The 56658-nt window shown below is 62.4% G+C and carries 47 protein-coding genes, 9 pseudogenes and 2 riboswitches (2 of these 58 cut by a window edge); of the genes and pseudogenes, 26 read left to right on the forward strand and 30 right to left on the reverse strand.

Annotation, left to right across the window (positions count from 1 at the left end; genetic code table 11):
* The 4 genes and pseudogenes from eutC to exaC form a co-directional block, all read right to left on the reverse strand.
* Positions 1-437 carry the 5' portion of an ethanolamine ammonia-lyase subunit EutC gene (gene eutC, locus ACZZZP_RS01710; RefSeq protein WP_463381597.1) on the reverse strand. The gene continues 397 nt to the left of window position 1, outside the view, so the window shows 437 of its 834 coding nt (coding positions 1-437); its start codon is at positions 435-437; the stop codon falls past the left edge of the window.
* A 97-nt stretch (positions 438-534) separates the two neighbouring features.
* Positions 535-1929 carry an ethanolamine ammonia-lyase subunit EutB gene (locus tag ACZZZP_RS01715; protein WP_463381598.1) on the reverse strand — a complete coding sequence of 465 codons (1395 nt, stop codon included), beginning with the start codon at positions 1927-1929 and terminating at the stop codon, positions 535-537.
* A 173-nt stretch (positions 1930-2102) separates the two neighbouring features.
* Positions 2103-3474: pseudogene (eat, locus tag ACZZZP_RS01720) on the reverse strand (ethanolamine permease).
* A 333-nt stretch (positions 3475-3807) separates the two neighbouring features.
* Entirely contained in the window at positions 3808-5328 is a 1521-nt protein-coding gene (gene exaC, locus ACZZZP_RS01725; protein WP_122493466.1) for an acetaldehyde dehydrogenase ExaC, read from the reverse strand.
* Between the two features lie 318 nt (positions 5329-5646).
* Between exaC and ACZZZP_RS01730 the strand changes: the two genes are divergently transcribed.
* Positions 5647-7557, forward strand: a complete 1911-nt coding sequence (locus ACZZZP_RS01730) for a sigma-54-dependent Fis family transcriptional regulator (RefSeq protein WP_463381599.1) — start codon at positions 5647-5649, stop codon at positions 7555-7557.
* Here ACZZZP_RS01730 and ACZZZP_RS01735 read toward each other — a convergent pair.
* Entirely contained in the window at positions 7554-8615 is a 1062-nt protein-coding gene (locus ACZZZP_RS01735; protein ID WP_463381600.1) for a GGDEF domain-containing protein, read from the reverse strand. The genes ACZZZP_RS01730 and ACZZZP_RS01735 overlap by 4 nt on opposite strands.
* A 264-nt stretch (positions 8616-8879) precedes the next feature.
* Here ACZZZP_RS01735 and ACZZZP_RS01740 point away from each other — a divergent pair, with 264 nt between their 5' ends.
* On the forward strand, positions 8880-9335 hold the full coding sequence (locus tag ACZZZP_RS01740; protein ID WP_463381601.1) for a hypothetical protein: 456 nt from the start codon (positions 8880-8882) through the stop codon (positions 9333-9335).
* 198 nt (positions 9336-9533) lie between these two features.
* On the opposite strand, the gene ACZZZP_RS01745 is transcribed toward ACZZZP_RS01740, so the two are convergent.
* The 5 genes and pseudogenes from ACZZZP_RS01745 to ACZZZP_RS01765 all read right to left on the reverse strand — a co-directional run bounded on the left by ACZZZP_RS01745 (position 9534) and on the right by ACZZZP_RS01765 (position 12722).
* Positions 9534-10091, reverse strand: a complete 558-nt coding sequence (locus ACZZZP_RS01745) for a DUF4136 domain-containing protein (protein ID WP_122493462.1) — start codon at positions 10089-10091, stop codon at positions 9534-9536.
* A gap of 50 nt (positions 10092-10141) precedes the next feature.
* Positions 10142-10744 (reverse strand): DUF4136 domain-containing protein, encoded by a 603-nt coding sequence (locus ACZZZP_RS01750; RefSeq protein ID WP_463381602.1) that lies wholly within the window; start codon positions 10742-10744, stop codon positions 10142-10144.
* A gap of 36 nt (positions 10745-10780) precedes the next feature.
* Complete coding sequence (locus tag ACZZZP_RS01755) at positions 10781-11530, reverse strand: methyltransferase domain-containing protein (RefSeq protein WP_463536210.1); 750 nt, start codon at positions 11528-11530, stop codon at positions 10781-10783.
* Positions 11527-11832: a nucleotide pyrophosphohydrolase gene (locus ACZZZP_RS01760; protein WP_122493460.1), complete on the reverse strand. Its 306-nt coding sequence runs from the start codon at positions 11830-11832 to the stop codon at positions 11527-11529. Before ACZZZP_RS01760 ends, ACZZZP_RS01755 begins: the two co-directional genes overlap by 4 nt.
* Before the next feature lie 39 nt (positions 11833-11871).
* Positions 11872-12722, reverse strand: a pseudogene (locus tag ACZZZP_RS01765) (MaoC family dehydratase).
* A 184-nt stretch (positions 12723-12906) separates the two neighbouring features.
* Between ACZZZP_RS01765 and ACZZZP_RS01770 the strand changes: the two are divergent.
* Positions 12907-13902 (forward strand): AraC family transcriptional regulator, encoded by a 996-nt coding sequence (locus ACZZZP_RS01770; protein ID WP_463381605.1) that lies wholly within the window; start codon positions 12907-12909, stop codon positions 13900-13902.
* A 10-nt stretch (positions 13903-13912) separates the two neighbouring features.
* On the opposite strand, the gene ACZZZP_RS01775 is transcribed toward ACZZZP_RS01770, so the two are convergent.
* The gene (locus ACZZZP_RS01775; protein ID WP_463381606.1) at positions 13913-15265 is read right to left on the reverse strand and encodes a 3-oxoacyl-ACP reductase; all 1353 of its coding nucleotides are present in this window, start codon (positions 15263-15265) and stop codon (positions 13913-13915) included.
* 169 nt (positions 15266-15434) lie between these two features.
* Between ACZZZP_RS01775 and ACZZZP_RS01780 the strand changes: the two genes are divergently transcribed.
* Positions 15435-16712, forward strand: a complete 1278-nt coding sequence (locus tag ACZZZP_RS01780; protein WP_463381607.1) for an acetyl-CoA C-acetyltransferase — start codon at positions 15435-15437, stop codon at positions 16710-16712.
* Positions 16713-16891: 179 nt separating this feature from the next.
* On the opposite strand, the gene ACZZZP_RS01785 is transcribed toward ACZZZP_RS01780, so the two are convergent.
* From ACZZZP_RS01785 to ACZZZP_RS01815, 7 genes are all read right to left on the reverse strand, one after another.
* The gene (locus tag ACZZZP_RS01785) at positions 16892-17176 is read right to left on the reverse strand and encodes a helix-turn-helix domain-containing protein (protein ID WP_463381608.1); all 285 of its coding nucleotides are present in this window, start codon (positions 17174-17176) and stop codon (positions 16892-16894) included.
* A 113-nt stretch (positions 17177-17289) separates the two neighbouring features.
* Complete coding sequence (locus ACZZZP_RS01790; protein ID WP_463381609.1) at positions 17290-17619, reverse strand: type II toxin-antitoxin system RelE/ParE family toxin; 330 nt, start codon at positions 17617-17619, stop codon at positions 17290-17292.
* Between the two features lie 170 nt (positions 17620-17789).
* Positions 17790-18473 (reverse strand): OmpW/AlkL family protein, encoded by a 684-nt coding sequence (locus ACZZZP_RS01795; protein WP_463381610.1) that lies wholly within the window; start codon positions 18471-18473, stop codon positions 17790-17792.
* Positions 18474-18599: 126 nt separating this feature from the next.
* Positions 18600-19130, reverse strand: a complete 531-nt coding sequence (locus ACZZZP_RS01800) for a DUF3299 domain-containing protein (protein WP_463381611.1) — start codon at positions 19128-19130, stop codon at positions 18600-18602.
* Between the two features lie 33 nt (positions 19131-19163).
* Positions 19164-20429, reverse strand: coding sequence for an ABC transporter permease (locus ACZZZP_RS01805; RefSeq protein ID WP_463381612.1), 1266 nt, complete (start codon positions 20427-20429; stop codon positions 19164-19166).
* A gap of 1 nt (position 20430) precedes the next feature.
* Positions 20431-21141, reverse strand: a complete 711-nt coding sequence (locus tag ACZZZP_RS01810; RefSeq protein ID WP_463381613.1) for an ABC transporter ATP-binding protein — start codon at positions 21139-21141, stop codon at positions 20431-20433.
* Positions 21142-21240: 99 nt separating this feature from the next.
* Entirely contained in the window at positions 21241-21864 is a 624-nt protein-coding gene (locus ACZZZP_RS01815; protein ID WP_463536211.1) for a DUF2796 domain-containing protein, read from the reverse strand.
* A 129-nt stretch (positions 21865-21993) separates the two neighbouring features.
* Here ACZZZP_RS01815 and ACZZZP_RS01820 point away from each other — a divergent pair, with 129 nt between their 5' ends.
* Positions 21994-22344 carry a hypothetical protein gene (locus tag ACZZZP_RS01820; protein ID WP_463381615.1) on the forward strand — a complete coding sequence of 117 codons (351 nt, stop codon included), beginning with the start codon at positions 21994-21996 and terminating at the stop codon, positions 22342-22344.
* A 10-nt stretch (positions 22345-22354) separates the two neighbouring features.
* Here the strand turns inward: ACZZZP_RS01820 and trxA are convergent, their stop codons facing one another.
* Both trxA and ACZZZP_RS01830 read right to left on the reverse strand, forming a co-directional pair.
* Positions 22355-23227, reverse strand: coding sequence for a thioredoxin (trxA, locus tag ACZZZP_RS01825; protein ID WP_463381616.1), 873 nt, complete (start codon positions 23225-23227; stop codon positions 22355-22357).
* Between the two features lie 126 nt (positions 23228-23353).
* Positions 23354-24370, reverse strand: coding sequence for an XdhC family protein (locus tag ACZZZP_RS01830; protein WP_463381617.1), 1017 nt, complete (start codon positions 24368-24370; stop codon positions 23354-23356).
* A 134-nt stretch (positions 24371-24504) separates the two neighbouring features.
* Between ACZZZP_RS01830 and ACZZZP_RS01835 the strand changes: the two genes are divergently transcribed.
* Positions 24505-25086, forward strand: coding sequence for a nucleotidyltransferase family protein (locus ACZZZP_RS01835; protein WP_463381618.1), 582 nt, complete (start codon positions 24505-24507; stop codon positions 25084-25086).
* Between the two features lie 172 nt (positions 25087-25258).
* Positions 25259-25963, forward strand: coding sequence for a hypothetical protein (locus ACZZZP_RS01840; protein WP_463536212.1), 705 nt, complete (start codon positions 25259-25261; stop codon positions 25961-25963).
* On the opposite strand, the gene ACZZZP_RS01845 is transcribed toward ACZZZP_RS01840, so the two are convergent.
* The gene (locus tag ACZZZP_RS01845) at positions 25960-26613 is read right to left on the reverse strand and encodes a class I SAM-dependent methyltransferase (protein ID WP_463381620.1); all 654 of its coding nucleotides are present in this window, start codon (positions 26611-26613) and stop codon (positions 25960-25962) included. The genes ACZZZP_RS01840 and ACZZZP_RS01845 overlap by 4 nt on opposite strands.
* Complete coding sequence (locus tag ACZZZP_RS01850) at positions 26610-27056, reverse strand: YbaY family lipoprotein (protein WP_463381621.1); 447 nt, start codon at positions 27054-27056, stop codon at positions 26610-26612. The genes ACZZZP_RS01845 and ACZZZP_RS01850 overlap by 4 nt, the downstream gene beginning before the upstream one ends.
* A gap of 124 nt (positions 27057-27180) precedes the next feature.
* Here ACZZZP_RS01850 and nrdR point away from each other — a divergent pair, with 124 nt between their 5' ends.
* From nrdR to ACZZZP_RS01920, 14 genes and pseudogenes are all read left to right on the forward strand, one after another.
* Entirely contained in the window at positions 27181-27645 is a 465-nt protein-coding gene (gene nrdR, locus ACZZZP_RS01855; RefSeq protein ID WP_162998791.1) for a transcriptional regulator NrdR, read from the forward strand.
* Positions 27646-28779, forward strand: coding sequence for a bifunctional diaminohydroxyphosphoribosylaminopyrimidine deaminase/5-amino-6-(5-phosphoribosylamino)uracil reductase RibD (ribD, locus tag ACZZZP_RS01860; protein ID WP_122493443.1), 1134 nt, complete (start codon positions 27646-27648; stop codon positions 28777-28779).
* An 89-nt stretch (positions 28780-28868) separates the two neighbouring features.
* Positions 28869-29030: riboswitch (FMN riboswitch) on the forward strand.
* Between the two features lie 139 nt (positions 29031-29169).
* Positions 29170-29841 (forward strand): annotated as a pseudogene (locus ACZZZP_RS01865) (riboflavin synthase).
* 21 nt (positions 29842-29862) lie between these two features.
* Positions 29863-30954: a bifunctional 3,4-dihydroxy-2-butanone-4-phosphate synthase/GTP cyclohydrolase II gene (gene ribBA, locus ACZZZP_RS01870; RefSeq protein WP_122453958.1), complete on the forward strand. Its 1092-nt coding sequence runs from the start codon at positions 29863-29865 to the stop codon at positions 30952-30954.
* Positions 30955-31126: 172 nt separating this feature from the next.
* On the forward strand, positions 31127-31603 hold the full coding sequence (ribH, locus tag ACZZZP_RS01875; RefSeq protein ID WP_110617310.1) for a 6,7-dimethyl-8-ribityllumazine synthase: 477 nt from the start codon (positions 31127-31129) through the stop codon (positions 31601-31603).
* Positions 31600-32097, forward strand: coding sequence for a transcription antitermination factor NusB (gene nusB / locus ACZZZP_RS01880; protein ID WP_463381622.1), 498 nt, complete (start codon positions 31600-31602; stop codon positions 32095-32097). The genes ribH and nusB overlap by 4 nt, the downstream gene beginning before the upstream one ends.
* A gap of 8 nt (positions 32098-32105) precedes the next feature.
* Positions 32106-33080, forward strand: coding sequence for a thiamine-phosphate kinase (gene thiL, locus ACZZZP_RS01885; protein ID WP_463381623.1), 975 nt, complete (start codon positions 32106-32108; stop codon positions 33078-33080).
* The gene (locus ACZZZP_RS01890) at positions 33067-33594 is read left to right on the forward strand and encodes a phosphatidylglycerophosphatase A family protein (RefSeq protein WP_122493439.1); all 528 of its coding nucleotides are present in this window, start codon (positions 33067-33069) and stop codon (positions 33592-33594) included. The genes thiL and ACZZZP_RS01890 overlap by 14 nt, the downstream gene beginning before the upstream one ends.
* A 30-nt stretch (positions 33595-33624) precedes the next feature.
* Entirely contained in the window at positions 33625-34374 is a 750-nt protein-coding gene (locus ACZZZP_RS01895; protein WP_463381624.1) for a substrate-binding periplasmic protein, read from the forward strand.
* A gap of 68 nt (positions 34375-34442) precedes the next feature.
* Complete coding sequence (locus ACZZZP_RS01900) at positions 34443-35060, forward strand: retropepsin-like aspartic protease family protein (protein ID WP_463384627.1); 618 nt, start codon at positions 34443-34445, stop codon at positions 35058-35060.
* A gap of 4 nt (positions 35061-35064) precedes the next feature.
* Positions 35065-35933: pseudogene (gene bla / locus ACZZZP_RS01905) on the forward strand (class A beta-lactamase).
* Positions 35934-36057: 124 nt separating this feature from the next.
* Complete coding sequence (gene ribA / locus ACZZZP_RS01910) at positions 36058-36678, forward strand: GTP cyclohydrolase II (RefSeq protein WP_122493436.1); 621 nt, start codon at positions 36058-36060, stop codon at positions 36676-36678.
* Positions 36675-37091, forward strand: coding sequence for an MFS transporter (locus ACZZZP_RS01915; RefSeq protein WP_122493435.1), 417 nt, complete (start codon positions 36675-36677; stop codon positions 37089-37091). The genes ribA and ACZZZP_RS01915 overlap by 4 nt, the downstream gene beginning before the upstream one ends.
* Entirely contained in the window at positions 37088-37888 is an 801-nt protein-coding gene (locus tag ACZZZP_RS01920; protein WP_463384628.1) for a cobalamin-binding protein, read from the forward strand. Before ACZZZP_RS01915 ends, ACZZZP_RS01920 begins: the two co-directional genes overlap by 4 nt.
* Before the next feature lie 259 nt (positions 37889-38147).
* Here ACZZZP_RS01920 and ACZZZP_RS01925 read toward each other — a convergent pair.
* The 3 genes and pseudogenes from ACZZZP_RS01925 to ACZZZP_RS01935 all read right to left on the reverse strand — a co-directional run.
* Positions 38148-40049: pseudogene (locus ACZZZP_RS01925) on the reverse strand (TonB-dependent receptor domain-containing protein).
* 89 nt (positions 40050-40138) lie between these two features.
* Positions 40139-40371: riboswitch (cobalamin riboswitch) on the reverse strand.
* An 81-nt stretch (positions 40372-40452) separates the two neighbouring features.
* Positions 40453-40761, reverse strand: a complete 309-nt coding sequence (locus ACZZZP_RS01930) for a hypothetical protein (protein WP_463536213.1) — start codon at positions 40759-40761, stop codon at positions 40453-40455.
* A 61-nt stretch (positions 40762-40822) separates the two neighbouring features.
* A pseudogene (locus tag ACZZZP_RS01935) lies at positions 40823-41125 on the reverse strand (methyl-accepting chemotaxis protein); the annotation flags it as partial.
* A gap of 1831 nt (positions 41126-42956) precedes the next feature.
* On the opposite strand from ACZZZP_RS01935, the pseudogene hemN reads away from it, so the two are divergent.
* Positions 42957-44340: pseudogene (hemN, locus tag ACZZZP_RS01940) on the forward strand (oxygen-independent coproporphyrinogen III oxidase).
* 45 nt (positions 44341-44385) lie between these two features.
* Here the strand turns inward: hemN and dxs are convergent.
* From dxs to ACZZZP_RS01965, 5 genes and pseudogenes are all read right to left on the reverse strand, one after another.
* A pseudogene (dxs, locus tag ACZZZP_RS01945) lies at positions 44386-46310 on the reverse strand (1-deoxy-D-xylulose-5-phosphate synthase).
* 642 nt (positions 46311-46952) lie between these two features.
* Positions 46953-47984, reverse strand: a complete 1032-nt coding sequence (locus tag ACZZZP_RS01950) for an alpha/beta fold hydrolase (protein WP_463536214.1) — start codon at positions 47982-47984, stop codon at positions 46953-46955.
* 5 nt (positions 47985-47989) lie between these two features.
* Positions 47990-51271 (reverse strand): carboxyl transferase domain-containing protein, encoded by a 3282-nt coding sequence (locus ACZZZP_RS01955; RefSeq protein ID WP_463381630.1) that lies wholly within the window; start codon positions 51269-51271, stop codon positions 47990-47992.
* Between the two features lie 204 nt (positions 51272-51475).
* Positions 51476-52363 (reverse strand): (2E,6E)-farnesyl diphosphate synthase, encoded by an 888-nt coding sequence (ispA, locus tag ACZZZP_RS01960; protein WP_463536215.1) that lies wholly within the window; start codon positions 52361-52363, stop codon positions 51476-51478.
* Positions 52360-52602 (reverse strand): exodeoxyribonuclease VII small subunit, encoded by a 243-nt coding sequence (locus tag ACZZZP_RS01965; protein WP_122453977.1) that lies wholly within the window; start codon positions 52600-52602, stop codon positions 52360-52362. The genes ispA and ACZZZP_RS01965 overlap by 4 nt, the downstream gene beginning before the upstream one ends.
* A gap of 380 nt (positions 52603-52982) precedes the next feature.
* On the opposite strand from ACZZZP_RS01965, the gene ACZZZP_RS01970 reads away from it, so the two are divergent.
* The 4 genes and pseudogenes from ACZZZP_RS01970 to ACZZZP_RS01985 form a co-directional block, all read left to right on the forward strand.
* Entirely contained in the window at positions 52983-54182 is a 1200-nt protein-coding gene (locus tag ACZZZP_RS01970; RefSeq protein ID WP_463536216.1) for a hypothetical protein, read from the forward strand.
* A gap of 162 nt (positions 54183-54344) precedes the next feature.
* Positions 54345-55304, forward strand: a complete 960-nt coding sequence (gene pcaQ / locus ACZZZP_RS01975) for a pca operon transcription factor PcaQ (RefSeq protein WP_463381632.1) — start codon at positions 54345-54347, stop codon at positions 55302-55304.
* Between the two features lie 169 nt (positions 55305-55473).
* Positions 55474-56468, forward strand: a pseudogene (locus ACZZZP_RS01980) (glycosyltransferase family 2 protein).
* Positions 56465-56658, forward strand: partial view of a DMT family transporter gene (locus ACZZZP_RS01985; protein WP_463536217.1) — the 5' portion only. Its footprint extends 103 nt past the window's final position; 194 of the gene's 297 nt are visible here — the first part of the coding sequence; its start codon is at positions 56465-56467; its stop codon lies beyond the right edge, outside the window. The pseudogene ACZZZP_RS01980 and the gene ACZZZP_RS01985 overlap by 4 nt, the downstream one beginning before the upstream one ends.

A 56658-nucleotide genomic window follows, 5' to 3' on the forward strand; every position in this document is an offset into this window, starting at 1 on the left:
GCCTGTTCTTCAAAACGCTGCAAAAACGGCAGGCTGTGGCGATGCACCGCCAAGGCGGAGAGGCCATCGGCGATCACGATTGCCAGGTCAACGCCGCCGGGGTTGGCCTGGGCATAGTCGCGCAAGGCTTGCGCCGATTCCTCGTTGAGCTTGCGGCCCAGGTCTGGCCGTTGCAGGTAACTGTGGCGGTCGGCGGCGGCGCTGTACAGCAGCAGCGTGTCGCGCCCACGTTCGGCCAGTTGCGCGCTGAGGACGGCGTGGTCGAACGGCAGGTGCACGGCATCGCGCGCCTGGGCGTGGGCGAATTGGAAATCGAGTTGCGCACGGGTTGGCAGGCTGGTGCCGGCGCGGCCCAAGGCGATGCGCGCAGGCGTAAGGCGGCGTAGCTCCTGCCAGGGGTTTTCGATGCTGCCGGTGACGGTGGGGTCGTTTTCCATCATTCGTCCTTACTTGACCTGTAGGAGAGGCTTCAGCCTCGATGCTCTTAAAGCACAAACATCAAGGCTGAAGCCTCTCCCACAGGTGGGGCGGAAATTAACTCAACTGCGCCAACGCTTGGCGAAACGCGGGCGGCAGCTGTTCGCCGAAGCGCACGCGGCCATCGGCCTGGGTGAAGATGCCCATGCGTTGCAGCCAGGCCTCGAACTCCGGCGCCGGGCGCAGGCCCAGGGTTTGCCGGGCATAGAGCGCGTCGTGAAACGAGGTGGTCTGGTAATTGAGCATGATGTCGTCCGAGCCCGGAATGCCCATGATGAAGTTGATGCCCGCCACGCCGAGCAAGGTCAGCAGCGTGTCCATGTCGTCCTGATCGGCTTCGGCGTGGTTGGTGTAACAAATGTCGCAACCCATCGGCACGCCCAGCAACTTGCCGCAGAAGTGATCTTCCAGCCCGGCGCGAATGATCTGCTTGCCGTTGTACAGGTACTCCGGGCCGATAAAGCCGACCACGGTGTTGACCAGAAACGGCTTGAAATGCCGCGCCACCGCGTAGGCGCGGGCTTCGCAGGTTTGTTGGTCAACGCCGTGGTGCGCGTTGGCCGACAGCGCGCTGCCCTGGCCGGTTTCGAAATACATCAGGTTATTGCCCAGCGTGCCGCGCTTGAGGCTCAGCCCCGCTTCGTAACCTTCTTGCAGCACGTTCAGGCTGATGCCGAAACTGGCGTTGGCCGCTTCGGTGCCGGCAATGGACTGGAACACCAGGTCCAGCGGTACGCCGCGTTCGATGGCGGCAATCGAGGTGGTGACGTGGGTGAGCACGCAGGCCTGGGTGGGAATTTCGTAGCGCTGAATAATGGCGTCGAGCATTTCCAACATGGCGCAGATCGAAGCGATGCTGTCGGTGGCCGGGTTGATGCCGATCATGGCGTCGCCGTTGCCGTAGAGCAGGCCGTCGAGAATGCTCGCGGCAATGCCGGCGGGCTCGTCAGTGGGGTGGTTCGGCTGCAAGCGGGTGGACAAACGCCCCTGCAAACCCAGCGTGCCGCGAAATTGCGTGACCACGCGGATCTTCTGCGCCACCAGCACCAAATCCTGCACACGCATGATTTTCGACACCGCCGCCGCCATCTCTGGCGTCAGCCCCGGCGCCAGGGCGCGCAGGCTGTTCTCGTTGGCGTGGTCGCTCAGCAACCAGTCGCGGAAGCCGCCCACGGTCAGGTGGCTGACCGGGGCGAAGGCGAGGGCGTCGTGGGTGTCGATGATCAGGCGGGTGACTTCGTCCTGTTCATAGGGAATCAGCGCTTCATCGAGAAAGTGTTTGAGCGGGATATCCGCCAGGGCCATTTGCGCGGCGACGCGCTCGCCGTCGTTGCTGGCGGCGACCTCCGCCAGGTAATCACCCGAGCGCGCCGGGCTGGCCTTGGCCATCACTTCCTTGAGGCTGTCGAACCGATAGGTTTCGTTGCCCACTGCGTGGGAAAAACTGGCCATAGGCACTCCTTCTTGTGGCTGCAAAAGCCCATTTGCCATGTTCTTTATTCTGAAACCTTAGTCGGTCAGAGCATCGCAGATGGAGTCTTGATTCACTTTTCGTGCTTCGAAGAGCGCTGCAAAGAATCGGCCCGCAATGCGGGCCCAGGTCAGACAATGGATAACGACCGCGATCAGGCGCCGTTGAGCATGGCGTTCTGCTGGCGCGTTGGCGCGCTGGGTAGCGGTCAACAGGAAGTACACAAAGCCCACCGCCATGAAGCCCAGGAAGATCAAGCCAATGGTGGGGTTGAAGTAGGCCATCGCCACCAGACACACCAATGCCAGCGCCAGGGCAATGCCTGGGATGATCGGATAGCCCGGCGCGCGGAAGGTGCGCTCCAGGTTCGGCTCGGATTTACGCAGCTTGAACAGGCTGAGCATGCTGATGATGTACATCACGATGGCGCCGAACACCGACATGGTGATCATCGCGGCAGTCAGGCTCATGCCCTGGAGGTTAATCAGGCCGTCGCTGTAGATGGCGGCGATGCCCACCAGGCCGCCGACGATGATGGCGCGGTGCGGTGTCTGGAAGCGCGACAGTTTCGCCAAGCCTTTCGGCAAGTAGCCAGCGCGGGCCAGGGCGAAGAACTGACGGGAGTATCCGAGAATAATGCCGTGGAAGCTCGCCACCAGGCCGAACAGACCGATCCACACCAGCATGTGCATCCAGCCCGAGTTTTCCCCGACCACGGCTTTCATCGCTTGAGGCAGCGGGTCGTTGATGCCGGACAGCTTGGTCCAGTCGCCTACGCCACCGGCCATGATCATCACGCCCACGGCCAGGAACACCAGGGTCAGAATGCCGCTGATATAGGCTTTAGGGATGGTGCGTTTCGGGTCTTTCGCTTCCTCAGCCGCCATGGCCGCGCCTTCGATGGCCAGGAAGAACCAGATGGCAAACGGAATGGCCGCGAAGATGCCGGAAATCGACGCCGCGCTGAACTCGTTCTGGCCAGACCAGCCGTTGAGCACGAAGTTACTGAAGCTGAAGCCCGGCGCCACAACGCCCATAAACACCAGCAGTTCAGCCACGGCGAGCACGGTGACCACCAGCTCGAAGGTGGCGGCGATGCGCACGCCGAGAATGTTCAAGGTCATAAACACAAAGTACGCGCCGACGGCCGCGTGCTTGGGGTCCAGCGCCGGGAACTGCACGTTCAGGTAAGCACCGATGGCCATGGCGATAGCTGGTGGCGCGAACACGAACTCGATCAGCGTGGCCAGGCCGGCAATCAAGCCCGCCTTCTCGCCGAAGGCACGACGGCTGTACGCGAACGGGCCGCCGGCGTGGGGAATGGCGGTGGTCAGTTCGGTGAAGCTGAAGATAAAACAGGTGTACATCGCCGCCACCATCAACGCGGTGACGAGAAAGCCCAACGTGCCAGCGGTGCCCCAGCCATAGCTCCAGCCAAAGTACTCGCCAGAAATCACCAGGCCTACGGCAATGCCCCATAAATGCAGGGTGCCAAGCGTGGGTTTTAGTTGTGTTGTTGTAGTCATGTATGGACCCGCCCTGAGTGGTGAACCGTTCAGAAAGACAGGTGCCATCACGCAACGGCCATGCCAGGCGCAACAAAATGTTGCGGCGCGGTGGGAAAAGGTCGCGTTTGGAAAGGGTGTGGGTCGTTTTTGGTTTTTGCGTGGAAGTGACTGGTGGGTCGGTGGTTTAGGCAGGGGTGGTGGGGCGCGGAAATGGTGCAGCAAAAGCACCCTCACCCCAACCCTCTCCCGCGAGCGGGAGAGGGAGCAGATCGGTGTTTACAGGCAAAACGCGAACTGGCTCCCCTCGCCCGCTTGCGGGAGAGGGGCTGGGGTGAGGGGCCGTTCAGCCTCTTAGAAAAACCCCAGCGGATTAATGTCGTAGCTCACCAGCAAATTCTTGGTCTGCTGGTAGTGGTCCAACATCATCTTGTGCGTCTCGCGCCCCACGCCGGATTTCTTGTAGCCGCCAAATGCCGCATGCGCCGGATACAGGTGGTAGCAGTTGGTCCACACGCGCCCAGCCTTGATGGCGCGGCCCACGCGGTACGCGCGGTTGATGTCGCGCGTCCACAAGCCCGCACCCAGGCCGAACTCAGTGTCGTTGGCAATCGCCAGCGCTTCGGCTTCATCTTTGAAGGTGGTAACACTCACCACCGGGCCAAAGATTTCTTCCTGGAACACGCGCATTTTGTTGTTGCCCTTGAGCAGGGTCGGCTGGATGTAATAGCCCGACGACAAGTCGCCCGACAGTTGCTCCACCTTGCCGCCGGTCAGCAGCTCTGCCCCTTCGCTTTTGGCGATTTCCAGGTACGAAAGAATCTTGTCGAATTGCTGCTCCGAGGCCTGGGCGCCGACCATGGTGTCGGTGTCCAGCGGGTCGCCACGTTTGATCTGGCTGATCTTCTTCATCACTTCCTGCATGAACGCCGGATAGATCGACTCCTGCACCAGTGCGCGCGACGGGCAGGTGCACACTTCGCCCTGGTTGAAGAACGCCAGCACCAAGCCTTCAGCGGCCTTTTCGATAAAGCTCGGCTCGGCCTGCATGATGTCTTCGAAGAAGATATTCGGGCTCTTGCCGCCCAGCTCCACGGTGCTCGGAATAATGTTTTCCGCCGCGCATTTCATGATGTGCGAACCCACGGGCGTCGAGCCGGTAAAGGCGATTTTGGCGATGCGTTTGCTGGTGGCCAGCGCCTCGCCCGCTTCCTTGCCGAAGCCTTGCACCACGTTGAGCACGCCCGGTGGCAGCAAGTCGCCAACCAGTTCCAGCAGCACGCAAATGCCCAGCGGGGTTTGCTCGGCGGGCTTGAGCACCACGCAGTTGCCTGCGGCGAGTGCCGGGGCGAGTTTCCAGGCGGCCATCAGCAGGGGGAAGTTCCACGGAATGATCTGCCCGACCACGCCCAGCGGTTCGTGAATGTGGTACGCCACAGTGTGTTCGGTGATTTCTGCCGCCGAACCTTCCTGCGCGCGCAGGCAGCCGGCGAAGTAGCGGAAATGGTCGGCAGCCAATGGAATGTCAGCGTTCAGGGTTTCGCGCACAGCTTTGCCGTTGTCCCAGGTTTCGGTGACGGCCAGCACTTCGAGGTTGGCTTCGATGCGGTCGGCGATTTTCAGCAACACCAGCGCGCGGTCTTGCGCCGAGGTTTTGCCCCAGGCGTCTGCGGCGGCGTGGGCGGCGTCGAGGGCTTTGTCGATGTCTTCGGCAGTGGAGCGGGGGAATTCGGCGATAGGCTTGCCGTTAACCGGCGAGGTGTTGGTGAAGTACTGGCCTTTTACCGGGGCCACGAACTCACCGTTGATGTAGTTGCCGTAGCGGCTCTTGAAGGAAACGATGGCGCCGCTGGTGCCCGGATGTGCGTATTGCATGGTGAAGTTCTCCTGGCTTTTTTGTGCTTTTAGGAAGCGCGTTCGATTGCGCTGGGTTAAGCGTAGAGCAAGCCCTGAGCCAGGCCTCATTGAAAACGCCCGAATGGCGGCTGACAGCGGATTGGCGGCCGCTCTGCGCCGGGGCTTTGGCGCGATTGGTTAATGAGCGGGCGGATATGCAACAGCGGCGGTGACAGTTTGTCCCATTCTTGGTACAGCCGCCGCGCGGCGGGCAGGCTATGCTCAGCGCGGCCTTGGCGCTCGAAACGGCAAACCGCTCGATAACCAGCCAAGCGCACACTGCGGAGAACAATAACAATGCAGAGTCAATTCAACCGTCACACCCAACAGGTGATGACGCTGGCCCAAGGCAAAGCCCAATTCGACGGGCCGGCCGCCGACCCGTCCATCGCCCGCTCGTGGCTGCGCTGTCTGCAGGACCATCACCTCGATCCCGGCCAAACCATGGCGCCCACCGTGCTGGAACATGCGCGCGTGCTGGAACGTCGCGAGCGGTTGCAGCAGGTGCTGGAGATTGCCAGCGGCGAGATGACCAGCCTCTATCAGCAACTGGCCGGCGCCGGTCATGCCGTGCTGCTCACCGATGCGCGCGGCGTCATTCTTAACAGCGTGACCGGCAACTCTGAGCGCAAAAGCTTCGAGCGCGCCGGCCTGTGGCTGGGCGCCGACTGGAGCGAAGCCTGCGAGGGCACCAACGGCATCGGCACCTGCCTGATCGAACGCCAGGCGCTGACTATTCACCAGGACGAACACTTTCGCGGGCAGCACACCGGGCTCACCTGCTCGGCCAGTCCGGTGTTCGACTGCCAGGGCGATTTGCTCGCCGTGCTGGACGTGTCGTCGGCGCGCGCAGACGTTTCGCGCCAGAGCCAGTTTCACACCATGGCGTTGGTCAACCTGTCGGCCAAGATGATCGAGAGCTGCTATTTCCTGCGGCGCTTTGAGGGCCAGTATTTGCTGCGCTTTCATGTGCAGGCTGAATACGTGGGGTTGTTCAGCGAAGGCCTGCTGGCGTTCGATGGTGACGGGCGGATCAGCGCGGTGAACCAGAGCGCCATGAACCTGCTCGGCGACACGCGCGTCAACCTGATCGGCAAACCGCTGGAAGGCTTTTTTGATTGCCGGCTGGACGAGTTGCTAGGCCGCGCCAACCTTGCCAGCAGTTGGCCGCTGCGCACCCACAATGGCCGCGCCTTGTTCGCCCAACTACGCGGGGTGGCGCGCAGCCAACCGAGCGCCCTCAGCCCGTCGATCAGCCGCTTGGCCAGCAAGCAATTGCCGGCCGACATTCCTGCCAGCTTGTGCGTCGCCGATGTGGCCTTGCAGCGCGAGTTTCGTCGCGCCTTGCGCGTTTACGAGCGCGACGTGCCGCTGCTAATCAACGGCGAAACCGGCACCGGCAAAGAAGCGTTCGCCAAAGCCATTCACCAGGCCAGTTCGCGTGTTGGCAAGGCGTTTGTCGCGCTCAACTGCGCGGCGATTCCGGAGAGCCTGATCGAGAGCGAGCTGTTTGGGTATCGCGGCGGCAGTTTTACCGGCGCGCGCAAGGAAGGCATGAGCGGCAAGCTGCAACAGGCTGACGGCGGAACCCTGTTTCTCGACGAAATCGGCGACATGCCGCTGGCCATGCAAACCCGCCTGTTGCGGGTACTGGAAGAGCGCGAAGTAGTGCCCATCGGCGGCACGGCGCAGGCGGTGAACGTTCGCGTAATAAGCGCCACGCACCGCGAGCTGGGCGAGCACGTGGCCAATGGCAGTTTTCGCGAAGACTTGTACTACCGCCTCAACGGCCTGGTGCTGACGTTGCCGCCGTTGCGCGAGCGCAGCGACCGCGAGCAATTGCTGGCGCATTTACTCGCCGAAGAAAGCCAAGGCGCTGCGCTGCGTTTGGACGCCGACGCCCGCCAGGCGCTGCTCGATTACGCCTGGCCCGGCAACGTTCGGCAGCTGCGCAATGTGCTGCGCACGCTGGTGGCCTTGTGTGAGGGCGAGCGCATCAGCCTCAGTGAGTTACCGGCTGAGCTGCGCCAGCGGCAACGACCGGCGACCCTGCAGACCGAGGCGCCGCTGAACGCCGCCGAGCGCAGCACCTTGCTGGCGACGCTCAATCAGCAGCACTGGCACATGAGCCGCACGGCCGAGCAATTGGGCATCAGCCGTAACACGCTGTACCGCAAGTTGCACAAGCACGGCATCGAGCGGCCTTAAGCCGTAGCCGCCACTTCCAGGCGGTCGCGGCCATTGGCTTTGGCTTGGTAGAGCGCGCGGTCGACGCGCTGGAAGAAATGCTCGGCGTCGTGGTCGCGTTTCGCATCGAAGCGGCCGACGCCAACGCTGGTGGTCAGCGGCAGGTGCTCACCCTGTAGGTCTATGCCATTGCTGGCCAGGTCTTGGCGGAACTGCTCGGCCAATGCTTGCGCCTGTTCCAGCGAGGTGTTGGGCATCAGCACGCCAAACTCTTCACCGCCCAAACGCAACAGCGCGTCGCTGTCACGGCGAAACACCTGGCGCATACGCTGGGCGAATTCACTGAGGCAGGCATCGCCGCCGGAATGGCCGCGCTGGTCGTTCACTTTCTTGAAAAAGTCGATATCCAGCAGCACCAGCGCCAGCGGTTCGCCGGTGCGCTTGGCGGTGGCCACCATGTTCTGGAACAGGCTGTTGAATTGGTAGCGGTTGCCCAGCTGCGTCAGCGTATCGGTGCGGCTCAGTTGGTCGAGCGTGGCCTGTTGCTGCAGCAGGCGCAGCTCCAAATTCAGCGTGCCGAGGTACTCGCGGTGGCTGCGGTTCAGCGCTAGCAGCAGGTAGCTGAGGTAGAACACGAGGGTGACAAGCTGCGTGTGGCCGTCGCGCCAGTCCAGCGCCATTACGGCCAGGCCGGGCACATACAGCAGCAGAATGGCGATGAACGCGCGCTTCTTGCGCATGGCGAAATTGAAGGTCATCGCCGTGCTGAAGGCCACGGTGCTGAGGGTGGCGATCATGGCCGAATCGGCGAAAGCGTCGCTATACAGCGCCCAGGCATGGGCTTGGCCCCAGCACAACGCGGTCAGCAGCACCAAGCCCCAGTGGCGGTCGAGCCAGCGTTGCAGCTGTTCCTGACTGTGAGCGTGCGGCGGCGTATGCAGTAAACGTGCGGTCATCAGCCCGGCGAACAGCAGGCTGCCGGCGATACCGGTGATCAGCAGAGAACCTGGCGCGGCGCTGAACAGCCACGTCAGGAGCCAGGCCAGTAGGTAATAGATGCCGCCAAGGCGCGTGCGCACGCAAGTGTCTCGAACTTCACGCCAAAGGGCGAAGGCCTGGGGTGAACGCGGTAATTCAGCGTCGGTCATTTTTTGTGATCACAGGAATCTGCATTCACGGAGCATAGTGCTTCGCCGGTGAAAAAAATATCAAAACGCTATCACTTAGCCAGCTTTGCGCTGTGCGCGTAGCGACCATTCGTCAAACACCTTGCACTTCCTGCGTAGCGCAGCGGCCCAACGTGAGTACATCAGACAATGAGCCTGCGGCTCAGGGAGTGACAGATGAACCGATTCAATCGCAAGCCGGCCTTGTTGGGCGCGGCATTTGTACTGGCCTTGAGCGCGAGCGCCTCAAGCTTTGCCTTGGATGGTGGCGCGCCCGGTCGTGCGGTCCAAGGCGCGAACCCTGGTGGGGCTGCGAGCCAAGGCGGAACTGGCGCCGGTAACACAGGCAACGGCGTGAACAGCGGCGGCGCCACCACTAACGGCTCGAACACCAATGGCTTCAACAGCAACGGCTACAACAACAACACCAACAGCAGCGGCACCATCAACAACGGCGCCGACACCAATACCAATGGCACCAACGGCAACATGAATGGCGGCCAGATGAACAACCAGGGTTCGGGCAGCATTGGCACCGGCACTGGCAGCGGGACCAACACAGGCGGCACGCTGGAAGACCAGCGCCGCGCCAGTGGTGAAGCGATGGAGCGTGAGCGTACTGGCGAACAGTAACGGCCAGCGCAAGACCCTGTAGGAGCGGCTGGGCGGCATTCCGATTAGCCGCGATGCTTTTAAGATCGATCAAGAGCATCGCGGCTGAAGCCGCTCCCACAGTGTGGTTGCTAGCTCGGAGACTGCGGCGCATGAGCTCGGTCCTGTAGGAGCGGCTTTAGCCGCGATGCTTTTAGATCAAGAACAACGCGGCTGAAGTCAGTGCGGCGGATACTGGCTTAGGATTTTCGCCACGGTGTCGCGAATCGCCGCCTCACGCTCAACCGGTGTGGTTTGGTTGTTGCGCACGATCTGCTCGGCGCTGCCGCGCCACACCAATTTGCCATCTTTGGCATCGAATAAATCAACCTGCACGGTGCCGACTTTGTAGTCGACGTTGCGGGTTTCGGTATATCCCGGGCCGCCCCAGTAACCATTCCAATAACCGCCCCAGGCGCCGCCATAGCTGGTGCTGACCTGGTCGGTACGGTTTTCGACAATCAACCACGCTTGCACGGTCACGTCGCCTTTGCCGCCGGCCGGGGCCAAGCGCACACCGCGCTGATCGAGCTGCTCGCTGACGGCCGCACGAATGCGCTGTTCAGTGAGGTCGCTTTTAATCCGTGGATCATCCGGGCTGTACTGCAAGGCCGGCTCTTTCCAGGTGAAGGTGCGGTACGCGGCGAAGTCGCGGTTCTTGTCGAAATCCTGATTGAGCTGGGCGTTCTGGCAAGCGGCCAACAGCAGAAGCAGGGGAATGACCAGCAGTCGTTTCATGGCAAATCTCCCTTCAAAGCGCGGGTGCTGCGCTGAAGTGTAGTGATGACTCAGCGAGGCGGATACGCGCTGAGGGCTTTGTTCACGGCTGAGCGCAACGCGTCTACGCGCTCGCTCTGGCTGCCACGGTGGGCGGTTTCGGCGCTGCCATTCCAGATGCTTTGGTGGTTGCGCGCATCGATCAGCTCGATGCGCACCACCTGCACCTCTTCTTCGTAAGTGCGCATGACCGGAACGCTGCCATACACACCGCCGTAATTGTTGCCATAGGGCCCGCGCCCGTAATACGAGCCGTAGTCGTCGCGCTCCTGGCGCAGACGCCGCTCGACACGTACGTCTGCGCGCACTTGCACATCGGCCGCGGCGCCCTGGCGAGCCGGACGCAGGCCGCGTTGGTCCAGGCTATTGCTGAGAATGTCGGCCATTTGCTCCGGCGTGGCGCCAGCCGTACCGCCGGGCAAGCGCCCGTTCTCCCATGCCCACGTTTGGTAGCGCCCGTAATCACGAGGTGCCGCTGGATAAGCACTCAGGTCGAGGGTTTGCGCCGCTGCAGGCGCCGGGGGCAGGGGGTTGGACGTGGCGGTGTAGGGGTTTTGGCTTTGGCAAGCCGCCAGGCCCAGGCAGCAGGTCAGCAGAAGCAAACGGCAGTTCATCATGCGCTCCTCATTTTTTACGGCAGCGCCGCCTCGTTACAGCGGGCGGCAAATCCAATGCAGGTAGCGGCCGAGGCCCATGAAACTTGGATGGCGACGGTGAGCCAGTTCCATTTCCAGCAGGTCGAGCAACTGCGCTTTGTGCTGAAAGTCGCTGGGCATGTAGTCGTGAAAACCCCGCACGCCGCTCTGGCTTTCGACTCGCCAAGCCGTGGCGAGTTGCGTCGCCAGTTCGCGTGGGTCCAGCGGCATCTGCGGCGTGAGGCTTTGTTTCTCGCCGGCGAATTCTTCTTTGCGCAATTTGCGGAAATGGCCTTTGAGCAAGTTGCGGTAGATCAACGCGTCTTTGTTGTAGAAGGCCAGCGACAGCCAGCCGCCCGGCGCCGTGAGCTGGTGCAGCACCGGCAGAATGGCATGGGGCTCGGCGAGCCACTCCAACACGGCGTGGCACACCACGAGGTCGTAGCGGTCGGTGAGTTGACCGAGCAAGTCTTGCCATGGCGCCTGGATGAATTCGGCCGGTACACCCGCTGCGGCGAAGCGTTCGCGGGCGCCTTGCAGCATCGGTTCTGCCGGTTCGGTCACGGTTACGTGGTGGCCCCGTTCAGCCAGCCACAACGACATATGGCCAAGCCCGGCGCCGATATCCAGAACACGCAACGGGCGGTCGGGCAGCGCTTCGGCCAGGTCAGCCTGGAGCACGGCCAGGCGAATGGCCCCTTTCGCGCCGCCATAAATTTTCTCGGCGAAGCGGGTGGCCAGTTCGTCGAAATGGCGATCACTCATTTGGCGAACCGCCGTTCGTTGTCGGCAAGCTTGGCGCGCACCACCTCGTTCATATCGAGGCCGAGTTCGCTGCACATCAGCAGCAGATACAGCACGACGTCGCCGATTTCCTGGCCGGCATGAGCGAGTTTTTCAGCCGGAAGCTGGCGCGACTCGTCCTCGCTTAACCATTGAAAAATTTCCACCAGTTCCGCCATTTCCACACTGGCGGCCATGGCCAGGTTTTTCGGGCTGTGGAAACCGCGCCAGTCGTTGGCGTCACGAATGGCGTGCAGGCGGGTGGTGAGTTCGTCGAGGTTCATGCGGCGCTCCGGGCAGAAGGGCCGCATTGTTTCATGGGGCTAGATCAGTCGCCAGCTACCGCTCATGTGCGGCACGTCGTGGTTGCCCACCAGCTTGAACTGGCCGCTGCTGGCCGGGTTGCTCGCTTGCAGGGTGACGGCGCTGGGCAGCAGCACTGGTTTTGAAAGCGCACATCCACCACATAGCCGGAGGCCGGCAAACGCTCGCCGAGCGCGGCCAGGGCGCGCCCCTTGTTCCATAAGCCATGTGCGATGGCGCGCGGGAAGCCGAACAGCTTGGCGCTCAGGGCTGACAGGTGAATCGGGTTGTAATCGCCCGCCACGGCGGCGTAGCGGCGGCCGATGTCGGCGGGCGCTTGCCAGTGGGCAATGTCTTCCAACGGCAAGGTAATTTCTTCGCTGCGTTCAGCCGGCTGCCCCGACAGTTTTACCCCACGGCAGAGGATGCGGCTGTCGCCTTCCCACAGCAGGCCGAGCTGGTCTTCCAGGCGAGTGACCAGGCTGAACACGGCGCCTTTTTCGTGTGGCTGCAGATTTTCTACATGCACGCTGGCAATAAACGGCCCCATGCCGCCCAAAGGCCGCACGCCACGGATGCGGTTTTCCAGATGCACCAGGCCGAGCAAGGGAAACGGAAAGCTGCTGTCGGTCAGCAGCTGCATTTGCAAGGGAAACGCCAGGATGTGTGGATAAACGGGCGGCAAATGGCCGTCGTCGTTGAGGCCGCAGAGCTGGCGATACCGCCCAAGTTTCTTCGCCTCCACGTTTACGGCGCAGCGCAAACCCAGGTCCGGCAAGGTCTGCCCACGCACGCCCCGACGCACGGCGGCACGCGCGAACAAGCCCGGCAGGGCTGGGGTGGCGGGTAGGTCGAGCCACGTGGTGGTCATAAGCATCCTCCTGATTTTCACAAAAACCGCGAATGCCAGCAGCTTAGACTGCCAACGCCGTGCCACATTGGCCGCTCGGCCCGAGCAGCCGGCAGGCCAGCCAATCGGCAAATGTGCGGCCTTGAGCCTGCGGGGCAAAACTGCCTAAGATGGCCGCGCCTCACGAACCTATAAGAATCCTAAAATGACGCGTGATCTGACCGACGATGTGGCGCTGATGCGCCCGGTGATCGACGCCCTGCGGGCCAGCGGAACCGATCCTGATCGGGTGCTGGCGCGGGTCGGGTTGCCGCCTGGTGGTTTGCCTGCCGGGCGCTTTCCCCATTCGGCGCAGGCGTTGTTCTGGAAAGCCGCCAGCGAAGAATGTGGCGAAGACGATGTCGGCCTGTACCTGGCCCAGCACCTGCCTGCCTTCCACGGTCTGTTGCTGGAATACCTGTTTCTCTCCAGCGAAACCTTCGGCGACGGCCTGCGCCACGCCTTGCGCTACGTGCGCTTACTCTCGGACACCCTTAACGCACGCCTGGACGTTGACGGCGACCTCGCGACGCTGGAGCTGGGCATGCCGGCCGGCGTGCCCCGGCACTTCCCCGAAATGCTCGCCGGCGCGGTGATCCGCCTGTTTGCCGCGCTTACCGAAGGCCAGTTCAAGCCGCGCCTGGTGCAACTTATCCACAGCGAAGGCGCCGCGCCCAGCCGTTACCTCGAGGTGTACGGTTGCCCGGCGCAATTGGGCGCCGACCGCTACGCGCTGCAATTTGATGCCGACTTGCTGAACCACGCATCCCGCCACGCTGCGCCCGAACTGCTGCGTATGCACGAGTCGCTGGCGCGCCGGCAGTTGGCCGAAGTGGAGCGGCTGGATTTGGTGCGCCAGGTGCGCGAGTTGATCGGCGAGTTGCTGGTCGACAGCGGCGCCACGCTTGAGCAAGTGGCCGGCCGCCTGAATATGCCGCCGCGCCGCCTGCGCGAACGCCTGGCCATGGCCGGCGTGCGCTTTAACGACCTGGTGACCGACTACCGCTGCCGGCTGGCAAAAGAGCTGCTGCTCAAGACTGACGAGCGCATCGAAGTGATCGTCGAACGCACCGGTTTTTCCGAACCCAGCACCTTCTACCGCGCCTTCAAACGCTGGGTTGGCGAAACCCCCGTTGAGTTCAGAAAGCGCGGCAAGTCCTGATCCTGCCAGGTCACGCGCCGAGCAAACTCTGCCCGCACACGCGCAGCACCTGCCCACTTACGCCGCCGCTGGTGGGCTGGGCAAACCAGGCCACGGCCTCGGCGACATCCTGCGGCAAGCCGCCTTGGCCCATCGAGTTCATACGCCGCCCGGCTTCGCGAATGGTCAGCGGAATGGCCGCGGTCATCTGCGTTTCGATAAAGCCCGGCGCCACGGCGTTGATGCTGATGCCGCGCTTGGCCAGAGCCGGCGCCCAGGCCGCCGCCAAACCGATTAGCCCAGCCTTGCTCACTGCATAGTTGCTCTGGCCCATGTTGCCGGCGATGCCGCTGATGGAGGCGAGCAGCACGACGCGGCCGTTGTCGTTGAGCTTGCCGCCATCAAGCAGGGCTTTGGTGAGAATTTCCGGGGCGCGCAGGTTAACGTCGATGACCGAATCCCAGAACGCGTCGCTCATTTTTGCGAGGGTTTTATCGCGGGTAATGCCGGCGTTGTGCACGACGATATCGACACCATCGGGCAAGGCCGCGAGCAAGTGTTCGGCGGCGTCCGGCGCGCAGATATCCAGCGCCACGCTGCGCCCACCGAGGCGGGCAGCGAGGGCGTCGAGCGCTTCTTTCATGGCTGGCACATCCAGCAACAGCACGCTGGCGCCGTCGCGGGCCAAGGTTTCTGCGATGGAGGCGCCAATGCCACGGCTGGCGCCGGTCACCAAAGCCGTTTTGCCGCCGAGCGGGCGGCTCCAGTCGTTCACCTGAGCGCTGTTGGCATTCAGGCGCACCACTTGCCCGGAGACGTAAGCGCTTTTAGGCGACAGGAAAAACCGCAGCGCGCCTTCCAACTGGTTTTCGGCGCCCTTGCTCACATACAGCAATTGCACGCTGCCGCCCCGGCGAACTTCCTTGCCGAGCGAGCGGGTGAAACCTTCGAGTGAACGCTGGGCGCTGGCGGCGAACGGGTCCTTTAGCGACTCCGGCGCACGCCCCAGCACGACCACGCGCGGACACATATCAAGCCCTTTGAGCGCCGGCTGGAAAAACGCACGCAGCTGTTTCAACTCATCGGCCGAGGTGATGGCGCTGGCGTCGAACACCAGCGCTTTGAGCTTGGGGCCGTGTTCGGCGGTCCAGCGGCTCAGGCCGAACAGGCCGTCTTCGCTGGCAAAAGCCTGATCGGTGAGACGGTTGAGAAAGGTGCTGGTGGCTTCGGCCAACACGCCGCCACTGATCAGCAGCGCCCCGTCGACCGGCCGCATGCGCCCGGCCGTCCAGCGCTCCAGCCGCACCGGCGACGGCAGGCCGAGGGCACCGACCAGGCGGCGACCGGTGGGGGAATTGGCGAAGTTCAGGTAACGATCAGACATGGCAGAAAGCTCCAGCAGGAGAATCAAATGTAGGCTCACTCTACGCAGACCGACAGCGCGCGCAATTGACCGCGCCGCTTGCGGCACTGGCAAGGCGGCCAATGCGACAACGTCCGGGCAAGCTAGTCTTGGCGTAGCTTGTGACCAGGTTTTTCTCAAGGAGTCTCACATGACCCAGCTGCGCCGGGTCGCCATTGTCGGCGGCAACCGTATTCCCTTCGCCCGTTCCAACACCGTGTACGCCACCACCAGTAACCAGGAAATGCTCACCGCTGCCCTGGAAGGTTTGATCGAGCGTTACAAACTGCACGGCGAGATCATCGGTGAGGTGGTGGCTGGCGCGGTGCTCAAGCATTCGCGCGACTTCAACCTGACCCGCGAGTGCGTGCTGGGCTCGCGCCTGGCGCCGCAAACGCCGGCTTATGACATTCAGCAAGCCTGCGGCACCGGCCTGGAAGCAGCGATTCTGGTGGCCAACAAAATTGCCTTGGGGCAGATCGATAGCGCGATTGCCGGCGGCGTGGACACCACCTCCGATGCGCCGATCGGCGTCAACGAAGGCCTGCGCAAAATTCTGCTGCAAGCCAACCGCGCCAAGAGCACGGGCGAGAAAGTCAAAGCGCTGCTGCAGATTCGCCCGCATCACCTGGCGCCGCATATTCCGCGCAATGGTGAGCCGCGCACGGGCCTGTCGATGGGCGAACATTGCGAACTGATGGCGCAAACCTGGTCGATCCCGCGCGACGAACAAGACCAGCTCGCCGTCGCCAGTCACCAGAAGCTGGCCGCCGCGTACGCCGAAGGCTGGCAAGACGATTTGCTTACGCCGTACCTGGGCCTGACCCGCGACCAGAACCTGCGCGCCGACATCAATCTGGAAAAACTCTCGACCCTGAAACCGGTATTCGAGAAAGGCCCGCGCGGCACCCTAACCGCCGCCAACTCGACACCACTCACCGACGGCGCCTCGGTGGTGCTGCTGGCCAGCGAGGAGTGGGCCAAGGCGCGCGGGTTGCCGATTCTTGCGTACTTCCGTGACGGCGAAGCGGCGGCGGTGGATTTCGTCGACGGCAAAGAAGGGCTGCTGATGGCGCCGGTGTACGCCGTGCCACGTCTGCTCAAACGCAACGGCCTGACCTTGCAGGACTTCGATTACTACGAAATTCACGAAGCCTTTGCCGCGCAGGTGCTGTGCACGCTCAAAGCCTGGGAAGACGCCGAGTACTGCAAAACCCGCCTCGGCCTGGACGCGCCGTTGGGCTCGATTGATCGCAGCAAAATGAACGTGAAGGGCAGCTCGTTGGCGGCCGGCCATCCGTTCGCGGCCACTGGCGGGCGCATCGTCGCTAACTTGGCGAAGCTGCTTTCGGTGGCTGAAAGCGGGCGCGGCTTGATTTCGATTTGTGCCGCTGGCGGGCAGGGTGTGACTGCAATCATCGAGAAGTGATCTAACCCCTGCTCGCGCAATTCAGCGCGCGGGCAGGATGTAGCAACTCCGTGATTCTCTTCCCCGTAAGAGCAGCGGCATCGCCTTGGCGGTGCCGCTTTTTTTTGCCTGTTCCGGCCAAGGAAAAGGGGCGGCCCATCGACAGGGCGGCCCGCTAAAAATGGCTGGCGTTCGGTCTACTAAGCGGCCTTGTTGCTGATGCTGACCTCAAGTTCCAAGTCGGCGCCTGCCAACATGTTTACTAAGGCATCCAACGAAAATTTATCGATTTTTCCTTTCAGCAGATCGTTCAGTCTTGGCTGCGTTACGTTCAGCCGAGCAGCCGCTTCCGTTTGAGGCAACTGCCAACCTTTCACAACGCTAGAGATAGCTCTCATCAGTTGGGAGCGAAGCCTCAGGTTCTCGGCTTCTTCTGGGGTATCAACCAACGCATCCCAGACGCTGGTGGCGTGTTCGTTTGCCATGTCTTTTCCTCGCAGGACTATTTTTCGTTTGGCTTCTAATAATGGATAAGTCTTTGCCAGCCAACCCGCTGCTTACTCGTTGGAGTCGAAAAGGAGCGAGTGAGGGCCTTCGGCTACCTCAGCGATTTGTATCTGGCCTTGGCTAGTTCAATATCGCGCCTTTCCGTTTTCTGGGAAGTTTTCCGGAAGGCATGCAATACGTAGATCGCTTCCGGCCGGTTGACCACATAAAAGACGCGAAACGCACCTTCCTCACATGATATCCGGATCTCTTGCGCGCCCGGCCCCACAGACTTCATCGGTTTCCAGTCGTCTGGCTCTATGCCCTCCTGCAAACCCTGCAACTGGTAGCCAGCTCGCTTTATTGCCGTTTGGGGAAAATCCCGAAGATCTTCCAAGCTACTGCCGATCCACTCGATTCTCTTCAGTGCGTTGCCGCTCATCACTGTTCCCTAGTCGCCTGAGGCTTCCGACAAAAAATCGCGGTAGCTAACAGCGGCCAGGCTGCTCAAACTATATCTCTTTTGATATAAGAGCAACTCCGAACCTGGCGCTGTAAGCAGCAGCAAACAAAAAGGCGCCTGTCGAGGCGCCTTTTTTCGTATTGCGGTGATCAGAACTTGTAGCCAAGACCCACCATGTAAACCCATGGGTCGACGTTGACATCAACCTTCACTTTGTCGCCGGCCAGGTGGGTGGTGCCGGTGGTGTCGATGTCGATGTAGCGCACTTGGGCGTTGAGCATGATTTTGTCGGTCAGCATGTAGTCCATACCGACTTGGCCTGCCAGGCCCCACGAATCTTTCATGTCCAGACCACTGAAGCCTTTGCTTTCGGCTTCGCTGCTGAGTTTGTCGTCGAAAAACCAGGTGTAGTTGATGCCGGCGCCAACGTAAGGCTGGAACGCAGACTTGCTCTCCATCGGGTAGTACACAAGGCTCAAGGTGGGCGGCAGATGTTTCAGGCTGCCGAGTTTGCCGTTCAGGCCTGCGAAGGCGCCGGGCATGCCTTTCACGCCGACGTCGTGGCTGAACGGGGTAGCTGCGAGCAATTCGATGCCGAGTTGCGGGGTAACCATGTAGGCGAAGTTCAGGCCCAGCTGCGTGTTGCTATCGAGGGTGGCCTTGCTGCCGTCGACCTTGCCAAGCACCGAATGATCGATACGGCCGCTGTTTTCGTGCGGGTCAACGGTAATGGCGCCAGCGCGCAGAATGATGTCGCCGGCCTCGTAGGCATGAGCTACCGGGGAGATCAGCGCGACCGCCAGCAAAGAGGCGGCGAACAGGGCCTTGGACATGGGGAGTACTCCTTCGTGACTAACGTTTGAATGGCGTCAGTATCGAAGGATGCGTAGCTGGCTATCTTGATTTGGGACAATGAATTGATGCACGCCTTGTCGGGTGCGTTTTGAGACGAGGCCTACTCAGCTATCGGGTGTTTCATACGGATAGATTTTGCTCGCGTCCATCTGGTAACCCGCGTCGGCCAGCTCGCTGGTGCTGTTCTTCACTTGCAAGGGGCCTTCGACCCAAAACGGCTGATACAGCGCGTCCATCAGCACGCCCAGCTCGCTGGTCACGTGCACGATCTGGTTGGAAGGCGGTGGCGGCACATGGATGCAGGCGCCGAAATAGGGCACCAGCAGAAACTCGGTCACGCGGCCTTCTTCGCTGACTTCCAGGGGCACGATATAGCCCGGCAATTTCACCTGCTGGCCATCCAGCGCTGGCACCACCGGCGCGGCGGGCGATTGCTGTTTGGCCGCCGGTGCCTGCTCGGCGGCCAGTGCATCGGCGAGCTGAGACAAATCGTGCATGGGCGCGGCCGGCTGGGTGGCAACCGGGGCGTCGGGCGGCACCATTTCCGACCAAGTGAGTTCGCGCACATCGGCGGCCCAGGCGCTGAGCGTGAGCAGCGGCGCCAGCAGCAGGGCGGTGAAGAACGGGCGCAACATGGTCGGAATCCTTAAACGGTTACAAGGGTTGAGCTACACGCGGATGGACAGGCCATCAGCCAGCGATTGTCGGTACGCACGCCAGGCTGGAATCGCGCCCATCAGCAGCGCGGCGCCGAGAATGCCACCCAGCAGCGTCCATTCATAAGCACTCGGCAGGGCCAGTGGCAGAAAGATGCCGTAGTTGGCCTGCACGTAGCCTTGCGCAGCGCCGATGCCAACGTACAGCAACAGCGTGCCGAGCACGACGCCGGAGCATGCCAGAGCGAAGGCTTCGAGCACCAGCAAACTGGCGATATGCCAAGGCCGCGCACCGACTGAACGGAGAATCGCCATTTCCCGACGGCGCTCGTTCAGGCTGGTAAGAATGGCTGTGAGCATGCCGATCAGGCCGGTAATCACCACGAACAGCGACACCACAAATAACGCTTTTTCAGCCGTGCCCATCAAGCTCCACAACTCTTGCAGCGCCACGCCCGGCAGGATCGCCAGCAGCGGCTCGCCGCGAAATTCATTGATTTCGCGCTGCATGCTGAACGTGGCGATTTTGTTGTTCAGGCCGAGCATAAAGGCGGTGATCGCTTGCGGTGTGAGGTCCATGTTGCGCGCCTGGTCGGCGCTGATGCGCCCGGCACCACGCGCCGGCACGCCGTTTTTCCAGTCGATGTGCAGCGCTTCCATACCGCCGAGGCTGATGTGCAAGGTACGGTCTACCGGCGTGCCGGTGCGCTGCAAAATGCCGACGACGGTGAACGGTTTGTCGTCGTGTTTGACCAGGCTGATGCTGGCCACGCCATGGGCCAGCACGATTTTTTCGCCCAGTTTGTACTTCAGCGCCTCGGCTACTTCGGCGCCGAGCACCACTTCGAACGGGTCGGTGTCGAACGCACGGCCGCTGGCCAACTGCAGCGCCTGGCCGCGGCCATAGTGGTAATGCTCGAAGTACGCGCCGGTGGTGCCCATCACGCGGTAGCCGCGGTGCGAGTCGCCGAGCGACATGGGAATGGCCCACTTCACCTGTTTGCTGTTGGCGAAGTGTTCGAAGCTGTCCCAGCGAATGTTGTTGGTGGCGTTGCCGATGCGAAACACCGAATACAGCAGCAAGTTGATTGAGCCAGAACGCGCGCCCACGACCAGATCGGTGCCGCTGATGGTGCTGGCGAAACTGGCGCGCGCTTCGGTGCGCACGCGCTCAACGGCTAGCAGCAAGCACACCGACAGGGCGATGGCGAATACGGTGAGCAGGGCGGTAAAGCGGCGGTTGGCCAGGCTGGCCATGGCGAGGCGGAACAAATACATCTCAAACCTCCGCAGCGGGCGAGGCCGCGCGATTGAGTTCAGCCAGGGACAAGTGGCGGTCAAACAACGGCGCCAGGCTTTGGTCGTGGCTGACAAATAACAGGCTGGAACCGGCCGCGCGGCATTCGGCAAACAGCAGCTGCAAGAACGCCTCGCGGGCATCGGCATCCAGTGCGGAGGTGGGTTCGTCGGCAATTACCAGTTCCGGTTGGCCGATCAAGGCGCGCGCTGCCGCCACCCGTTGTTGCTGCCCGATGGACAGCGAATCGGCGCGCCGCTCAAGCAGTTCATCCTTCAACCCCAAATGCGCCAAGAGCGCGCCGGCGGCCTGGTGCACGCTGCCGTGGCGCTGCTTGGCGCGCTTAGTGCGCAGTTTGGAAAAGTGGCACGGCAATTCAACGTTTTCGCGTACCGACAGAAACGGCAGCAGGTTGAATTGCTGAAAGATGTAGCCGGTGTGGTCGACGCGGAAATGATCGCGGGCGCCGGCCGACAGCTCGGTCAGCTCCTGCCCCAATAACGTGATGCTGCCGCGACTGGGTTTCTGCACACCGCCGAGCAAACCCAGCAGCGTGGTTTTGCCGCTGCCGCTCGGGCCTTTGAGAAACAAAGTTTCACCGGGGGCGAGGTGAAAGGCCGGAATATCGAGTAATTCTGCTTGGCCAGGCCAGGCGAAACCGAGGTCACGAAGGAGCAGAAGAGGCGCTGTCATGGGCGGGCATCTTTAAGGGACGTGGGGCGAAATCGAAGCCGCCCGCCCTCATGTGCATGGGGGCGGGCGGCGACCGCTGGCTGTTAGAGCGCGGCCGAATCAGAAGTTCAGGCGTGGGCTTTTTTCGCTGAGTTCCGCGCCTTGCTGGCCGTTCGGGCCGATCAATTGTGCTTGAACCTGATGCAGCGAGGGGAAGCGTTTGAACAGCGGCGCAAGGTCGAGGCTGGTCAGGGCTTGCGGGGCGGCGCAGTTCAGTTGATAGCTGGCGTGAATTTCGCTGTGGTGGTGTTCGTGCTCATGTTCATCGCCATCACCGGCGGCATGCTCGTCGTGGTCGTGGTCGTGGTCGTGGTCTTCGTCGTCGGCATCTGGCTTGTCGCCGAATAACGGGCTGTGCAGCTTCACGGAGGTCACGCTGCATTTTGCCGCCGCCGGCAGGCCGAACAGGCTCAGGGGTTTTTCCAGATCCGCCCGCGCGGCGGCGACGGTGGCTTGGTCCACGGCCACTTTGGCAACGTGCTCGAACCCCACGAGGTTCATCGACGGGTTTTCCAGCTCCAACTCCAGCGTGTTGCCATCCAGCGCCGCGTTCAAACGGCCAACACCGTGTTCGTGGGTGCCGAGGCTGGCGTGCTCTTCAACATGATCATCATGACTGTCTGCGGCTTGAGCGATAGCCAGCGGCAACAGGGCAAACGGCAGAGCGAGCAGCAAACGGCGCATGAAGGGAAACTCCGGCAAAACGGCTGAATTGAGATGTTATGTTATAACTCAAATTGCCGCTTGCCTAGCCTGCTTGGAGAACGACGGCACCCGTGGGAGCATGGCCGCACTTTTGTCGGAGGGCGTGGGATGGTGCGTATCAAAGGAACAATCGGCGCGTGGCCGGTCGATCTGACGCTGGAGCTGGATTCGCAAGACTGGGCGCAACTCGCCGCCCATTTGCCCGTTCAGCCCGTGGCCGAGCAAGCCAAACCCGTCGCGACGGCAGCGGCCCACCCGCCAGACGACAAACAATGGTTGGTAGTACAGGAGTTGGTGCGCAGCGCCGGCAGTATCGATGGCCCCACATTGCTGGGCGAGTTGCAGGTCTTAACCGGCAATGCCAGCGCAGCCAAGCGTTTGCTGGTGCGCTTGCGGCATTCGGCGCTGGTAGCGGTGGAAGCCGGCGCAGACGCGCCGGTGTATCGCTGGGTGGGCTGAGGCGCGACGGTTAATACAGCGCCTGATACAGCTTGCGGCGGAACAGCGTGACCAGCGGATTGTCGTTGCCCAGCAAGTCGAACACTTGCAACAACGTCTTGTGCGGCACGCCATCGCCATAGTTGCGATTACGCACGAACAGCTTCATCAGCGCCTCGAGTGCCGGCTCGTATTGCTGGCGCGCCAGTTGCTGAATCGCCAGCTGATAAATCGCCTCATCATCTTCGGCGTTCTGTGCCAAGCGCGCCTTCAGCGCGGCGGCGTCTGGAAGTTCGGCGGCTTGGCGCAAGAACGTCAGCTGCGCGCGGGCGCTGGCCAGGTCTTGCTTGTGGCTGTCGCCCTTGACCGCATCCAGCACGGTTTGCGCTTCGTCCAACTCACCGCGCTCCGCCAGGCAGCGGGCATACAGAATCAGCGCGGCTGGCTTTTCGCTGTCGGCGGCAAGAATTTCGCGCAGCAGATTTTCCGCATCGCCAATGCGCCCTTCGGCGAACAGCGCCTGTGCGGTTTCAAACGGGTCAGCGGCCAGCGGCGCCGGCTCCGCCACGTGGGGCTGGAGAATGGCGCGAATCGCCGATTCCGGCTGCGCACCTTGAAAGCCATCAACCGGCTGACCATTCTTGAACAGCACCACCGTCGGCAGGCTGCGAATGCCGAAGCGGGCGACCACGTCGGGCTCCAGGTCGCAGTTCACCTTGGCCAGCAGCAGCTCGCCGCGATAGCCCTCGGCAATCTGCGCCAGCATTGGCATCAAGGCTTTGCACGGCGCGCACCACTCGGCCCAGAAGTCCACCAACACCGGCTTGTGGAACGAATTCTGGATCACCAGCTGGTCGAAGTTGGCCGTGCTGACGTCGAAAATATAGGGCGTGTCCTGGCTCATGCTTAGTCTCGAAACGCGAAAGTGGGTAATGCCGGAATCGCTTCCCGCATCGGGCGTCAACTATAGGTGGGGACGCCCCTCGCTGAAAACCAGGGGCGCTCAGGTTGATCAGTTGCAGTCAACGCATCAGGCGTTCACCGCCTCACGCCCAAGCCCGCGCGGCGTCAGGCTGGCGGCCAGTTGAGCGGCCGTCACGCCGTTGGCTACGCGCAGAATGTCGGCCATGACAGCCAGGGCGATTTCCGCAGGCGTCTTGCTGCCCAGGTGCAGACCAATAGGCGCATGCACCCGTTGCAGCGCCGGGTCGGTCAGGCCGCCCACGCGCGCCAGCCGCTCGCGCCGCTTGCCACTGGTGCGCTGTGAGCCCATGGCGCCGATATAAAACGCCTCGGTGCGCACCGCTTCCATGAGCGTAAGGTCGTCCAGACGCGGGTCGTGCGTGAGGGCCACCACCGCCGTCGCGCGGTGGCAGCCGCCGTTGGCGATGTACAGCGCGGGCAGCATCTCCACCACTTCAACGCCTGGCAGCGACACACCTTCCAACACCTCGGCACGCGGCTCGCACAGCACTACTTCAAAGCCCAACGCCAGGGCAAAACTGGCGCAGTACTCCGCCACCGGCGACCAACCCGCCAGCAGCAAACGCTGCACCGCACCCACTCGGATATGCACCTGAACCCCGAGTTGTTGCACCCGTGGCTGGCCCATGTTGCCCGAGGCCAAATAGCGCTGCTGGCCGCCCAGCGTGACCACTCGGGTGAGCAGTTCGCCGCCCTCCAACGCGCCTTCCAGCGCCGCCAGGTGCTCATCGGCCTGGGCATCGGCGGGCAGGTGTTCGAGCAGAATATCCAGCACGCCGCCGCAGGGCAGGGCGCGTGTCGGCGCCAGGCCGCCGTCGCCATAGCGCACCACTTGGTTCACTGCATCGAAGCCGCCCGCGCACAATCGCGCGAGAAAGTCTTCCTCTACGCAGCCGCCGGAAAGCGAGCCTTTGAGCTCGCCGGAACTCAGCGCGACCAACATCGCGCCGGGCCCACGTGGCGCCGAGCCAAAGGTATTTAGCACCGTGCATAACCACACGCCGCGCCCTTGGGCTAACCACGCGCGCGCCTGGCGGCATACCTGAATGTCCAGCGATTGCATGCTCGCGCCCTTGAAAGTGCTCTCGAAGTTATGAGCGGTGTGGGGCGGATCCGTTCGATCTAAAGCTCGCCGCCAGCGGCCAACCAACGCGCGCTGCGATATGCTCGGCGCGTCCCAATCGTGGTGTCCCTTGCATGAAACCGTCGAACGTTGTCGGGCTGATGCTCGCCGCCGGCCAGTCGAAACGCTTCGGCGCCGACAAGCGCCAGGCCGTGTTGCCCTCCGGGCAGCCGCTATTAGCCGCCAGCGTTGATGCCGCTGCTGAGCACCTGAGCGAGCTGTGGCTGGTGCTGCGCGGTGATGACGACGTGTCGCGGTTTCAACTGCCGACGGCTATCAGGACCGTATTCAGCGCATCGGCGGCCAGCGGCATGGGCCACAGCCTGGCCGACGGCGTCGCGGCCTTGATGCAAACCAGCGATGCCGATGCCGTCGCCATTCTGCTGGGCGACATGCCATGGATTCAGCCCGGCACGTTCCGTCACCTGCTGGCGCAGGCCGATCCGCAACGGATCATCGTGCCGACGTTTAACGGGGAGCCCGGCCACCCGGTTATTTTCGGTCGCACCTTCTGGTCACAGCTCTTGCAGCTAACGGGCGACAACGGTGCGAAAGTCGTGGTGCAGGCCAATGCTCAAGCGTTGCGTCGGGTTGCCGTGGACGATGCCGGCATCCTGCGCGATGTCGATACGCCGCACGCCTTGATGGCGCTTTAACACGTTCTTCACATTCGTGTTCTTAGACTGCGCGTCATCTGCGCAGACGCTCGGTTTCTCCGGCATCCAGGCGCCCTGTTTTGGACCTTCCGGCATGATTGCCACGACACCTCGCGTTTTCAATTTTGTTGGCCTGGGAAAGGCAGCGGTGCTACTGGCGGCGTGTGTCGTCGTGGCAGGCGCGCTTTACGCCGATGCCGTCGGGCTGTTTTGGCGCAACTACGCCATTGGTGATGGCGGGCTCGCTGGCGTGCTTGCGGTGGTGTTGGGCCTCGCCGCCTGGCGGGCGTCGCGAACCTCTGCGGCGCTGGCCATGGCGGTCGGGCTTGCGCTCGCGCTGGATGCGCTGGCGCTGCTGGGTTTTTTTGCGTTGTTCGAAGTGAATGCGGGCCCGTCCGCGTTTGCCGTCGCGCTCGCCGTGGTCGGCGGTTCCTGGTGGGCCAAGCAACGCCTGTTCGCGCTGATCGTAGTGGCGTTGGACGGCCGCCAGCCAGACAGCCCGCTGTCGTTGTCGCGCCTGGCTAATTGCAGCGCTGTCGAGCTGCTGCAGCGTTGGCGCTACGGCGCGTTAGCGGCGCTATTGGTCGCCGGCACGCTGGGAGCGGGGCCGCTTTCTGCTACCGAAGCCGGCGCCTTGGTTGCGGGCTTGCTCACCGCTACGGTTTCCACCTTGTGTATCGCCCCCGCCATCTGGCTCACGCTGCAACAACGGCACATGCCCACCGTGGTGCCAACCCGTTACCGCGCCGCGCTCAACAGCACACCGTTTCTGGCGGCGCTGCTGGTGCTACTGATGCTCGGCGTGAGCGGTTGGTTGTGGCTGCCGGCGTACGGGGCGAACAGCTTGGTACCGCAATTCGCCAGCCACGGCCGCTAACGGGCAGCGTGGTAAAGGCTGACGTAGCGAAACTCTTCCGGCTCGGCCAGATCCGGCCAGGTGCAGGCTTCGAGAATATCCAGGCGCCGGTACAGCGGGTGATTGAAGTCGCGCACGCGTGAGTCGGCAACCAACGCTTCGCGGCCGCGACTCAGAAAGTGGTCAAGCAAGGGCAGGTTGGCGCGGTCGTACAGCACGTCGGCGACGATGATCAAATCGAAGCGGTCCCGCTCGGCAAAGAAGTCTTCCGAATACGTCAGCGACACGCCGTTGAGTTCAGCATTGGCACGGCACGCGGCCAGGGCCACCGGATCGAGATCGCACGCCACCACCTCCACCGCGCCAGCCTTGGCCGCCGCGATGGCGGCAACGCCCGAGCCGGCTCCGAAATCCAACACCCGTTTACCGGCCACCCACTCGGGGTGCTCGGCGAAATAGCGCGCCAGCACCAAGCCGCTGGCCCAGCAAAAGCACCAGTAGGGCGGGTCTTCGAGAATGCGGCGGGTTTCTTCGGGGCTGAAGGCGCGGTCCATGTTGTTGGCGTCAATCAGCCATAAACGCAGGTCGGTGCCGGGCAAGGTTTCGGCCACCAACTGCGCATCGCCAAGCAATTCGCTCAACGCTGCTTGCAGGTCAAGCGGTGGCGTCATGGTGCGGTTTCGAAACGCAGATTGCCGACCTGTTGGGTGCTGGGCGAGGTGATGCGCAGCGGATTCAGGCGCAGGATCAACTGCGCCGACTGGGTCACGCGGCCATGCAGTTCAACGCGCGCATCGGCCGGGAAAGAGTCGGGGTTGAACGGCAGGTGGAACGGCAGCAAGCGGCCGGTGCCCTGCACGCTGATATTGCCCAAAAGCTGTTGCGGGCGGTCGCGTTCGTCGATCACCAGCAACGCCAGTTCAACGTTGGCGCCAGCGGGAACGTCCACCAGATTGCCGGTCAGCTCGCGCAGGTTGGCAGGCAGCGGCGCCGGTTCGGGAGCCGGTGCGGCGGCGGGTTTGCTGGCGACGGGCGCAACGACGGGCGTCGGGGTTTCGCTGGCGCAGGCGGCGAGCAGCGAGAAGGCACAAAGCAGAACGAATGGGCGAAACATAGAGAATTCCATCAGCCGTGGCGCGAATGTGAGGCGGGCGCTTGTATACCGCAAAGTAGCCGGGTTGTCTTGCCAGTGGGATGCGCTACCATGGCCCCTCCTTCATTTTGTTGCCATTTATTTTATGCACTGTCCCTTCTGCGGCGCCAACGACACCAAGGTTATCGATTCGCGATTGGTCGCCGAGGGCGAACAGGTTCGCCGCCGCCGGGAATGCCTGGCCTGCGAAGAGCGTTTCACCACCTTTGAAACCGCCGAACTGGTGATGCCGCGCCTGATTAAGCAAGACGGCAGCCGGCAACCATTCGATGAAGAAAAGCTACGCGCCGGCATGCAACGCGCGCTGGAAAAACGCCCGGTCAGCATCGAGCGACTCGAAGCCGCCATCGCCCACATCAAGCACAAAATGCGCGCCACTGGCGAACGCGAAATCAAGTCGCGGGTGCTGGGGGAACTGGTCATGACCGAGCTGCAAAAGCTTGATGAAGTCGCCTATATCCGCTTCGCTTCCGTTTACCGCCGCTTCCAGGATCTCAACGAATTCCGCGAGGAAATCGACCGCCTCTCCCGCGAACCGGCGCAAGACTGAATGCCGACTTCCGAACAGGCCGTCGCCGACCCGCAATTCATGGCCCGCGCGCTGGAACTGGCGCGCAAAGGCATCTACTCCACCCATCCCAACCCGCGTGTTGGCTGCGTCATCGTCGCCAACGGCAAAATTGTCGGCGAAGGCTGGCATGCCCGCGCCGGTGAGCCCCACGCCGAAGTGCACGCCTTGCGCCAGGCCGGCGCCAAAGCGCAGGGCGCTACGGCTTACGTCACCCTTGAACCGTGCAGCCACCATGGGCGCACGCCGCCGTGTGCCGATGCGTTGGTGAATGCCGGCGTGGGCCGCGTGGTCGCGGCCATGCAAGACCCCAATCCCGAGGTGTCCGGTCGCGGCTTGCTGCGTTTGATGCAAGCCGGCATCACCGTGCACAGCGGCGTGATGGAAGCCGAAGCGCGCGCTTTGAACGCCGGCTTTATCAAGCGCATGGAAAAAGGCCTGCCGTTTGTGCGGGTGAAGTTGGCCATGAGCCTGGACGGCCGCACCGCCATGGCCAGCGGCGAAAGCCAATGGATTACCGGCCCGGCAGCGCGTGCCGCCGTGCAGCGCTTGCGCGCCCAGGCCAGCGTGGTGCTGACCGGCGCTGACACGGTGTTGGCCGACGGCGCGCGGCTCACCGTGCGCCCCGATGAACTGGGCCTGAACGCAGAACTCACCGCGCTGGCCATGACCCGTCCGCCATTGCGTGTGCTGGTCGACGGCCGCTTGCGCGTGCCACTGAGCGCGCCGTTCTACCAGGCCGGCGCCGCGCTGGTCGCCACCTGCGCGGCGGCGTCTGCCCGTGATCGTTTCCTGGATGACGGCCACACACTGCTGGCCATTCCCGGCAGCAATGGCCATGTCGATTTGCGCAAGCTGCTTGCCGAGCTGGCTGGCCGCGGCGTTAACGAAGTGCTGGTGGAAGCCGGTCCGCGACTGGCCGGGGCGTTTGCGCGCTTGGGCTTGGTGGATGAATACCAGTTGTTCGTGGCCGCCAAATTCCTCGGATCAAGCGCTCGCCCGTTGCTGGACATGCCGCTGGCGCGCATGGCCGAAGCCGCGCCGCTGAAGATCACCGAGATGCGCGCGGTGGGCGACGACTGGCGAATCATCGCCGTGCCGGATAAACCCAGCTGATCGGCTACGCAGCCATCTGAATGCCCCCTACATAGATGCAATCAAACGGCGAGTTGTGGTAAAAACGCAGCCCAGCCATGCAGATGGCTGAACGTTCTCAGGGCGGGGTGCGATTCCCCACCGGCGGTAATGGCGCGCAATGCGCTTAGCCCGCGAGCGCTTGCGGCAGCCGACAACGGCAGCGGCAAGGTCAGCAGACTCGGTGTGATTCCGAGGCCGACGGTCATAGTCCGGATAAAGAGAGAACGGGATTGCCTGCCAGGGCCCACGCGTGCGTGCGCCCGTTTGAGACATCCCTTTCGATCCAACACGCCCTGTTTTTTATTAAACAGGAGTTCGATCCATGCTTAATCGTGCTGTTTTTCCGGCACCTCTTACTGAGGAGGCCGCATGTTCACCGGAATAATCGAAGCCCTCGGCACCATTCGCGCCCTGACCCCCAAAGGCGGCGACGTACGCGTGTACGTGGAAACCGGCAAGCTCGACCTGGCCGACGTCAAGCTCGGCGACAGCATTGCCGTGAACGGCGTGTGCCTGACCGCCGTGCAATTGCCGGGTGATGGTTTCTGGGCTGACGTCAGCCGCGAGACCCTGGCCTGCAGCGCCTTCAACGACTTGAAAGCGGGCAGCAAGGTCAACCTGGAAAAAGCCCTGACACCCAGCAGTCGCCTGGGTGGCCACTGGTTAGCGGCCACGTTGACGGCGTCGGCGAAGTGATCGCCCGCGAAGACAACGCCCGCGCCGTGCAATTTCGCATCCGCGCCCCGCGTGAGCTGGCCAAGTACATCGCCCTGAAAGGCTCGATCACCGTCGACGGCACCAGCCTGACGGTGAACGGCGTCAATGGCGCCGAGTTCGAGCTGACCATCGTGCCGCACACCCTGGGCGAAACCATCATGGCCGACTACCGGCCGGGTCGCCGGGTGAACCTTTGAGGTCGATCTGCTGGCGCGTTACCTGGAGCGTTTGCTGCTCGGTGACAAAGCCGCCGAGGCCACTGCGGCTGCGCACGGTTCGTCCGGCCTGACCGAAACTTTCCTGGCCGAACACGGCTACCGCTAATTACGACGCAAGGCACGCCCCATGGCTCTTAACAGCATCGAAGAATTGGTTGCCGATATTCGCGCCGGCAAAATGGTCATCCTCATGGATGACGAAGACCGCGAGAACGAAGGCGACCTGATCATCGCCTCCGAATGCGTCACCGCTGAACACATCAACTTCATGGCCAAGCACGCCCGCGGGCTGATCTGCATGCCCATGAGCCGCGAGCGTTGCGAAACCCTCAAGCTGCCGTTGATGGCGCCGCGCAACGGCTCGGGCTTTGGCACCAAGTTCACCGTCTCCATCGAGGCGGCCACCGGCGTGACCACCGGCATCTCCGCTGCCGACCGCGCCCGCACCGTGCAAGCCGCTGCCGCGAAAGACGCCAAGGCCGACGACATCGTCAGCCCCGGCCACATTTTCCCGCTGATGGCGCAACCGGGCGGCGTGCTAGCCCGCGCTGGCCACACCGAAGCGGCCTGCGACCTGGCGCGCCTGGGCGGTTTCGAGCCGAGCGGGGTGATCTGCGAAATCATGAACGACGACGGCACCATGTCGCGCCGCGCCGAGCTGGAAGCGTTTGCCGAGCTGCATGACATCAAGATCGGCACCATCGCCGACTTGATCCATTACCGGCTAATTCACGAACACACCGTGGAGCGTATTTCCGAGCAATCGCTGGACAGCGAGCTGGGCCACTTCAACCTGGTGACCTACCGCGACTCGGTCGAAGGCGACATTCACATGGCGCTGACCCTCGGCAAAATCTGCCCGGAAGAGCCCACGCTGGTGCGCGTGCACAGCATGGAACCGCTGCGCGACTTGCTGATGGTGAAACAACCGGGCCGCTGGAGCCTGCGCGCCGCCATGACCAAAGTGGCCGAGGCCGGCAGCGGCGTGGTGCTGTTGTTGGGCAACCAGTTGACCGGCTCCGACTTGCTCGCGCATCTGGAGCAACAGTTGGGCGGCGAGCAGAAAGCCAGCGCCACCACCTACAGCACCGTGGGCGCCGGCTCGCAGATTCTGCGTGACCTGGGCGTGCGCAAAATGCGCTTGCTGAGTTCACCAGTGAAGTTCAACGCGATATCGGGCTTTGACCTGGAAGTTGTAGAATACCTGCCCTCCGAATAACCCGAGGTACCTGCTGCGCTCGGTCATGCGGCGTTAAAAACGTGTTCGACAGCCGTTTTTGCCATGCTTGACCTTCGCTCGCGACGGTCCCGAATTTTTAAATAGCCGGGGGATTGGGCAAACGCCCGCCCAGGCTCTTAACTCTAAATTGCTCTTTCAAGACGAGAACGCCATGACCCTGAAGACCATCGAAGGTACTTTCATCGCCCCCAAAGGCAGCTATGCGCTGGTGGTAGGCCGCTTCAACAGCTTCGTGGTCGAAAGCCTGGTGAGCGGTGCCGTAGACGCCCTGGTGCGTCACGGCGTGAGCGAAAGCGACATCACCATCATCCGCGCGCCGGGTGCGTTTGAAATTCCGTTGGTTGCCCAGAAAGTCGCTCAGCGCAGCGAGTACTCGGCCATCATCGCCCTGGGCGCAGTGATTCGTGGCGGCACCCCGCACTTCGAATACGTCGCCGGCGAGTGCACCAAGGGCCTGGCCCAGGTGTCCATGGAGTTCGGCGTGCCGGTTGCTTTCGGCGTGCTGACCGTTGATTCCATCGAACAAGCCATCGAACGTTCCGGCACCAAAGCCGGTAACAAAGGCGCTGAAGCGGCCCTTTCTGCCCTGGAAATGGTCAGCCTGCTGGCGCAGTTGGAGGCCAAGTGATTAACGACGAAGACGACAGCTTCAACCCCCCGGCAGAGAAAGGCCCGAACGCGCCCACCGGCAAGATCGCGGCCCGCCGTCAGGCTCGCAGCCTGGCTATGCAGGCGTTGTATCAGTGGCACCTGGCAGGCCAGTCGGTGAATGAAATCGAAGCGCAGTTTCGCGTAGACAACGATTTCAGCAGCGTCGACGGCGCCTACTTCCGTGAAATTCTGCACGGCGTACCGGCGCACAAAACTGAAATCGACGAGGCGTTCGCGCCTTGCCTGGACCGCGCTCAGGACGAGCTCGACCCGGTTGAGCTGGCCATCCTGCGCTTGTCCACGTTTGAAATGCTCAAGCGTATCGACGTGCCGTACCGCGTGGTGATCAACGAAGGTATCGAGCTGGCCAAAGTGTTCGGCGCCACCGACGGGCACAAGTTCGTCAACGGTGTGTTGGACAAATTGGCACCGCGTTTACGCGCTGCTGAAGTCAACGCCAACAAGCGTTGACCGGAGCCGTGGGTGAGTTCGAGCTGATCCGCCGCTACTTCGCCGCTGCGCCCTGTGCGCAGCCCGGCGAGGCCGTGGTGCAGGGCATTGGCGACGATTGCGCGCTGCTGGCCCTGAACGCTGGCGAACAGCTGGCGATTTCCACCGACACGCTCGTGGTCGGTGTGCATTTTCCTGAAGCGTGCGATGCATTCCTGCTCGGCCAGCGCGCGCTGGCGGTGTCCACCAGCGACCTCGCTGCCATGGGTGCTGCGCCCATTGGTTTTACCCTCGCCCTAACCCTGCCGCAGGCCGATGCCGATTGGCTGCAAGCCTTCGCCGCCGGCCTCAACGAAATGGCGCAGGCCTGTTCGATGCGCCTGATTGGCGGCGACACCACGCGCGGGCCGTTAAGTCTGACCCTCACCGTATTTGGCCGCCTGCCGGCCGGGCAGGCGCTGACGCGTGCGGGCGCCCAGGTGGGCGATTTGCTCTGTGTGGGCGGTGCATTGGGCGATGCGGCGGCGGCGTTGCCGTTGGTGCTCGGGCAGCGTACGGCCGCCGCGCAGATTGCCGAGCCGCTGCTGGCGCGCTATTGGTCACCGCAGCCGCAATTGGCGCTGGGTCAGGCGCTGCGCGGCAAGGCCACGGCAGCCCTGGATATTTCCGATGGCTTGCTTGCCGATTGCGGCCATATCGCCTTGGCCTCGGGCGTGGCCTTGCACATCGAGCGGGATCGCTTACCGTTGTCGCCGGCCGTATCGGCCTGGCTGGATCGCGACGCCGCCTGGCAATGTGCTGCCAGCGGTGGCGATGACTACGTATTGGCCTTTACCCTGCCACCCGAGCACCTTGCACAGCTTCAGCAAGACGGCTGGCCGGTGACGGTCATCGGTCGAGTGGAAAGCGGAAAAGGGGTGCACTTCCTGGATTCATCCGGTCATAGCCTTGCGCCTTCTTCGCGCGGCTTTTTACATTTTGGGGGCTCGGGTGACGCAACCTAGCAAGAAAACGGTTCCTGATGCTCCGCCTTCGGTGTGGCGCAATCCGTGGCATTTCCTGGCCTTCGGGTTTGGCTCGGGCACGTTGCCCAAAGCACCGGGCACCTGGGGTTCGTTGGTGGCGCTGCCCTTTATTCCGCTGTGGCAAATGCTGCCCGACTGGGGCTACTGGCTGATGCTCGGCGTGACCATGCTGTTCGGCTTCTGGCTGTGCGGCAAAGTGGCCGATGATTTGCGTGTGCATGACCACGAAGGCATCGTCTGGGACGAAATGGTCGGCATGTGGATCACCCTCTGGCTGGTGCCGGAAGGCTGGGGCTGGTTGCTGCTAGGCTTTGTCATGTTCCGCATTTTCGACATCCTCAAGCCGTGGCCGATCCGCTGGATCGACCGGCATGTGCACGGCGGCGTCGGCATCATGCTCGACGACCTGCTGGCCGGGGTGTTCGCCTGGCTGGCCATGCAATTGGTGGTGTGGGGCTGGGCCCAATACTGGGTGCACTCAGTGGCTAGCTAAGTGGCACGGCGGCGTTTAAGGGAACGGGCTATGCGTGGCAAGTGGTTATCAGGCAAGTGGTTCGCTCGGCTCATGGCGGTGGCGCTGCTTGTGGCGGCTGGCGGACCGATGGCGCAAGCCGCCACGCCCACGCAAATCCGCCTGGCCAGTGAGGTGTGGGTTGACCACACCAATGCCGACGGCAGCGGCATGGCCTGGGACATTCTTCGCGCCGTGTTCGAACCCGCCGGCATTCGCCTGAACATTCACAGCGTTCCTTACACCCGCTCGGTCGGCCTGGTGCAGCGCGGCGGCGCCGACGCGTTCGTGGGCTCGTACATGAACGAGATCCAGGACGGCGTGTTTTACCCACGCTGGCACTATGACGCCGACCGCATCAGCGCCCTGGGCCTGGCCGATGCGCCGGCCATCAACCTGCAAAACGTCGGCACCTTTCGCCTGGCCTGGGTGCGCGGTTATGCCTACGAAAAATATCTGCCGCATTTGAACCACTACCAAGAAGTTTATCGGCGCGACGGTATCCTCTCGATGCTGGAACTCAAGCACGTCGATTTCTACCTCGACGCCCGCACCGAAGTGCAAGAAGTGCTCGAGGAGGCCGACGACGCCACGCGCTTTCGCGCCACCGAGCTGACTGACTTGCCGCTGTACCTGGGTTTTGCCGATACCGCTGATGGTCACGCGCTGGCCCGGGTATACGACGCGCGCATGGAGCTGCTGGTGAGAGACGGCAGCCTGCGGCCCATTTTCGAGCGCTGGCAGCAACCCTATCCCTTTTGAATAACCACCACGCAACAGGCATCGACGCTATGACAAAGCACAGGAAGTACGCGCTGGCTGCCGGGCTGATGAGCCTGCTTTCATTCGGCGTGGCCACGGCGGCCGAACAGGTCATGGTGGTCGGCCTGTTCCCGGGCGCGGCGGTGATCAACGTCGATGGCGAGCGCAAGCTGGTGAAGGTCGGCAAAACCGGCCCCGGCGGCGTGGTGGTGGTCAGCGCGGACGGCAGAGGCGCGGTGCTGCGCGTGGATGGCGTGGAACGTCTGTATCCGCTGGAACGCGAATACAGCCAGGGCTTTGCCATTCCCACCAAAACCCAGGTGAGCATCGCCAAAGGGTTAGGCGGGCATTACTGGATCGCCGGCTCGGCGAACGGCCAACCGGTGCAATTTCTGGTCGACACCGGCGCCACCACCGTCGCCATGAATGACTCGCAAGCCCGGCAGTTGGGCATCGATTACCGCGCCGTGGGCAAACCCACTGTCGTCAGCACAGCCAGCGGCACCGCCAACGCCTGGCGCGTTTCGCTGGACCGAGTGAAAGTCGGCGCCCTGGAATTGCTCGGCGTCGAAGCCACCGTACTTGACGGCCCGGCGCCCACCGAAGCGCTGCTCGGTATGAGCTTTCTCAACCGCGTGCGCTGGCGCGAAGAGCAGGGCGTGTTGATTTTGGAATCGAAAAACTAGGCCTATGACGCTTCTCCTGAAACGCCGCACCTTTCTCCTCGCCGCCGCTGCATTGCCGCTGTTGCCTGCCTGGGCCGCTGAGTCGAGCGATGCGGTGCAACGCCTCAAACAACTGGAAACCACCTTCGCCGGCCGCCTGGGTGTGGTGGCGCTGAACACCGGCAATGGCGAGGTGCTCAGTTACCGGGGCGACGAGGCGTTCCCCATGTGCAGCACCTTCAAGGCCATGCTCGCCGGGGCCATTTTGCAGCGCAGCGTGTTAACGCCTGGGCTGTTGGATGAGCGAATCACCTACCGCAAAAGTGACTTGGTCTCGTACTCGCCGGTCAGCGAAAAGCACGTGCAAGACGGCATGACCGTCGCCGAGCTGTGCGCCGCCACCGTGCAGTACAGCGACAACAGCGCCGCCAACCTGCTGATGAAATTGCTCGACGGCCCGGAAGGGCTGACCACTTTGCTCGCTCCATTGGCGATCACCACTTCCGCCTGGAACGTTGGGAAACCGAATTGAACAGCGCCATTCCTGGCGACCTGCGCGACACCACCACACCGCTGGCCATGGCCCATAGTCTGCAACGTCTTGTTGTCGGTGACGCCTTGCCGGATTCGCAGCGCCAGCAACTGCAGACCTGGCTGCGGGGCAACACCACGGGGGCCACGCGTATCCGCGCTGGCGTACCGGCGAATTGGCAGGTTGGCGATAAAACCGGCACTGGCGATTACGGCACCACCAACGATGTGGCTGTGCTCTGGCCGCCGGGCAAAGCGCCGGTTGTGTTGACGCTGTACCTGACGCAAACCACCAAGGACGCAAGCCCGCGTAACGAAACGCTGGCGGCGGCCACGCGCGTCGTGGTCGATTGGTTGCAATGAGGCTATATCGATCAACCACTTTGATCTTTATAGCCAGCAATTCAGGCTGACCGACGCGCAAAGCCTGCTGCTACAATGCCGCCCCCGTGCGAAATTTCCGCCATTTCCTTATTAGGAGCATACGGTGTCTGTCGTCTTCGTCGCCGCCTCCCAACTGCCCACGCCATTTGCCGTCTTCACCATGCATGGCTTTCTTGAAGAAGGCACCGGCCGTGAACACGTCGCGCTGACCCTCGGCGATGTGGCTGACGGTGCGCCAGTGCTGGGCCGTTTGCACTCCGAATGCCTCACCGGTGACGCCCTGTTCAGCCTGCGCTGCGACTGCGGTTTTCAACTGGAAGCGGCATTGGCCGCCATCGCCAAAGAAGGCCGCGGCGTGCTGCTGTACCTGCGCCAGGAAGGCCGTGGCATTGGCCTGATGAACAAAATTCGCGCCTACGAACTGCAAGATGGCGGCGCCGATACCGTCGAAGCCAACGAGCGTCTGGGCTTCGGTGCTGACCAGCGCGACTACTCGATTTGCCTGCCGATGCTCAATCACCTGGGCATCACCTCGCTGAAACTGATGACCAACAACCCGCGCAAACTCAAAGCGCTGGCCGACATGGGCATTCCGGTGGCCGAGCGCAAGCCGCTGCAAATCGAACACAACCCGCACAACAAGTACTACCTGGCGACCAAGGCCGGCAAACTCGGGCACCTGTTGGGCAACCAACACCAAGGCGAGGCCGAGGAAAGCCTGTGACGCGTAACGAGGTGCGCAAGCGGCTCGACCTGCTGTGGTGGCGGCAACTGGCGCTCACCTTGGCGCCAGTCTTCATCGTCAACCTGCTGTTCGGCGCCGATAAAACCGTGTCGGTGCTGGCCATGCCGCTCTTCATCGGTGGCCTGGCTTCCCTGTTCGTCAGCCTGCCGTTATTCAGCGCCTACAAGCGCGGCCTGATCGCCACCGAACAAGCCCTCGACACCCCGGAAGAACCCGCCGCCTGGCTGGACCTCGCCGCTCGGCGTCGTCTGGCTTTTCTCGGTGCAGGCCTGCCCGCCTGGATCGCCGCCATTGCCGTGTTTACCGGCCTGGAAGCCATTCCGCTGATTCTCCTCGCGCTGGCCAGCGTTGTGCTGCTGGCGCTCTACCGTATCCCTCGCCAACTCGGCTGATGCGCCTGTTACTCGTCTGCCTGCTGTGGGCGCTGGCCTGGCCGGCAGCGGCGCAATTGCGGGTGGTGAGCCTGGCGCCATCGCTTAGCGAAATCATGCTCGAACTGGATGCTGCCGACTTGCTGGTTGGCGTACTCGACGGTGGTGAACGCCCGGCGGCTCTGGCCGCGCTGCCTTCGGTGGGCCGCTACGGTCAGCTGGAAATGGAAGGGCTGCTGGCACTCAAGCCCGACTTGCTGCTGCTCTGGCCCGACAGCATCAGCGCCGCGCAACGCCAACAACTGATCGGCTTCGGCATTCCGCTGTTCGAGGCCCAGCCCCACACCTTGTCGCAACTGGCCGAGCAGTTTCAGGCCATCGGCGAGCGGGTAGGCCGCGCTGAAAACGGCCGCGAGCGCGCCGATGCATTCCGCCAGCGCCTGGCATCGCTGCAACAGCGCTACCGGCGTGATGAGCCGTTGCCGGTGTTCTATCAGGTGTGGAATTCGCCGCTGTACACCATCGGTGGCGGGCAAATCATCAGCGATGCGCTGGGCGTATGCGGGGCGAAAAACGTATTTGCCGACGTGGCTCTGCCAGCGCCGCAGGTGAGCGTCGAAGCGGTGCTGCAGCGTGATCCCCATGTGATTGTCGGCGGCGATCAGACGCAACTGGAAAGCTGGGCACGCTGGCCGCAGCTTAAGGCGGTGCAGCGTCAGCAGTTGCTGGTGCTGCCGGATAAAGGCATTGAGCGGCCGAGCTTGCAGATGCTTGTGGCGACTGAGCGGCTTTGTCAGGCGTTGGAAGGGATGCGTTGAGCGGTTTGAAGCGCTTAGCCGGTATTTTCCTGAAGCGCGCCCGGCTCGAAATTCTGGATTCCCGCCTGCGCGGGAATGACGGAGGTTTATGTCATTTCCCCCGTCATCCTCGCGCATGCGGGGATCCAGAATTGTGGTCTTTACGCAACTCTTTGGCCGCTTATGCAAAAAGCATCGCGCCTAAAGCCGCTCCCACAGGGGACGCGCGCGCGGTTTATAAAACTGTGGGAGCGGCTTCAGCCGCGATTGCTGCTACCACCTAAATCGCCGGCGTCCACACAAACCCAAGCGTCGCCGTACGCCCATCTTCCCGATACCCGTGGTACTCACCATCATGGTTGTACAGCGCCCGGCTGTAGTCTTTATCCAGCACGTTATCGACACTGAAATTCAGCGCCAGCTCGCCGGTCGCCTGCCAACTGCTGCGCAGTCCCAGCAGTCCATATCCGGGCAATTCCCGCGTATTACCCACGTCGTCGTAGCTGCCGCTCACGGCTTGCCAATTGGCGCCGAGGCTCACTGCGCCAAAGCGGCGATCGAGGTCCAGGTTCAAGGTGCGCTTGTCCCGGCGCGGCAAGGCGTGGCCGGTTTCGCGGTCGCGGGCGTCGAGCCAGGTGGCGTTGGCCGAGGCTTGCCAGCCGAGCACGTCGCGCTCCAGCGTCAGCTCCACGCCTTGTAAGCGCGCGGTGTTGAGGTTCACCGCGCAGTACAAAAACGTCGCCGGGTCGCAGAGCACGGTGCTGATCAGGTCGCGTACGTCGTTGCGGTAAGCGGCCAGGCTCCAGCGCGTGGCCAGGTACTCGCCGCGCACTTGCAGCTCGTAAGTTTTCGAGTGCTCGGGTGACAGGCCCGGATTGCCGACATAGCCATTACCGTCATCCGGCCAGTACAGCTCGTTGTAAGTCGGTGCGCGGAAGCCTTCGCTGTAGGAGGCGATCACCGATGTGCTGTCGCCCACCGGCACGGTCAACGCGCCGTTCCAGGTGTTCTCGCTACCGAACTGTTCATTCTTGTCGTGGCGCAATCCCAGCTCGGTGGCGAACCACTCGCCCTGGAAACGATGTTGTGCAAAAGCGGCCTGGTTCCAACGGGTTTGTTGGTTGTATTGGGTGCTGCTGTGCAATTGGTCCTCGTAGAAATCGACCCCGGCGAGCACGGTGTGCTGCTCGCTCTAGTTCCAGGTGTTCAACCACGACACGGAGTCGCGGTAGGTGTTGAACACGCTCACTTCGTCGCTGAGTTTGTCTTGGCTTTTCTGCCGGCTTTCGCTGTGGCCGACTTCCCAGCGACTGCTCCAGAGGTCGTTGAACTGCGCGTCGACAAAACCGCTGGCGCTGCTGAGGGTGAAGTCGGTGTAAGGCTGCTGCGGATAGCTGAGGAAGGTGCTCATGTCGAAGCGACCGAACGGGTTGTCGTACTCGTTGCGGCCGCGTTGGTCCAGCAGGCTGACGCCGCCTTCGACGCGCTCGTTGAATTGGTGGCTGAGGTTGAAGCTCAAGGCTTTGTTGCGGTAGGCGTCGTGGTCGCTGTCGGAATCGTAGGACTGGCCGGTGCGGTCGCTGCCGGCGGTTTCGTCGAGGCTGCCGTTGAGGCTGAAGCGCGTCTGTTCATCGCCGCCACTGAGGCCCAGGCTGCGCTGCCAGCTTTGGTGACTTCCGGCGCTCACGGCCAGGCGCGGTTGCAGGCCGCTGTCGCCGCGACGGGTGAAAATCTGCACCACGCCGCCAATGGCATCGCTGCCATACAAGGCCGAGCGCGAGCCGCGTACCACCTCGATGCGTTCGATTTGTTCGAGGCTTAAAACCTGCAGACTGGCGCCGCCATCGGAGGCCGAACCGATGCGTTGGCCGTCCACCAGAATCAGGCTTTGGGTGTTGCTGCTGCCACGTATAAACAGTGAGGTGTTGCTGCCGCGCCCGCCGTTCTGCACCAGTTGCACGCCAGGCACGCGGGTGAGTAGGTCGGTGATAGAGCGCGGCTGTAGGCGTTCAATGTCAGCGCGGGTGAACACCGTGGCAGCAGCGGTGGCTTGGGCTAACGGCTCGGCGTTGCGGCCGGAGGTGATGACCATTTCTTGCAGCTTCAGCGCTTGGTCAGTGCTTTGCGCCTGCACCATAACGGGCAGCAGCACAGCGGGCAGGGCGAAATGCAGGTATTTCATGGAGTATTCCTCAAAAGATTTTTGAGGAGGGCATGGGCAAGCGTGGCGCTTGAAGGCGCCTGCGCTTGATGGTGCTGCCCTCCGCAACACCAGTCGATTCCATGCAGGCCGGTCTCCGGGCTCTCGACTGAAAGGGCATCCTTTCCTGCCGCGATCACCTTCCCAGGTACAACCCAGTGGTGTGTCGATCGGGCATGCAGCGTGGCTGCGGTCGATTACCGTTGCAGGGGGCAGCGCCGGGATGGCTCCTATGGAGCGCACCGGCTTCCCGTTTAACGCCGGGCTCGTGTGAGCCGGACGCACCTGCGTGGATAAACGCCGCGCACCGTAGCGGTGGCGGCGGGGTGGGTCAAGCGGCGGGGGATCGGTGGGAGAGGCTTCGGCCTTGCTTGCGACGTACCGGTTATGCGCTTGGGTCTGCCTGTCCAAGCCGGCTGGCGGCTTTGTGCAGGTCGAGCACCAAGCGCTCCAGGGCGCGGGCGGCGAGCTGGGTCTGGTTCGCGGCCTCGGCGCTTTGGCCGGCGCCCGAGCTGATGGTTTGCGCTTGCAGATTGGCGGCTTGAGCTTGGTCGCGCTGCGATTGCATGGCGCGGCTGATTTCGCCGATCTGCATTTGCATGCCCGCCACCTCCTCATGAATGCGCTGCAACGCCTGGTTCGCCTGCGTGGCTTGGTCAACGCTGGTGCCAACGCTGGTTTGGCATTGCTGCATCGAAGCCGACGGCCTGCACGGCTTGCTGACGCATGCTGTGCAGGCTCTGGGCGATGGCGTGCGTGGCCTCGGCGGTGCGCTGGGCGAGGTTGCGCACTTCCTCGGCGACCACGGCAAAGCCACGTCCCGACTCGCCGGCGCGCGCGGCTTCAATGGCGGCGTTGAGCGCCAACAGGTTGGTTTGTTCGGCGATGCCGCGAATGGTTTCGCTGATGCTCTGCACCGCCACCGTGTGTTGGCTCAGGCCTTCGATAGTGCGGGTGGCATCGCTGACCAGGCTGGCCAGGCGGCTGATTTGTTCGGTGGTTTGCTGCACCACGCTGGCGCCTTCCTTGGCCAGTTGCAGCGCTTGTTGCAGAGGCATGTTCGCTGCCCAGGATGTGCTCAGTCATGGCGCTGATGCTGTGACTGACTCCTTGGGTGGCTTCGGCCGTCGCTTGGGCGGCGCTGTTCTGATGGTTCGCACACAGGCTGACGGTGCTGGAGGTCTGGTTGAGTGCAGCACTGGTGTGGTGCAGCGCACTGCCGGCAGAGACGATGCTCTGCATGGTGTCGTCCATTTTGTCGACGAAACTGTTCACCCAGCCCGCCAGCGAACCGGTTTCATCGGCTTGCAAATGGTTGGCGCTGAAGCGATTGCTCAGCGGCGCGCCGCACTCGGCGGTGTCCAGGAAGAAATCGCACAGCGCCTGCAATTTCTGGCTGCGCGGACGCAGGCTGAAGTACCAGAAGTTGAACAACACCAGCGCGCTCACGCCAAACAGCGCCCAAGGCAAATGTTCACCTTGCCAGCCCAGGCCGGCGTGGGCGCCGTACAGCAACGCGGCGGCGACCCCGACATTCAGCAGCAGCGCTTTGAGCAAGGTATAGCTGAGGCTGCGCGGGCGATACACCTCTTCCAAGTCGCCCTCGCACATCATCCCCCACGTATCGGGCGAGCCCGGCAGGTTGAGGGTCAAACCGGCGCCGACTACGGGCACGCGGCGGTAATCCGGGTAGCCGGGATACAGCACGAACAGGTTGCTGCCGCAGCGCATGGTTTCGCGCACGCCGGGGTGCAACTCCTGGGTGGCGGGGTCGGTAAAGCGCAGTTCGAATTCGGTGTGCTGGGTAACGCGCACGGTGCCGAACGGGGTGTGCACGCCATCCTTGAGGTTTTCGCCGGCGCTGAAGGTGCTGTCTTCAAAGCGTGAGCGCGACAGCGCGGTGCCGGGCGCGATGGCTGGGTCATACACCGACTTGATCATAAATAAATAGTTGTCGCCGGAGTCGCGGTACACGTGGCCGGCTTCGCGTTGGATCAAGTCGCTCATCACATCGTTGGGAATGCGCGCGCACAGGCAGGCGACGGTTTTGCCGGCGACGATCAGCGGCTGGTGAAACATCAGCGTCACGGCGTCATGGAAGCGCGAGGTGGTGGCGCCGAGCGTGGCGGTGACTTGATCTTTATAAGGCCCGAGCAGAAACGGCGCGCGAAGACCGGCGGCCAGCGCTTTGGCGTCGTGGCGTTGCCCCACTCGCGACGCATGGGTGGAGGCGAGCACCGTACCGTCGGCGCCCACCACAAACAACTCCGACACTTCACGCATTGGCTCAGCAATGCTTTGCAACTGGGCGGCATCCACGCGTGGCCATTGCTCGCCCAACGTCGCTGCTACCTGAAGCAGTTGCTGCCAATGTTGCTGCGTCCAGCCGAGCAACAACTGCGCGCGGGTGTTGGCCATGCCCGTGAAGGTTTTTTCCAGTCGCGCCGCCTGGTTGCGGTTGATCAGGCTGGCCCAGCGCAAGGCCCATTTGTTGTGCGTGCCCCACCAGGGCAGCCAACGCTTTTCGCGGCCGCTGAGGGCCATCTCGTGACTTTTAAGGTGCATGTCGGTGCTCGCAAATGACAAAGGGCAGTGCTTTGTCTAGCGTGCGCTTATTGCAATAACAGGACCGAAAGGCGCCGCTACTGGCCGATTGATGGCGCAATGACGCATTTCGCCAGATGAATGTCGCTTTTCCAGATGGGACGTACGTACTTTCCTCCGAAAGGTGCTGCGTCGACCCGGCCGCAGCGCTGGGGATGCGCCGTATTGGTGCATGTCAGACGTCGGTTCTCCTGTAGGGATTTTCCGTCGGGTTGCGTCAAGTCAAGATCCGCTTTGTCGCAGCTTCCTAGACTGGCCGCCCACGCACTGCACCGGACCGCCGCCATGCTCGACGCCATTCATTGGGATGCTGACCTGATTCGCCGTTACGACCGCCCCGGTCCTCGCTACACCTCATACCCCACCGCCCTGCAATTCAACGAAAACGTCGCCGGCAACGCCTTGGTGCATGCCCTGAGCGAAAGCCGCGCGGCGTTGCGGCCGTTGTCGGTGTATGTGCACGTGCCGTTCTGCGCCAACATTTGCTACTACTGCGGTTGTAACAAGGTGATCACCAAAGACCGTGGTCGCGCGGTGCCGTATTTGCAGCGCCTGCATCAAGAAATCAGCCGCGTCGCCAGTCAGCTCGACCGTCGCCAGGTGGTCGAGCAACTGCATTTCGGCGGCAGGCACACCAACCTTTCTTGGCCACACCGAGCTGCGCGAATTGATGCAGCACCTGCGCGAAAACTTCACCCTGCTCGACGGCGACAGCGGCGACTACGGCATCGAGATCGACCCGCGCGAAGCCGACTGGTCGACCATGGGCCTGCTCCGCGAACTGGGCTTCAACCGCGTCAGCCTGGGCGTTCAAGACCTCGACCCGCAGGTGCAACAAGCGGTCAACCGCCTGCAAAGCTTTGAGCAGACCCGCGCCATCGTCGAAGCGGCGTGGACCCTGCAATTTCGCTCGGTGAACATCGACCTGATCTACGGCCTGCCGAAACAGACGCCCGACCGTTTCGCCCGCACCGTAGACAAGGTGATTGAGCTGCAACCGGATCGCCTGTCGCTCTTCAACTACGCCCACTTGCCGGAGCGCTTTAAGCCGCAACGGCGCATCAGCGCGGACGACCTGCCAAGCCCGGCAGCCAAGCTGGAAATGCTTCAGCGCAGCATCGAACAGCTGACAGCGGCGGGCTATGTGTACATCGGCATGGATCACTTCGCCCTGCCGGACGACGAGCTGGCGGTGGCGCAGGAAGATGGCATGTTGCGGCGCAACTTCCAGGGCTACACCACCCATGGGCATTGCGACCTGGTGGGTTTAGGCGTGTCGGCCATCAGCCAGTTGGGCGATGTGTACTGCCAGAACAGCAGCGATCTGCCGCTTTATATGGCCGCCATCGACGAAGGCCATTCAGCCGTGGTGCGTGGGCTGTTGTGCAACGATGACGACCGCATTCGCCGTGCCGTCATCCAGCAACTGATCTGCGCTTTTAAACTCGATTTCAGCCTGATCGAAAGTGCGTTCAACATCGAGTTTCGCGGTTACTTCAACGAGGTGTGGCCGCAGCTGCAGCAGTTCGCGCGGGACGGTCTGATCGCCTTGAGCGACAACGCCATTCAGGTGCTGCCCGCCGGGCGCTTGCTGGTGCGCTCGGTGTGCATGCTGTTTGATCACTATTTAAGCGAGCAGAACAGTCAGCGATTCTCGCGGGTGATCTAAACAAAAAGGCCGGTCAATAGACCGGCCTTTTTCATGGCGAAGCGTTTACGCCGTGAGGGTGGGCGGCAAGCCCGCCGGTGCGAGCAGCGCCAGGCGCTCGCGAACCGCCGCCTCGATACCCGCAGCGTCCAGCCCACATTCAGCCAGCATGGTTTGCGGCTTGGCATGTTCCACGTAGATATCCGGCAAGCCCAGGTGCAGCAAGGGCTTGAGCAGATTCTCGCGCGCCAGGAACTCGCTGACCGCCGCGCCCGCGCCACCCATGATGGCGTTTTCTTCGACGGTCACCAGCAGCTCATGTTCAGCCGCCATCTGGCGAACCAAGGCTTCGTCCAAGGGTTTGACGAAGCGCATGTCCACCACCGTGGCATCCAGCTTCTCGGCCACCAGCAGCGCATCGGCCAGTTGCACGCCGAACACCAACAGCGCGACGCCCTGGCCCTTGCGGCGGACCACGCCTTTGCCGATTTCCAATGGCACTAACGCGGGGTCGATCGCCGCATTGGGACCCGAGCCGCGCGGGTAACGCACAGCCGCCGGGCCGTCGAACAGGTAGCCGGTGGTCAGCATGCGGCGCAGCTCGTTCTCATCGCTCGGCGTCATCACCAGAATGCCGGGAATGCAGCGCAGGTAAGACAAATCGAAACTGCCGGCGTGGGTCGGGCCGTCTTCGCCCACCAGGCCCGCGCGGTCGATGGCAAACAGCACATCCAGATGCTGCACCGCCACGTCGTGAATCAGCTGGTCGTAACCGCGCTGCAAAAACGTCGAATAAATCGCCACCACCGGCTTGGCGCCTTCGCAGGCCATACCGGCGGCGAGAGTCACGGCGTGTTGTTCGGCAATCGCCACGTCGAAATAGCGCTGCGGAAAACGGCTCGCTGAAGGCGACCAGATCCGAACCTTCTTTCATCGCCGGGGTGATGCCCGTCAGGCGCGCATCGGCCTCGGCCATGTCGCACAGCCACTGGCCAAACACCGCCGAATACTTCGGCCCGCTGGGCTTTTTCGGCACGGCGGGCGCGTTGACCGGCTCCAGCTTGGTGATGGCGTGGTAACCAATCGGGTCCAGCTCGGCCGGGGCGAAGCCTTTGCCTTTTTTGGTGATCACATGCAAGAACTGCGGGCCTTCCAGCTCGCGCATATTGCGCAGGGTGGTGATCAGCGTCGGCAGGTCGTGACCGTCGATAGGGCCGATATAGTTCCAGCCCAGCTCTTCGAACAAGGTGCCCGACACCAACATGCCTTTGGCGTGTTCTTCCGTTTTGCGCGCGATCTCCCAGGCGCCCGGCAGGCAGTGACAGCACTTTTTTGCTGCCCTCGCGCATGTTGGCGTAGGTGCGGCTGGAAAGAATTTTCGCCAGGTGATTGGACAGGCCGCCGACGTTTTTCGAAATCGACATGTCGTTGTCGTTGAGCACCACGAGCATGTTGGCCTTCACGTCGGAGGCGTGGTTCAACGCCTCGAACGCCATGCCCGCCGTCAGCGCGCCATCACCGATTACCGCCACCGACTTGCGCTTGCTGCCCTGCAACTGAGCGGCAATGGCCATGCCCAGCGCGGCGCTGATGGAGGTGCTGGAATGGCCGACGCCAAAGGTGTCGTACTCGCTTTCACTGCGACGCGGGAAGGCGGCGATGCCGTCTTTCTGCCGCAGCGTGTGCATCAGCTCGCGGCGCCCGGTGAGGATTTTATGCGGATACGCCTGATGGCCTACGTCCCACACCAGCCGGTCGTCCGGGGTGTCGAACACATAGTGCAGCGCGATGGTGAGCTCGATGACACCCAGGCCGGCACCGAAGTGTCCGCCGGTTTCGCCAACGGTATACAGCAGCTCCTGGCGCAGCTCATCAGCGAGGATTTCCAGCTCGGCTTCGCCCAGGCGACGCAGACCAACAGGCGTCTCTGCACGGTCAAGCAGCGGCGTAGCGGGGCGTTCGCGGGGGAACTCGTGAAACGTCGTCGGCATCAGGCATAATCGTTATAGGTATAAAAGATGGCGCAGTTTACCTGATGCGGTAGGGCTTTTCGTAGGGTGGGTGTGAAGGGGGGAAGGAAATACCGATATCCGGGGGAATTCCGGGGATGTCCCTTGCCGTTGGCAACCCACCGTCATCCCCGCGCAGGCGGTGGTCCAGTTCGTAGGTTGGGTTGAGCCATGGCGAAGCCCAACGTTGCACGGTCTGACTGAAAACCTCAGTCATCCTCGCGCAGGCGGTGGTCCGACAATTCGGGATCCAGAGTCTCGGGTCGAGCGCGGTAGATGGCGTGGAGGTATTCATTACCGCGTGAGCTGAACGTTTGGTTTCGCGCCTTACGCGCGAGTCACTTTTAGCATTGCCGGATTGCCGGACCACCCAAAAGTAACCAAAAGGTCTAGCCCCTACCTTGGGTCTGCGCTGCGCTCCGACTTCCCTCATTCCGCCGACGCTCCGGGGGCACGGCGAGACGGGCCATCCTTGGCCCGACACGCCTTTCGCGGCTCCCGGCCGCTCAACCCCCTGCGCGTCGACTCCACTCGGCCTGCGATGAACGGGGCGGGTAGATCACAAGCGGTGGATCACAAGTTCCACATCAAAAACTCGCGGCTAAAGCCGCTCCCACAGAAAGCTCATTTTCGACGCATCTCTGAACCTGTGGGAGCGGCTTCAGCCGCGAGTTTTTGATTTTTTCTTTCGCCAGCGGCCATCACGCCGCGTAATGCCGCCCCAAAAAACTCCAGCAAAATCCCGTTCACCCGCTCTGCCTGTTCGTTCTGTATCCAGTGCCCGCAGTCTTTAAGCACGTGCTGTTCCAGGCGCGGCACCAGCTCGCCCATTTTCTTGATGGTGTACGCCTCCAACTTGCCGACCGGGTCGTCTTCGCCCAGCAGAAACACGGTCGGTTGCAGCACCTGCCGTCCGGCGAGGAATTCGGTGGTTTCCCAGTTGGTGCGAAAGTTTCGGTACCAGTTCAGCGGGCCATGGAAGCCGTGTTTGCTCAGGGTGTCGCGGTACACGGCGAAGTCGGTTTTGTTGCACCAGTCGGGAAAGGTGGTCGGCATGGGTACGCCTTCCAGTAAGCGGGCGTCGGCGGGTTTGGGTTGCAGGAACACCTCGCCGGTGCCGCCGATCAGCAGGCGCATGCTGCGTTCGATGTCGGCGTTCAGTTCGGCTTCGGCCACGCCCGGTTCCTGGAAGTAGACGATGTAGTTGAATCGCCCGGTGTTGGCCTCGCGCATGATGTCGATGGCGGGGCGTTTCGGGCGGCCGCCGAAGGGCACGGACATGGCGCCCAGCACGCTGACTCGCTGTGGTTGCAGCAGGCCCAGGTGCCAAGCCACCGGCGCGCCCCAGTCGTGGCCGATGACGCAGGCGTCGGTGTGGCCGAGCAGTTCCATGGCGCCCTGGATGTCGGCGCACAGGGTCAGAATCTGATACGCCTCGATTTCCTCAGGCGCGCTGCTGTCGCCGTAGCCGCGCATTTCCGGGGCATATACGCGGTAACCGGCTTCGGCCAGTGCCGTCATCTGGCTGCGCCACGAGTACCAGCATTCGGGGAAACCGTGCAGCAGCCACACCGGCCGCCCATTTTCCGGGCCGGCGCTGTACACGCTAAGAGTGATGCCGTTTACGTCGAGGCGTTGCTGTTCGAACTGATTCATAGCGGTCACCAGGTGTCCACGAAGGAGCGTTTTTTGCCGTCACGTTTGGCCGGGCGCGGGGCGGCGTTGAGGCCACGAACCAGCCAGCTGCGGGTTTCCACGGGGTCGATCACGGCGTCGATTTCCAGGTAGCTGGCCATGTTGATGCCTTTGCCGGCCTGGTAGGCCTTGGCCACTAATTTGTCGAAGAGTTTTTGCCGTTGCGCGGGATCTTCCAGCGCCGCCAGCTCTTTGGAAAAGCCAAGCCGCACGGCGCCTTCAAGCCCCATCGCGCCAAATTCAGCGCTGGGCCAGGCGATGGTGAACAGCGGCGAATGGAAACTGCCGGCGGCCATCGCCTGCGCGCCAAGGCCGTAGCCTTTGCGCAATACCACGGTGAAGAACGGCACGCTGAGGCTGGCGGCGGTGACGAACATGCGCGACACATGGCGCACGGTTGCCTGCTTTTCGGCGTCCGGGCCGACCATAAAGCCAGGCGTGTCGCACAGCGACAGCAGCGGAATATCGAAGGCGTCGCACAGCTGCATAAAGCGCGCGGCTTTATCGCCGGCCACCGCGTCGATGGCGCCGCCCAGGTGCGCGGGGTTGTTGGCGATCAGGCCGAACGGCTGGCCCTCGATGCGAATAAACGCGGTGATCAGACCGGGCGCGAATTGGCGGCGCAGTTCCAGTACCGAGTCGTGGTCGGCGAGGGTGGCGATCACCTGGCGAATGTCATAAATGCGCAGGCGATTTTCCGGAATCACTTGGCGCAGCTCGCGCTGGTCGGCGCATTGCCAGTCGCTGAGCGGGCCTTGGAAATACGACAGGTATTGCTTGGCGGCGCGCACCGCCTCGGCTTCGTCGGCGACGGCGATGTCGACCACGCCGTTCGGCCCTTGCACGCTGACCGGCCCGACCTGCTCCGGCGTAAACGTACCTAACCCGCCGCCTTCGATCATCGCCGGCCCGGCCATGCCGATGCTGGCGTTGGCGGTGGCGATGATCACGTCGCAGCAGCCGAGCAGTGCCGCGTTGCCGGCGAAGCAACGGCCCGACACCACGCCCACCAGCGGCACCAGGCCGGACAGTTTGGCCATGCCGATAAAGGTGTGGCAGTCCAGGCCCGCCACGCCGACGAAATCGGTATCGCCGGGCCGTCCGCCACCGCCTTCGGCAAACAGCACCACGGGCAGTTGCCACTGCTCAGCGAGCTGCAACATGCGGTCGGTTTTCTTGTGGTTCATCACGCCCTGGGTGCCGGCAAACACGGTGTAGTCGTAGGCGATGGCCATGCAGCGGCTGTGCTCGGCACCGAACTGCGCGGCGTTGACGGTGCCGATGCCGCTGACCAAGCCGTCGGCCGGGCTTTGTGCGATCAGGTCGTCCACCGAGTTGCGGCGCCGCCGTGCGGCCAGGGCGAGGGCGCCGTATTCGATAAAGCTGTCGGCATCCAGCAAGTCATCGAGGTTTTCGCGGGTGGTGCGTTGCCCGGTTTTGCGCCGCTTGGCCACGGCCTGCGGACGGCGTTCGTCGCGGGTCAGGGCGTTGCGTTCGAGCACTTCGGCGAGGTCGGCGCGGATGTGGTCGAGGTCGATGCTTTCTTCGTTGTGGTGCTGTTGTTGCGCGACGTCGGCCGGCTGAATGAACACCAGCGGCTGGTTGGCGAACAGGTTGTCGCCCGGCGCGACGGCCAGGCTGTGGACGATGCCGCTGTGGGCGGCTTTGACCACGAACTCCATCTTCATTGCCTCCAGCACGGCGATGCTCTGGCCGACCGCCACTTCATCGCCAACCTGCACATCCAGGCTGACCACCACACCGGCGCTCGGCGCGTCGAGGGCGATGCAGCCAATGGGCGTATCGGCGGTTTGCAGGGGCTGGGCGGCACCGCTGGCCTGCGGGAAAAACAGGTGGCGGTGCGCCTGTTCCTGCGGCGCCAGCAAGTCGCTGATCTGCGTTTCCACGAAGCGGGTCGTCACTTCATTGTTCTGCACCTGGGGATGGCGCAGCAGGTTTTGCAAAAAGTGGATATTGCTCGCCACACCTTCCAGACGGAATTCGCACAACGCCCGGTAGGCGCGGCGCAGCACGGCGGGGTAGGTGTCGTTGGCGTGCACGATGAGTTTGGCCAGCAGCGAGTCGTAGCTGCTGCTGGTGGCGTAACCGCTGTAGCCGCAGCCGTCGACACGAATCCCGGCACCGCTTGGTGGCTCGTAGGCGCTCAACAGGCCGGCGGCGGGTTGCACGCTGCCATCGGCGTTCATGCTTTCCAAGTTGACCCGCACCTGCACGGCAAACCCGCGTGGCGCCGGAATGTGCGCTTGCTGCAAGCCCAGCTCGGCCAGGCTCGCGCCGCCGGCCACGCGCAGTTGCGCTTGCACCAGGTCGATGCCGGTGACCGCTTCGGTGACGGTGTGCTCCACCTGCAAGCGCGGGTTGGCTTCCATGAACACGAAGTCGCCGTTGTCAGCGTCGAGCAGAAATTCAAAGGTGCCGAGGGTTTTGTAATTCACGGCGCGGGCGAGTTTAAGCGCGGCTTCGAGCATCGCCTCGCGCACGGCGGTGTCGAGGGTTGGGCTGGGGGCGATTTCCACCAGCTTCTGATTGCGCCGCTGCAACGTGCAGTCGCGCTCCCACAGGTGCACAACCTCTTCACCGTCGCCCAGCACTTGCACTTCGATATGCCGTGCGTTGCGAATCAGCCGCTCGACATACAGGTCGCCATTGCCAAACGCTGCCTTGGCTTCCGATTGGCAGCGGGCGTAGGCCTCGGCCACCTCATCACTGCTGTGCACCGCACGCATACCGCGCCCGCCGCCGCCGGCCAGGGCTTTGATCATCATCGCGCCGCCGTTCAGTTCGGCCATAAACGACTGGGCGCGGGCCAGGCTAGTGGGTTGGTTGGTGCCGGTGGCCAACGGCACGCCGCAGCGAATGGCCAAGGTACGGGCTTGGGTTTTGTCGCCGAATTGCTCCAGTACCGCAGCATCTGGGCCGACGAAAATAAGCCCCGCTGCTTTGCACAGCCGCGCGAACTCGGCGTTCTCAGCGAGAAAGCCATAACCGGGGTGCACCGCATCGCAGCCTTGGGCCTGAGCGATGGCAATGATCTGCTGCATGTCCAGATACGCACTCACGCCCCGACCGCTGAGGCCCACCGCCACATCGGCCTTGCGCGTATGCAGCGCCGCCGCTTCGTCCTCGGCATAAATCGCCACGCTGCGGATATCCAACTCGGCGGCGGCGCGGGCAATGCGAATGGCGATCTCGCCACGGTTGGCGATCAGCAGATTACGAATGGGCATGGCTGCTCCCTGGTTTTTATTGGCATTCGTTCAGGGCGTAGAGCTTAGGCGCCGGCCAGCCTGCAGCGAAAGCTTGCTGGCTGGGGCGAATGGCGGGGCAGTGGCGGGGGTGATAGTGGACCGGTTCAGCCTGGCGCGAAGGTGCCGGCCATTCCCCCTCTCCCGATGCGCGAGAGGAGGCCCGAAGGGCGAGTGAGGGGCGCTTTAGCTGCGCCGCTCAACGATATACCGCGCCAGATCGCGCAACGGCTCAGCCGCTTCACCAAACGGGCGCAAGGCGTGCAGGGCGAGGTCGCGCAGTTCCAGCGCGTACGATTTGGCCGCGTCCAAGCCGAGCAAGGCCGGGTAGGTGGGTTTGTGGTTGGCTTCGTCTTTGCCCTGGGTTTTGCCCAGGGTGGCGGTGTCGCTTTCGACGTCGAGAATGTCGTCCTGCACCTGAAAGGCCAGGCCCACGGCTTGCGCGTAATCCTGCAAGGCGCGAAGCGACAGGGCGTCGGCTTCACCGCTGGCCAGAGCGCCGAGGCGCACGCTGGCTTCTATAAGCGCGCCGGTTTTGTGCCGGTGCATCACTTCCAACGCCTGCTGATCGAGCCACTGGCCGACGGAGCCGAGGTCGATGGCCTGGCCGCCGACCATGCCGGCCGGGCCCGCCGCTTTGCTCAGGCTGCTGATCATGTCCAGGCGCACCTCGGCGTCCAGCGGGTTGCGCTGGGCATCGGCGAGCACATCAAAGGCCAGGGTTTGCAGGCCGTCGCCGGCCAGAATCGCGCTGGCTTCATCGAAGGCTTTGTGGGTGGTGGGCTGGCCGCGACGTAGGTCGTCGTCGTCCATGGCGGGCAAGTCGTCGTGCACGAGCGAGTAAGCGTGGATCAGCTCGACTGCGCAGGCCGCTGCATCGGCGAGTTCGGGCTTACCGCCCAACGCTTCGCACGCGGCATACACCAGCAGCGGACGGACACGCTTGCCGCCGTTGATGACGCTGTAGCGCATGGCTTGGTAAATAGTGGAAAGCTCGGGGCGGGGTGCGTGGAACAGCTCGTCGAGCTTGGCATCCACGCGGGTCTGGCAGGTTTTTTGGTACGCCGCGATCATGCTTGCTCGTCCGCGTCGAAGGGAGCTTCCTCCAGCTCGCCGTCGCGCTCCAAGAGGATTTGCACCTTCTGTTCCGCCTGCGCCAACGCGCCCTGGCATTCACGCGTCAGGCGAATGCCTTGTTCAAACGCGGTGAGCGAATCCTCGAGCGACAACTCGCCGTTTTCCAAGCGCTCGACCAGGGTCTGCAACTCGGCAAGGGATTGTTCGAAATCGACGGCGGCTTTTTTGCGGGCCATGGGCAGGGGTCTCGGCAGGCTGGAACGGGCGGGAGGCTAGCAGAGCAGGGCAGGTGGGGCAAACTGGGGCACTGGCAGCACAGAAAGAAAAATGACCAATTGCCGCGTCTGTTGTTTGCGCAAGTGTTGGTGACCGCACTGTTTTCAAATGCCTTTTAACGAATACTATGGCCGCCGCTAAAGCGCTTCGTCGAAGGACGTCAGCGACCTCGCTTTGAATAGGGATCATCGGATGCAAGCAGCTGAACAAAGCGCCGTGCGCGCCAAGGAAGGAATGAGATGGGTCGCCTGGTTCATCTTGGCATTGACGGTGCTGTTCGGTGCGCATCTGCGCATCGGCGCTTACACGGATACCCAGATCGAGAACCCGATCAAGGCTGATGCCCGGAAAGTACTTCACCTATGCCTTAAACCTGGCGAATTGGAATGTGTTTTCCCAGGAGTTTGTGGCGCCCGGTAGCCCGGAAAAACCGAAGCCCGATGCGTTTATCAGTCCTGGATTTCCCTACTTTGCCAAGTTCTTCGTTGCCAATGATGTAGAAACAATTCTGGCGACTACCTTAAAAGCGCAGACCGTTTTGCAGGTACTGGCCTTTTTACTGCTCACCTGGGTGTTTATCGAGTTCCTCGGAGTCGGGTGGGCGGTTCCCGCAGCGCTGTTATTGTGGACGTTTCCGCATTTTGTCTCGATCAACACCTACTACCTGACCGAATCGTTGTTTACCAGTCTGCTGGCTATCGCACTAGCGATTGCGTGGGCTAGCTCTAAGGGCGGCAAAGCTGTGGTTTGGGGCTGGGCGGCTTGCGGCGTGGTCGTGGGATTGTCTGCGCTGACACGGCCGGTCATGGAGCACTTCCCGCTGTTCATGCTGTTGTGCTGCTTGCTGTTTTTCCGTCAGCACTGGCGTGCGGTCACAGCGTTCGCGGTGGCGGCACTGGTACCCGTGCTGTTGTGGAAACTGCGCAACCTGCTCGTGGTTGGGGAAGTGTCAGATCCTACATTGCTGGTGAGCGGCTTCTACCACGGCAGCTTCCCGGGTTTTATGTATGACAACAACCCGGAAAGTCTCGGCGTGCCCTATCGTTTCGACCCACGTGCTGCCGAAACCGCCCAGGGGCTCGGCCACACTCTCGGCATCATGTGGGAGCGCATGGTGCAGGCTCCTGGCGAATACTTGCAGTGGTACTTGTTCGGCAAACCGCAGTTCCTCTGGCAGTGGTGGGGCATCGACGGGCAGGGTGACATCTATATCTACGCGGCGTTGAAGTCGCCCTATTACGAGCTGCTGGATTTCCATATCTCCCACGTCGTTAATCAGGCGGTACATCCGTTCTGGATTGCGCTGGGGCTGCTCAGTGCCGTGGTCATTGCCGCTTCGACACTCTTTAAACGATCCCCTTCGTTGTTTTCCCTGTTGTCGGCCCTGGTCGTAATTTACGCCACCCTCGTGCATATGGTGCTCGCGCCGTTTCCGCGTTATGGCATCCCGTTCAAGGTATGCCTGATTCTGTTGAGCATATTGGCGCTCAAAGAAGCGTCCACCTGGCTGGTGCAGCGGCTGGCAAAAAGAACGGCGTAACAGCGGGGAGTGCTGCGTGGCGAGAGGTGCTAGGCGAGCCGAAAACGGCCGCCGTTTTACCTAACGTTGCGTGCCTGAGCGTGGTAGTTCCGATGCAGGCTGTTGTCGCCAAGCGCGATTTCCTTGCAGACTAGCTGCCACCGCCTCCAGGCCTGTTGCGCAATGAACATCGACACCCGCATCAAATTCCGCCACTTGGTGTGCTTCCTGGAAGTCGCGCGCCAGGGCACTTTGGCGCGCGCCGCAGACCGATTGGCGGTTAGCCAGCCTGCAATTTCAAAAACGCTCAAAGAGCTGGAAGAACTACTGGGCACAAGCTTGTTCGAGCGAAGCAAAGCGGGCGTGGCGTTGACTGATGCGGGGCTGGCCTTTATGCGGTACGCCGGCCCAAGCGTGCAGGCGCTGCGTGACGGTGTGAACAGTGTGCGCAGTGGTGAGCATGAGTCCGGGACAGTGCGCCTGGGCGTGTTGTCGACGGTCGAGAGTCTGTTGATTCCCGAGGTGGTGCGCCGGCTGCATGCTCAGCATCCGGCGCTGGTGGCCAGTGTAGTGACAGGTCCCAGCGCCTTTTTGCTATCCAAATTGCATGTCGGTGAGTTGGATCTGGTGGTCGGCCGAATGACCGACAGTCCGCAAATTCAGGGCCTGACCTTCGAACATCTGTACAGCGAATCGATGACTCTGGTTGTGCGAGCCGATCATCCACTGCTGGGCGTATCCCGTCCGCAGGACGTGCTCCAAGACTATCCGGTGGTGCTGCCATTGGCCGGTACTACGATTCGCAAATATGCTGACAGCCTGTTCATTCAATGCGGCATTACACAACCGCGTCAGCGTCTGGAAACCCTGTCGATTACCCTCAGTCGCCGTTATGTGCAGAGTAGCAATGCGGTGTGGGTCGCACCTTATGACGCGGTGCAGTTGGATTTAGCCAAGGGCTATCTCACGGAATTGCAGCTGGGCATCAAGGAGCCAGGCGGCTCGGTCGGGATATGCAGCAACGCGGCCGTCCCCCTATCCCTGGCGGCGCACTGGTGTGTTGATGTGCTGCGTGAAGTAGGGCTGGCCTATCGCGAGGGCAACTTTCCTGGTTTGCCAGACGCACCCGCGGTATTGGCATAGCGGCTTTCCGCTGAAGTAAATATCTGTGGCGCAATGTGATGCGCTCTGGTGTTGTGGCTGGGCGCACGCGTCTAAAATGCACACCGCTTGAGGCCCAAGCCTTAGGTGATGCGAGGCGATTCGCGTGACAAGGACGAACCGTTCAACGGCGGCAAAAAGGCACAGGCAGATGACCACCCCGGAAGTGAAAATTGCAGTGGTAATCCCCTGCTACAACGTGAAAGCCCATGTGCTCGAGGTGATTGCCGCCGTAGGCGGTGAGGTCAGCAGAATTTATGTGGTGGACGACTGCTGTCCTCAGGCGTCCGGTGAGTATGTGCAAGCGAATTGCTCCGACCCGCGCGTCACGGTGCTGCGTAACGCGGTAAACCAAGGCGTTGGCGGTGCAGTGATGCAAGGTTACCAGGCGGCGATTGCCGACGACATGGACATTCTGGTCAAGGTCGATGGCGACGGGCAGATGGACCCCGGCTTTCTTCCAGACTTCGTTGCGCCAATCATTCATGGCGAAGCCGACTACACCAAGGGCAACCGGTTTTTCGATCTGGAAGGGTTGCAGCAAATGCCCAGGAAGCGGCTATTTGGTAACGCCGCCTTGTCGTTTCTTAGCAAGCTGTCATCCGGTTATTGGAATATCTTCGACCCTACCAACGGCTACACCGCCATCCACAGCGAGGTGGCTCGGCATTTGCCGTTCGATAAAATCAGTCGGCGGTATTTTTTGAAACCGACATGCTGTTTCGCCTGAACACCCTGCGCGCCGTGGTCATCGATATCCCTATGGATGCCAAATACGCTGAGGAAATAAGTGGCCTGAGAATATCGACCATTTTCTTTGAATTCCTCGGCAAGCATCTTCGCAATCTGGGCAAGCGGATTTTTTACAGCTATTACTTGCGGGATATGTCACTGGCATCGCTGGAGCTGCCTTTGGGGCTTGCACTGGTAACGGTGGGGAGCCTGTTCGGTCTGTCGCACTGGGCTAACTCTATCGAGTCGGGCGTAACCACGCCGGCGGGTACGGTGATGCTTTCGGCGTTGCCGATTATTCTCGGCGTCCAACTGATCCTGGCGTTTATCGGTCACGACGTGCAGTCGGTGCCGCAGCGTGCTTTTCACCTGCAACGTAAACGTACCGCGACTGCTAAGAAGAAAGTGAAATGAGCTATTTCGTCGCCTTGATCTGCGTGCTGGGCATTGCCGCTGGCCAGTTGCTATTCAAACTCAGTGCGATGAGCCTGCAACGCACCGGCAGTCTGTTTCATCTGGACACGCTCGCCACCTTGTTTAGCGCTTTTGCACTCTATGGCATCACCACGATTGCCTGGGTTTGGGTGTTGCAGAAAATCGAGCT

Source organism: Pseudomonas sp. AC211 (assembly GCF_979258055.1).

Excerpts from the sequence above, each read along its gene's own strand:
- ACZZZP_RS01715 (WP_463381598.1), bottom strand. The coding sequence starts at position 1,929 with ATGGCCAGTTTTTCCCACGCAGTGGGCAACGAAACCTATCGGTTCGAC.
- exaC (WP_122493466.1), bottom strand. The coding sequence starts at position 5,328 with ATGCAATACGCACATCCGGGCACCAGCGGCGCCATCGTTTCCTTCAAG.
- ACZZZP_RS01730 (WP_463381599.1), top strand. The coding sequence starts at position 5,647 with ATGCAGAGTCAATTCAACCGTCACACCCAACAGGTGATGACGCTGGCC.
- ACZZZP_RS01740 (WP_463381601.1), top strand. The coding sequence starts at position 8,880 with ATGAACCGATTCAATCGCAAGCCGGCCTTGTTGGGCGCGGCATTTGTA.
- ACZZZP_RS01745 (WP_122493462.1), bottom strand. The coding sequence starts at position 10,091 with ATGAAACGACTGCTGGTCATTCCCCTGCTTCTGCTGTTGGCCGCTTGC.
- ACZZZP_RS01750 (WP_463381602.1), bottom strand. The coding sequence starts at position 10,744 with ATGAACTGCCGTTTGCTTCTGCTGACCTGCTGCCTGGGCCTGGCGGCT.
- ACZZZP_RS01755 (WP_463536210.1), bottom strand. The coding sequence starts at position 11,530 with ATGAGTGATCGCCATTTCGACGAACTGGCCACCCGCTTCGCCGAGAAA.
- ACZZZP_RS01760 (WP_122493460.1), bottom strand. The coding sequence starts at position 11,832 with ATGAACCTCGACGAACTCACCACCCGCCTGCACGCCATTCGTGACGCC.
- ACZZZP_RS01770 (WP_463381605.1), top strand. The coding sequence starts at position 12,907 with ATGACGCGTGATCTGACCGACGATGTGGCGCTGATGCGCCCGGTGATC.
- ACZZZP_RS01775 (WP_463381606.1), bottom strand. The coding sequence starts at position 15,265 with ATGTCTGATCGTTACCTGAACTTCGCCAATTCCCCCACCGGTCGCCGC.
- ACZZZP_RS01780 (WP_463381607.1), top strand. The coding sequence starts at position 15,435 with ATGACCCAGCTGCGCCGGGTCGCCATTGTCGGCGGCAACCGTATTCCC.
- ACZZZP_RS01785 (WP_463381608.1), bottom strand. The coding sequence starts at position 17,176 with ATGGCAAACGAACACGCCACCAGCGTCTGGGATGCGTTGGTTGATACC.
- ACZZZP_RS01790 (WP_463381609.1), bottom strand. The coding sequence starts at position 17,619 with ATGAGCGGCAACGCACTGAAGAGAATCGAGTGGATCGGCAGTAGCTTG.
- ACZZZP_RS01795 (WP_463381610.1), bottom strand. The coding sequence starts at position 18,473 with ATGTCCAAGGCCCTGTTCGCCGCCTCTTTGCTGGCGGTCGCGCTGATC.
- ACZZZP_RS01800 (WP_463381611.1), bottom strand. The coding sequence starts at position 19,130 with ATGTTGCGCCCGTTCTTCACCGCCCTGCTGCTGGCGCCGCTGCTCACG.
- ACZZZP_RS01805 (WP_463381612.1), bottom strand. The coding sequence starts at position 20,429 with ATGTATTTGTTCCGCCTCGCCATGGCCAGCCTGGCCAACCGCCGCTTT.
- ACZZZP_RS01810 (WP_463381613.1), bottom strand. The coding sequence starts at position 21,141 with ATGACAGCGCCTCTTCTGCTCCTTCGTGACCTCGGTTTCGCCTGGCCT.
- ACZZZP_RS01815 (WP_463536211.1), bottom strand. The coding sequence starts at position 21,864 with ATGCGCCGTTTGCTGCTCGCTCTGCCGTTTGCCCTGTTGCCGCTGGCT.
- ACZZZP_RS01820 (WP_463381615.1), top strand. The coding sequence starts at position 21,994 with ATGGTGCGTATCAAAGGAACAATCGGCGCGTGGCCGGTCGATCTGACG.
- trxA (WP_463381616.1), bottom strand. The coding sequence starts at position 23,227 with ATGAGCCAGGACACGCCCTATATTTTCGACGTCAGCACGGCCAACTTC.
- ACZZZP_RS01830 (WP_463381617.1), bottom strand. The coding sequence starts at position 24,370 with ATGCAATCGCTGGACATTCAGGTATGCCGCCAGGCGCGCGCGTGGTTA.
- ACZZZP_RS01835 (WP_463381618.1), top strand. The coding sequence starts at position 24,505 with ATGAAACCGTCGAACGTTGTCGGGCTGATGCTCGCCGCCGGCCAGTCG.
- ACZZZP_RS01845 (WP_463381620.1), bottom strand. The coding sequence starts at position 26,613 with ATGACGCCACCGCTTGACCTGCAAGCAGCGTTGAGCGAATTGCTTGGC.
- ACZZZP_RS01850 (WP_463381621.1), bottom strand. The coding sequence starts at position 27,056 with ATGTTTCGCCCATTCGTTCTGCTTTGTGCCTTCTCGCTGCTCGCCGCC.
- nrdR (WP_162998791.1), top strand. The coding sequence starts at position 27,181 with ATGCACTGTCCCTTCTGCGGCGCCAACGACACCAAGGTTATCGATTCG.
- ribD (WP_122493443.1), top strand. The coding sequence starts at position 27,646 with ATGCCGACTTCCGAACAGGCCGTCGCCGACCCGCAATTCATGGCCCGC.
- ribBA (WP_122453958.1), top strand. The coding sequence starts at position 29,863 with ATGGCTCTTAACAGCATCGAAGAATTGGTTGCCGATATTCGCGCCGGC.
- ribH (WP_110617310.1), top strand. The coding sequence starts at position 31,127 with ATGACCCTGAAGACCATCGAAGGTACTTTCATCGCCCCCAAAGGCAGC.
- ACZZZP_RS01895 (WP_463381624.1), top strand. The coding sequence starts at position 33,625 with ATGCGTGGCAAGTGGTTATCAGGCAAGTGGTTCGCTCGGCTCATGGCG.
- ACZZZP_RS01900 (WP_463384627.1), top strand. The coding sequence starts at position 34,443 with ATGAGCCTGCTTTCATTCGGCGTGGCCACGGCGGCCGAACAGGTCATG.
- ACZZZP_RS01930 (WP_463536213.1), bottom strand. The coding sequence starts at position 40,761 with ATGCAGCAATGCCAAACCAGCGTTGGCACCAGCGTTGACCAAGCCACG.
- ACZZZP_RS01950 (WP_463536214.1), bottom strand. The coding sequence starts at position 47,984 with ATGAATCAGTTCGAACAGCAACGCCTCGACGTAAACGGCATCACTCTT.
- ACZZZP_RS01955 (WP_463381630.1), bottom strand. The coding sequence starts at position 51,271 with ATGCCCATTCGTAATCTGCTGATCGCCAACCGTGGCGAGATCGCCATT.
- ispA (WP_463536215.1), bottom strand. The coding sequence starts at position 52,363 with ATGATCGCGGCGTACCAAAAAACCTGCCAGACCCGCGTGGATGCCAAG.
- ACZZZP_RS01965 (WP_122453977.1), bottom strand. The coding sequence starts at position 52,602 with ATGGCCCGCAAAAAAGCCGCCGTCGATTTCGAACAATCCCTTGCCGAG.
- ACZZZP_RS01970 (WP_463536216.1), top strand. The coding sequence starts at position 52,983 with ATGCCCGGAAAGTACTTCACCTATGCCTTAAACCTGGCGAATTGGAAT.
- pcaQ (WP_463381632.1), top strand. The coding sequence starts at position 54,345 with ATGAACATCGACACCCGCATCAAATTCCGCCACTTGGTGTGCTTCCTG.